General features: G+C 67.2%; 47 protein-coding genes (2 of these 47 running past the window's edge). 12 read left to right on the top strand and 35 right to left on the bottom strand.

From position 1 onward, the window contains the following. From DBY63_RS18890 to ppc, 7 genes are all read right to left on the bottom strand, one after another. Window positions 1–457, bottom strand: partial view of a class I SAM-dependent methyltransferase gene (locus DBY63_RS18890; RefSeq protein ID WP_027598586.1) — the 5' portion only. Its footprint begins 326 nt before the window's first position; the window shows 457 of its 783 coding nt (coding positions 1–457); its start codon is at window positions 455–457; its stop codon lies beyond the left edge, outside the window. Between the two features lie 31 nt (window positions 458–488). After that, a complete protein-coding gene (locus tag DBY63_RS18885; protein WP_007161979.1) occupies window positions 489–1,190 on the bottom strand; it encodes an extensin family protein in 702 nt (233 codons plus the stop codon). A gap of 108 nt (window positions 1,191–1,298) precedes the next feature. Then, window positions 1,299–2,156: a DUF72 domain-containing protein gene (locus DBY63_RS18880; RefSeq protein ID WP_007161978.1), complete on the bottom strand. Its 858-nt coding sequence runs from the start codon at window positions 2,154–2,156 to the stop codon at window positions 1,299–1,301. After that, window positions 2,156–2,515, bottom strand: coding sequence for a hypothetical protein (locus DBY63_RS18875; protein WP_007161977.1), 360 nt, complete (start codon window positions 2,513–2,515; stop codon window positions 2,156–2,158). Before DBY63_RS18875 ends, DBY63_RS18880 begins: the two co-directional genes overlap by 1 nt. A gap of 137 nt (window positions 2,516–2,652) precedes the next feature. Further along, the gene (tsaB, locus tag DBY63_RS18870) at window positions 2,653–3,336 is read right to left on the bottom strand and encodes a tRNA (adenosine(37)-N6)-threonylcarbamoyltransferase complex dimerization subunit type 1 TsaB (RefSeq protein WP_108582560.1); all 684 of its coding nucleotides are present in this window, start codon (window positions 3,334–3,336) and stop codon (window positions 2,653–2,655) included. Between the two features lie 137 nt (window positions 3,337–3,473). Continuing rightward, window positions 3,474–4,121, bottom strand: coding sequence for an adenylate kinase (gene adk, locus DBY63_RS18865; protein WP_007161975.1), 648 nt, complete (start codon window positions 4,119–4,121; stop codon window positions 3,474–3,476). A 190-nt stretch (window positions 4,122–4,311) separates the two neighbouring features. Further along, window positions 4,312–6,948: a phosphoenolpyruvate carboxylase gene (gene ppc, locus DBY63_RS18860; protein WP_077170944.1), complete on the bottom strand. Its 2,637-nt coding sequence runs from the start codon at window positions 6,946–6,948 to the stop codon at window positions 4,312–4,314. 163 nt (window positions 6,949–7,111) lie between these two features. Between ppc and DBY63_RS18855 the strand changes: the two genes are divergently transcribed. From DBY63_RS18855 to DBY63_RS18845, 3 genes are all read left to right on the top strand, one after another. Then, complete coding sequence (locus tag DBY63_RS18855) at window positions 7,112–7,447, top strand: pilin assembly protein (RefSeq protein WP_108582559.1); 336 nt, start codon at window positions 7,112–7,114, stop codon at window positions 7,445–7,447. Window positions 7,448–7,714: 267 nt separating this feature from the next. Then, window positions 7,715–8,146 (top strand): DUF4398 domain-containing protein, encoded by a 432-nt coding sequence (locus DBY63_RS18850; protein WP_007161972.1) that lies wholly within the window; start codon window positions 7,715–7,717, stop codon window positions 8,144–8,146. 45 nt (window positions 8,147–8,191) lie between these two features. Continuing rightward, window positions 8,192–8,965, top strand: coding sequence for an OmpA family protein (locus tag DBY63_RS18845; RefSeq protein ID WP_108582558.1), 774 nt, complete (start codon window positions 8,192–8,194; stop codon window positions 8,963–8,965). 59 nt (window positions 8,966–9,024) lie between these two features. Here the strand turns inward: DBY63_RS18845 and DBY63_RS18840 are convergent, their stop codons facing one another. From DBY63_RS18840 to msbA, 5 genes are all read right to left on the bottom strand, one after another. Further along, window positions 9,025–10,515, bottom strand: a complete 1,491-nt coding sequence (locus DBY63_RS18840) for a helicase HerA-like domain-containing protein (protein WP_108582557.1) — start codon at window positions 10,513–10,515, stop codon at window positions 9,025–9,027. A 49-nt stretch (window positions 10,516–10,564) separates the two neighbouring features. Beyond that, complete coding sequence (gene hldE / locus DBY63_RS18835; RefSeq protein ID WP_027598567.1) at window positions 10,565–11,992, bottom strand: bifunctional D-glycero-beta-D-manno-heptose-7-phosphate kinase/D-glycero-beta-D-manno-heptose 1-phosphate adenylyltransferase HldE; 1,428 nt, start codon at window positions 11,990–11,992, stop codon at window positions 10,565–10,567. Window positions 11,993–12,082: 90 nt separating this feature from the next. Next, window positions 12,083–13,498: a PIG-L family deacetylase gene (locus tag DBY63_RS18830; RefSeq protein ID WP_108582556.1), complete on the bottom strand. Its 1,416-nt coding sequence runs from the start codon at window positions 13,496–13,498 to the stop codon at window positions 12,083–12,085. A 1-nt stretch (window position 13,499) separates the two neighbouring features. Beyond that, a complete protein-coding gene (locus DBY63_RS18825) occupies window positions 13,500–14,396 on the bottom strand; it encodes a GNAT family N-acetyltransferase (protein WP_074585034.1) in 897 nt (298 codons plus the stop codon). After that, window positions 14,390–16,201: a lipid A export permease/ATP-binding protein MsbA gene (gene msbA / locus DBY63_RS18820; protein ID WP_042136879.1), complete on the bottom strand. Its 1,812-nt coding sequence runs from the start codon at window positions 16,199–16,201 to the stop codon at window positions 14,390–14,392. The genes DBY63_RS18825 and msbA overlap by 7 nt, the downstream gene beginning before the upstream one ends. Before the next feature lie 103 nt (window positions 16,202–16,304). Between msbA and DBY63_RS18815 the strand changes: the two genes are divergently transcribed. Further along, on the top strand, window positions 16,305–16,901 hold the full coding sequence (locus DBY63_RS18815) for a serine acetyltransferase (RefSeq protein WP_108582555.1): 597 nt from the start codon (window positions 16,305–16,307) through the stop codon (window positions 16,899–16,901). On the opposite strand, the gene DBY63_RS18810 is transcribed toward DBY63_RS18815, so the two are convergent. Together DBY63_RS18810 and DBY63_RS18805 are read right to left on the bottom strand one after the other, a co-directional pair. Continuing rightward, window positions 16,876–17,715: a glycosyl transferase gene (locus DBY63_RS18810; protein WP_027603045.1), complete on the bottom strand. Its 840-nt coding sequence runs from the start codon at window positions 17,713–17,715 to the stop codon at window positions 16,876–16,878. The two genes, DBY63_RS18815 and DBY63_RS18810, sit on opposite strands and share 26 nt — an antisense overlap. A gap of 22 nt (window positions 17,716–17,737) precedes the next feature. After that, window positions 17,738–18,787, bottom strand: coding sequence for a hypothetical protein (locus tag DBY63_RS18805; RefSeq protein WP_108582554.1), 1,050 nt, complete (start codon window positions 18,785–18,787; stop codon window positions 17,738–17,740). A 117-nt stretch (window positions 18,788–18,904) separates the two neighbouring features. On the opposite strand from DBY63_RS18805, the gene DBY63_RS18800 reads away from it, so the two are divergent. After that, window positions 18,905–19,546, top strand: a complete 642-nt coding sequence (locus DBY63_RS18800; RefSeq protein WP_077170949.1) for a lipopolysaccharide kinase InaA family protein — start codon at window positions 18,905–18,907, stop codon at window positions 19,544–19,546. Window positions 19,547–19,706: 160 nt separating this feature from the next. Here DBY63_RS18800 and DBY63_RS18795 read toward each other — a convergent pair whose 3' ends face one another. The 13 genes from DBY63_RS18795 to glnE form a co-directional block, all read right to left on the bottom strand. Continuing rightward, window positions 19,707–20,873: an O-antigen ligase family protein gene (locus DBY63_RS18795; RefSeq protein WP_108582553.1), complete on the bottom strand. Its 1,167-nt coding sequence runs from the start codon at window positions 20,871–20,873 to the stop codon at window positions 19,707–19,709. A 5-nt stretch (window positions 20,874–20,878) separates the two neighbouring features. Then, the gene (locus DBY63_RS18790; RefSeq protein ID WP_169853368.1) at window positions 20,879–21,610 is read right to left on the bottom strand and encodes a glycosyltransferase family 2 protein; all 732 of its coding nucleotides are present in this window, start codon (window positions 21,608–21,610) and stop codon (window positions 20,879–20,881) included. An 80-nt stretch (window positions 21,611–21,690) separates the two neighbouring features. Further along, window positions 21,691–22,650 (bottom strand): glycosyltransferase, encoded by a 960-nt coding sequence (locus tag DBY63_RS18785; RefSeq protein WP_108582552.1) that lies wholly within the window; start codon window positions 22,648–22,650, stop codon window positions 21,691–21,693. Beyond that, window positions 22,647–23,780: a glycosyltransferase gene (locus DBY63_RS18780; RefSeq protein WP_108582551.1), complete on the bottom strand. Its 1,134-nt coding sequence runs from the start codon at window positions 23,778–23,780 to the stop codon at window positions 22,647–22,649. The genes DBY63_RS18785 and DBY63_RS18780 overlap by 4 nt, the downstream gene beginning before the upstream one ends. Beyond that, window positions 23,777–25,519, bottom strand: coding sequence for a carbamoyltransferase (locus DBY63_RS18775; RefSeq protein WP_027603040.1), 1,743 nt, complete (start codon window positions 25,517–25,519; stop codon window positions 23,777–23,779). The genes DBY63_RS18780 and DBY63_RS18775 overlap by 4 nt, the downstream gene beginning before the upstream one ends. Before the next feature lie 186 nt (window positions 25,520–25,705). Beyond that, the gene (locus DBY63_RS18770) at window positions 25,706–27,127 is read right to left on the bottom strand and encodes a lipopolysaccharide kinase InaA family protein (RefSeq protein ID WP_108582550.1); all 1,422 of its coding nucleotides are present in this window, start codon (window positions 27,125–27,127) and stop codon (window positions 25,706–25,708) included. Next, entirely contained in the window at window positions 27,124–27,879 is a 756-nt protein-coding gene (locus DBY63_RS18765; protein WP_027603038.1) for a lipopolysaccharide kinase InaA family protein, read from the bottom strand. The genes DBY63_RS18770 and DBY63_RS18765 overlap by 4 nt, the downstream gene beginning before the upstream one ends. Further along, entirely contained in the window at window positions 27,876–28,607 is a 732-nt protein-coding gene (locus DBY63_RS18760; protein ID WP_027598552.1) for a lipopolysaccharide kinase InaA family protein, read from the bottom strand. The genes DBY63_RS18765 and DBY63_RS18760 overlap by 4 nt, the downstream gene beginning before the upstream one ends. Beyond that, the gene (rfaP, locus tag DBY63_RS18755) at window positions 28,607–29,413 is read right to left on the bottom strand and encodes a lipopolysaccharide core heptose(I) kinase RfaP (RefSeq protein WP_108582549.1); all 807 of its coding nucleotides are present in this window, start codon (window positions 29,411–29,413) and stop codon (window positions 28,607–28,609) included. Before rfaP ends, DBY63_RS18760 begins: the two co-directional genes overlap by 1 nt. Then, a complete protein-coding gene (locus DBY63_RS18750) occupies window positions 29,410–30,528 on the bottom strand; it encodes a glycosyltransferase family 4 protein (protein WP_027598550.1) in 1,119 nt (372 codons plus the stop codon). The genes rfaP and DBY63_RS18750 overlap by 4 nt, the downstream gene beginning before the upstream one ends. After that, the gene (gene waaC, locus DBY63_RS18745) at window positions 30,525–31,532 is read right to left on the bottom strand and encodes a lipopolysaccharide heptosyltransferase I (protein ID WP_074585025.1); all 1,008 of its coding nucleotides are present in this window, start codon (window positions 31,530–31,532) and stop codon (window positions 30,525–30,527) included. Before waaC ends, DBY63_RS18750 begins: the two co-directional genes overlap by 4 nt. Beyond that, entirely contained in the window at window positions 31,533–32,567 is a 1,035-nt protein-coding gene (waaF, locus tag DBY63_RS18740) for a lipopolysaccharide heptosyltransferase II (RefSeq protein WP_027598549.1), read from the bottom strand. 113 nt (window positions 32,568–32,680) lie between these two features. Further along, on the bottom strand, window positions 32,681–35,641 hold the full coding sequence (glnE, locus tag DBY63_RS18735) for a bifunctional [glutamate--ammonia ligase]-adenylyl-L-tyrosine phosphorylase/[glutamate--ammonia-ligase] adenylyltransferase (RefSeq protein WP_108582548.1): 2,961 nt from the start codon (window positions 35,639–35,641) through the stop codon (window positions 32,681–32,683). A 329-nt stretch (window positions 35,642–35,970) separates the two neighbouring features. On the opposite strand from glnE, the gene aceE reads away from it, so the two are divergent. The 4 genes from aceE (at window position 35,971) to msrA (ending at window position 44,255) form a co-directional block, all read left to right on the top strand. After that, window positions 35,971–38,613, top strand: coding sequence for a pyruvate dehydrogenase (acetyl-transferring), homodimeric type (aceE, locus tag DBY63_RS18730; protein WP_108582547.1), 2,643 nt, complete (start codon window positions 35,971–35,973; stop codon window positions 38,611–38,613). Window positions 38,614–38,641: 28 nt separating this feature from the next. Beyond that, the gene (gene aceF / locus DBY63_RS18725; protein WP_027598546.1) at window positions 38,642–40,627 is read left to right on the top strand and encodes a dihydrolipoyllysine-residue acetyltransferase; all 1,986 of its coding nucleotides are present in this window, start codon (window positions 38,642–38,644) and stop codon (window positions 40,625–40,627) included. 281 nt (window positions 40,628–40,908) lie between these two features. Then, the gene (locus DBY63_RS18720; RefSeq protein ID WP_108582546.1) at window positions 40,909–43,515 is read left to right on the top strand and encodes a GGDEF and EAL domain-containing protein; all 2,607 of its coding nucleotides are present in this window, start codon (window positions 40,909–40,911) and stop codon (window positions 43,513–43,515) included. 80 nt (window positions 43,516–43,595) lie between these two features. Then, the gene (msrA, locus tag DBY63_RS18715; RefSeq protein WP_007161945.1) at window positions 43,596–44,255 is read left to right on the top strand and encodes a peptide-methionine (S)-S-oxide reductase MsrA; all 660 of its coding nucleotides are present in this window, start codon (window positions 43,596–43,598) and stop codon (window positions 44,253–44,255) included. Window positions 44,256–44,377: 122 nt separating this feature from the next. Here msrA and rlmJ read toward each other — a convergent pair whose 3' ends face one another. Next, window positions 44,378–45,214: a 23S rRNA (adenine(2030)-N(6))-methyltransferase RlmJ gene (gene rlmJ / locus DBY63_RS18710; protein WP_027603032.1), complete on the bottom strand. Its 837-nt coding sequence runs from the start codon at window positions 45,212–45,214 to the stop codon at window positions 44,378–44,380. Window positions 45,215–45,343: 129 nt separating this feature from the next. Between rlmJ and DBY63_RS18705 the strand changes: the two genes are divergently transcribed. The 3 genes from DBY63_RS18705 to selO all read left to right on the top strand — a co-directional run bounded on the left by DBY63_RS18705 (window position 45,344) and on the right by selO (window position 52,017). Further along, complete coding sequence (locus DBY63_RS18705) at window positions 45,344–47,083, top strand: potassium/proton antiporter (protein WP_027598543.1); 1,740 nt, start codon at window positions 45,344–45,346, stop codon at window positions 47,081–47,083. 98 nt (window positions 47,084–47,181) lie between these two features. Beyond that, entirely contained in the window at window positions 47,182–50,526 is a 3,345-nt protein-coding gene (mscK, locus tag DBY63_RS18700; RefSeq protein ID WP_108582545.1) for a mechanosensitive channel MscK, read from the top strand. Between the two features lie 30 nt (window positions 50,527–50,556). Then, a complete protein-coding gene (gene selO, locus DBY63_RS18695) occupies window positions 50,557–52,017 on the top strand; it encodes a protein adenylyltransferase SelO (protein WP_108582544.1) in 1,461 nt (486 codons plus the stop codon). Window positions 52,018–52,219: 202 nt separating this feature from the next. On the opposite strand, the gene pncB is transcribed toward selO, so the two are convergent. The 7 genes from pncB to groL form a co-directional block, all read right to left on the bottom strand. Then, a complete protein-coding gene (gene pncB / locus DBY63_RS18690) occupies window positions 52,220–53,422 on the bottom strand; it encodes a nicotinate phosphoribosyltransferase (protein WP_027598540.1) in 1,203 nt (400 codons plus the stop codon). 83 nt (window positions 53,423–53,505) lie between these two features. Beyond that, on the bottom strand, window positions 53,506–53,724 hold the full coding sequence (locus DBY63_RS18685) for a hypothetical protein (protein ID WP_027598539.1): 219 nt from the start codon (window positions 53,722–53,724) through the stop codon (window positions 53,506–53,508). Beyond that, on the bottom strand, window positions 53,721–54,419 hold the full coding sequence (locus DBY63_RS18680) for a lipopolysaccharide kinase InaA family protein (protein WP_007161938.1): 699 nt from the start codon (window positions 54,417–54,419) through the stop codon (window positions 53,721–53,723). Before DBY63_RS18680 ends, DBY63_RS18685 begins: the two co-directional genes overlap by 4 nt. A 28-nt stretch (window positions 54,420–54,447) precedes the next feature. Then, a complete protein-coding gene (locus DBY63_RS18675) occupies window positions 54,448–55,134 on the bottom strand; it encodes a class I SAM-dependent methyltransferase (protein ID WP_027598537.1) in 687 nt (228 codons plus the stop codon). 91 nt (window positions 55,135–55,225) lie between these two features. After that, window positions 55,226–56,515, bottom strand: coding sequence for a HAMP domain-containing sensor histidine kinase (locus DBY63_RS18670; RefSeq protein WP_108582543.1), 1,290 nt, complete (start codon window positions 56,513–56,515; stop codon window positions 55,226–55,228). Between the two features lie 2 nt (window positions 56,516–56,517). After that, window positions 56,518–57,192: a response regulator transcription factor gene (locus tag DBY63_RS18665; protein WP_007161935.1), complete on the bottom strand. Its 675-nt coding sequence runs from the start codon at window positions 57,190–57,192 to the stop codon at window positions 56,518–56,520. A gap of 197 nt (window positions 57,193–57,389) precedes the next feature. Further along, window positions 57,390–57,496, bottom strand: the final stretch of a protein-coding gene (gene groL, locus DBY63_RS18660) for a chaperonin GroEL (RefSeq protein WP_027598535.1). 1,534 nt of this gene lie beyond the right edge of the window; only the last 107 of its 1,641 coding nucleotides appear in the window; its start codon lies off the right edge, out of view — the gene reads right to left on this strand; the stop codon is at window positions 57,390–57,392.

Here is a 57,496-nt window from a genome sequence, read left to right as displayed (position 1 = left end):
TCAGGGCGGCAATGGCGGCCGCCTCGTGATCCCGCGCGGCGCGGGCAAGGCCGTCTTCCAGCAAGGCAGCGATCAGCGGCTGGCGCTCGACCAGCGTCACCGCACAGCCCAGGGTGGCCAGCACGAAGGCGTCGCGCCCCAGACCCGCAGTGGCGTCGAGGATGCGCGGACGCACGCCCGGGCCGATCCCGACCGCCTTGGCGATCATCTGGCCGGCGCCGCCGCCGAACTTGCGCCGGTGCGCCGCCGCGCCCTCGACGAAATCCACCCGCACCGGACCCGGCGCCTCCGGGCCGCGCTGCACCAGTTGCAGGCCCTGGGCGCCCACCTGCACGGCGAATTCCTCGGTGGTGGCGCTGCCCAGGGGCAGGCCCAGGCGCGCGGCCCAGGCCGCGGCGGCCTCGGTGAAGGCGGGTTCCAGGGCTTCGACGATAAGCGCGGGGTGGGCGGTGGACATGGGCGACTCGCAGGCGAAAAGACCCGTCATTCTACCGGCAGACGCGAAAGCCACCCATGTCGACATGGAAATGATCGCGGTGCGCCGCGTTGTAGTCCGGTCCCAGGGTGGTATTGAAGGACCGGCAGGCCCCGTCGCGCACCAGCCGCAGGAAGCGCTGGGCCTGGGGATCGCCGGTCCAGTCCCGCGCCACGCTGATGCGCCGCCCATCGGCCAGGCGCAACCCGGCGATGTCCAGGGCATTGGCGGTGGCGTGCTGACTGCGCCGGCCACTGGCGCGGCCATAGATATTGCGGCAGGCGAAGCTGCCATAGTGCTCCACCTCGGCCACCCGCTGGCCATAGACGGCTTCGGCCGCCGGCTGCAGCGCCTGTCGCTCGAACAGCGCGAAGCTCACCGCCAGGGGACAGCTGGCGACAAAGCTGCCGCTGAGTCTCACCCCTTCACCGCGCTGGATGCGCACGGCCCGCTCCAGCGGACAGTCGGCCGACCCCGCATTGCCGCGCAATTCCCGATAGTTGAGCGCCGAGGTGGCCAGGGACGCCGCGCAATAGTCGGCATCGGCCTGCAGACGCCAGAGCTTGAGGCGAGTGACGGCATTGGTGGGGGCCTGGATATCCAGCGGCGCCCAGGGATTGTAGGCCGGCGGGATACGCAGCCAGCCTTGGTCGAAGGCGGTATGCAGACCGCCATAGAGCAGGATGACGAGACCGAGCAGGTGTCTGGCTTTCATGCGGCGCGCCGAAGGAGATTCGCGAGGCGGTAGACCTCATCTGACCGGAGCGAGCCGCGGGAATGCCGGCGAAAACGTCGCCAAACGTATCGCGACAACCGGCGTGGGCTAGAGCAGACCGAGTTGTTCGGTGTCGGCGGTGCTCAGCTCGGGCAATGCCGGCAGACCGGGCAGGCGTTCGCGCAGCTGGGCATGGAATCTCAGGGCCAGCTCGGGCGCCTGGCGGTTGTCCGGGGTGTGCAGGAAGACATAGGGCACCTTGCCCGCTTCGATCCAGTCGGCCACCCGCGTGACCCACTTGGCCAGGTAGTAGTCGTTGGCGGCCAACTCCAGGCGGCCGATGAAGCGCACCTGGGGATGCTCGCTGAACGCCAGGGCGCGAGCCGGAACCCGCGGTTTCTTGGCTTGGGCCAGGCGCACGGCCGGCTCACTCGGATCGGCGCTGAACAGCGCGGCCGAATCCAGGCCGACGCGCTCCACGCCCAGGTCCATGAGCAGCCGGTTCAGGGCCCGCTCGGACTCGCCCTTGTCGAAAAAGGCCAGGTGCCGGACCTCCACCGCCAGGGCGCAACGCGGCGCCATGGCCGAGAGAAAGACCTGCAGTTCCTTGAGCCGATCGGGCCCGAAGCCCGCTGGCAGTTGCAGCCACAGGGGGCTGGCCCGTTCACCCAGGGGCGCCAGCAATTCGAGAAAGGTACGGGCGCTGGCGAGTTGCACCCGCAGATCCTCGGCATGGCTGATGTCGCGGGGAAACTTGGCGCAGAAGCGAAAGCCGGTCGGCATCAATTCGGCCCAGCGGCGGATGGTGTCCGCCGCGGGCCAGGCGTAGAAGGTGGTGTTGCCTTCCACAGCGTTGAACACCTGGGCGTAACGCGGCAGGAAATCACCCGGACGCAAGCCGTGGTAGAGGCTCTCGCGCCAGGCGTTGTCGTTCCAGGAGGGGCAGCCGAGAAAGTACGGCAGCATCAGGCGTAGAGGTCGAGGCCCACGACGCTGGAGGAGCCGTCCGGCTCGGCGCCGAAGGCGGCGGTGCTGCCGTAGCTGGCCAGGGCCTGCTGGGCACGGGCAGTGAGCTGACTGGCGAAGCGCCCTTCGCGCTCGCTGAGCACCAGGCCGTTACCGTTACCATTGTCGGCATCGGTCGCCGCAGCCGCTTCCACACGGCGGAGGGGTGCGACGTCGGGCCGGGGATTGCCTGCGGCCTCCCGGGCGATGGCATTCTGGCGGGCGTCCTCATCCTTCGCCACCTCGCGTACGGGCGTGACCGCGCGCGAGGAACGATTCAGGGGATAAGCAGAGGAGGCATAGCCGCTGTCAATGCGCATGGCAGGTCCCGAACGGATGGCACTACTCTAAGTAGGGTCGAAAGCTATGACAATCAAGGGCCGGACGCCCGTCGCGACCGGCGGACGAGCGGCATCTACAGCTTGGACGTCAGACTATTACGCGTGGTTTCCTGCCGTCAGACCGACTGCTTGGGAGTGGCGACCCGATCACGCAGATAAACGGGTTGCGCCGCTTCGGACTCGGCCGACACGGCTTCGCCGCGCTGCCAGGCGGTGGCCGCCAGAACCGCCAGGTCCCGGGCATGGGGCAACAGAGTGGCATCCTGCTCGATCAGCGGCACGGCCATGCGGCCGACATAGCCCCAGCCGGTGCCGGCACCGAACCAGTCGCCGATGGCGGCGGCCGGCAGGGCAATGGCCTCGGGCGCCAGCACGGCTTCCGCCCCCGCGAGCACCATGGCCGCGCCGTCGAGGCGATAGCAGCCCCAGTAGACCTCGTCCATGCGCGCGTCGATGGCCGCAGCCACCTGGGTCACGCCGCGCTCGCGCCAGGCGCGCTGGGCGATGATCGCCAGATTCGACACCGGCAGTACCGGTCGGTCCAGGCCGAAGGCCAGGCCCTGCACCACGCCGATAGCGATGCGCACGCCGGTGAAGGCGCCCGGACCACGCCCGAAGGCAATGGCGTCCACCTGCGCCAGACTCAGACCGGTCTCGGCCAGCAGCTCCTGCACCATGGGCAGGACCCGCTGGGCATGCAGGCGCGGCGCGATCTCGTAGCGATGGATGATCTCGTCGCCCAGGTGCAAGGCGACCGAGCAGGCTTCGGTGGCGGTGTCGAGGGCGAGCAGGATGGACATGGGGCAGATCCGCAACTGGGAAAAGGGCTGCGCATTCTAGAGGAAGACGGGTCGCGAGGGGACCCGCCCATCGGTCGTGACGCCAGGACGGCGCCTTGACCGGACCGCCTGCAGGCACAGGCGGCCGTGACCGGCGCTTAGTTCAGCGCCTGCAGCACCTTGGCGGTGATGGCATCCACCGAACCCACGCCCTCGATGCGGCTGCACTTCGGCGTGCCCTGGGCGGCGCCCAGCTTCTGGTAGAAGTCCACCAGCGGCTTGGTCTGGGAATGATAGAGGTCCAGACGCTTGCGAATGGTAGCTTCGCGGTCGTCTTCGCGCTGTACCAGCGGCTCGCCGGTCAGGTCGTCGGTGTCGGCGACCTTCGGCGGATTGTGTTCGATGTGATAGACGCGACCCGAACCCGGGTGCACGCGGCGACCGGACAGGCGCTGGACGATTTCTTCGTCATCCACGGCGATTTCCAGCACGTGGTCGATCTTAACGCCGGCGGCTTCGAGGGCCTCGGCCTGGGGAATGGTGCGCGGGAAGCCGTCGAACAGGAAACCCTTGGCGCAATCGGCGTCGAGGATACGCTCGCTGATCAGGGCGATGATGATCTCGTCGGAGACCAGGCCACCGTTGTCCATGATGTCCTTGACCTGCAGGCCCAGGGGCGTGCCGGCCTTGACCGCGGCCCGCAGCATGTCGCCGGTGGAAACCTGCGGAATGCCGAATTTCTCAGTGATGAACCGGGCCTGAGTACCTTTGCCGGCACCGGGCGCTCCCAGCAGGATTACGCGCATCTGTAGCTCCTTAGAATGGTCTCGGACTGGCAGCCCGCGCAGGGCGCTGTCGCGATGATTGTTGTCGACGACACGAGACGGCCAAAGGGACCAACCATACACAGCGCCCCCTGGCCGCACAAGTTACCAAGCGTCGCAGGTGCCGGGCCCGTCCAGACGACCCCGGGCGCCGGCAAAAGCGACAGTCTGTTCAACCGGTATTGCGCAGTCCTGCGGCGATCCCGGCCACGCTTACCAGCAGGGCCTGATCGAGCGCCGCCGGCTGGCTTTCGCCGGCCGCCCGCGCCCGGGCCAGCAGCTCGATCTGCAGGAGGTGCAGCGGATCGAGATAGGTGTTGCGCACGGCGATGAACACCAGGGTTTCCGGATGGTGTTCGAGCAACTCGCCCTGCCCGGTCAGGCGCAACACCGCCACGCCCGCCTGGCGCAGCCGCTCGCGCAGCTGGCTGCCGAGCACCTGCAGGTCGGCTTCCACCAGGCGCTGGTCGTAGAGCCGCGCCAGTTCGGCCTCCGCCTTGGCCAGCACCATCTCCAGCATGTCGATGCGGGTCTGGAAGAACGGCCAGCGCTCGCGCATCTCGCGCAGCAGCGGCGACTCGCCCCGGCGCTCGGCTTCTTCCAGAGCCCTTTCCCAGCCGAGCCAGGCCGGCAGCATCAGCCGCGTCTGGGTCCAGGCGAAGATCCAGGGGATGGCCCTGAGGCTTTCCACGCCGCCTTCGCGGCGCTTGGCCGGGCGACTGCCCAGGGGCAGCCGGCCCAGCTCCTGCTCGGGGGTGGCCTGGCGGAAATAGCTGACGAAGTGCGGGTCTTCGCGCACCACGCCGCGATAGGCCTGCAAGCTGTCCCGGGCCAGGCGATCCATCTGCTCGCGCCAGGCCGGCTCCGGCGCGGGCGGCGGCAACAGGGTGGCTTCCAGCACGGCGCCCAGGTAGAGCGCCAGATTCTGCTCGGCGATGGCCGGCTGGCCGAACTTGAAGCGGATCATCTCGCCCTGTTCGGTGGTGCGGAAGCGCCCGGCCACCGAGCCCGGGGGTTGCGAGAGGATGGCCGCGTGGGCCGGGCCACCGCCCCGCCCCACGGTGCCACCGCGGCCATGGAACAGCAGCAGCTCCACGCCCCGACTGGCGCAGATGTCCACCAGGGCTTCCTGGGCACGGTACTGGGCCCAGGCCGCCGCCAGGGTGCCGGCGTCCTTGGCCGAATCGGAATAGCCGATCATGACCTCCTGGGGACCGGCCAGGCGCGCGCGGTAGTCGGGCAGATCGAGCAGGCTGGCGATGGCGCTGCCGGCATGATCCAGGTCGTCGAGGGTCTCGAACAGCGGCACCACCCGCATCGGCTGGCGTACCCCGCACTCGCGCAGCAGCAGCTGCACGGCGAGGACATCTGACGCCGCGCCGGCCATGGAGATGACATAGGAGCCCAGGGCATCGGGCGGCGAGGCGGCAATCACGCGGCAGGTGGCGAGCACCTCCTGGGTATCGGCCTCCAGCTGGGCGTCCAGCGGCAGCAGGGGACGCCGGCTGCCGAGCTCGCCACGCAGGAATTCCAGGCGCTGCGCCTCGCTCCAGGCGGCGTAGTCGCCCAGGTCGAGATAGCGGCAGATATCGGCCAGGGCCGCGGCATGGCGCGCGGCGTCCTGGCGGATGTCCAGGCGCACCAGATAGAGACCGAAGGTACGGGCCCGGCGCAGGGTATCGAGCAGGGAGCCATCGGCGATGACCCCCAGGCCGCAGTGCTGCAGGGAGTCGTAGCACAGCTGCAGCGGGGCGATCAGCTCGGCGTTGTCGCTGAGGATATGACGGGCGCCGGCATGGGGATCGGTGATGGCATGGGCCGCCCAGCTGCGGGTGATCTGCAACCGCTCGCGCAGCACCTTGAGCACCTTGCGATAGGGTTCCGGGTGATCGCCGGCCTGTTCGCGCAGGGCCGGACTCGCCGCCTGCATGGACAGCTCCGCGGCCAGCCGGTCGACATCGCGCAGGTAGAGATCGGCGGCCATCCAGCGCGCCAGCAAGAGCACCTCGCGGGTGATGGCGGCGGTGACGTTGGGATTGCCATCGCGATCGCCGCCCATCCAGGAGGAAAAGCGTACCGGCGCCGCGGTCAGCGGCAGGCGCTGGCCGGTGCGTTCCTGCAGGCAGTCGTCCAACTTGCGCAGCAGGCTGGGGATCGCCTGCCACAGCGAATTCTCGATCACCGCGAAGCCCCACTTGGCTTCGTCCACCGGCGTCGGCCGCTGGCGGCGGATCTCCTCGGTGTGCCAGGCCTCGGCGATCAGCCGACGCAGCCGTGCCTCGATGGCGGCCACCTCGGCGGAGGTCAGGTCGCGATGATCGAGGGCCGCCAGCTGCGCGCTGATCTCGTCGTATTTCTGGATCAGGGTCCGCCGCGAGACCTCGGTGGGGTGGGCGGTCAGCACCAGATCGATGTCCAGCGCCGCCACCCGTTCGGCCAGCTCGCTACCCGCGTGACCGGCCGCGCCCAGGCGCTCCAGCAATTCCGGCAGTACCTGCTGCTCGAAGGGCGGCGGCTCGTCTTCGGTGCGGCGTCTGACCCGGTGATATTCCTCGGCGATGTTGGCGAGGTTGAGAAAGTGACTGAAGGCCCGCGCCACCGGCAGCAGTTCGTCTTCGGCCAGGGTATCCAGGGTGTCGCCCAGTTGGCGGGCACCCTCCGCGGAGCCGCCACGGGCGGCCTTGGCGCCCTTGCGGATCCGCTCGATCTTGTCGAGAAAGGCCGCGCCATGCTGGTCGGCAATGGTCTGCCCCAGGAGCTCACCCAGCAAACGCACCTGCTCGCGCAGGCGAACATCGATTTCCACCATCTCGTGCTCCTCGAAAGTACCGGTTCGGACCTCACGGCAACCGCTGCGGTCTAGCGCAGAGGACAGCACCCCGCTGTCACGGTTGCAAGCCCCGGCTGTTGCAGGGTGCCCAGCCGCGCTCGACCTGAATATCCGACCTTTGCCTAAGCCACGGGAGATGCCCATGAAGATTCGCGAACTCGCTCACCAATGGGAGCAGCAGGCCACCACCTCCAGCACCACCCGCCTCTACCACCTCGACCTGGAGCTGGAGACCGCGGCCCGTCTCGAGGCCCTCTGCGAACTCTATCCCCAGCGCACGCCCGAGGCCCTGCTCGGTGAATTGCTGGCGGCCGCCTTCGAAGAGCTGGAGGCCAGCTTTCCCTATGTGCAGGGCGAGGACGTGGTGGCCACCGACGAGCTTGGCGATCCCCTCTACGCCGATGCCGGTACGACCCCGCGCTTTCTCGAATTGGCGCGCAAGCACCTGCATCGCCTGCAGTCCGAAACGCCCGACTAGCCGCCGACCTGCACCTTTACCTACAGCGCTACCGCTCTGCCAAGGGCCTCCGCGCCCTGGCGAAATTCGATAGCCAGTGAACATTTTTGTCGGATGAGCGGTCACAGAGTCAGACCGCAGCGCTGGACGAGGGCTGGTTGTCAGCACCCGCCTCGGGCCTCTCAGGGCCGCGCCGGGCTTGTTTCCACATGCGGCTTTACATGACCAGGCGCCCGCCCTGCCCGTGCCGGCGGCGCGCTTTTCGGATCAACAACGGAGCTTGAATCCATGAAGAGTGCCACTGCCCAAAAGTCCCTTTCCAAAGCCTGCACCCTGAAACTGGCGGCCCTTGCCCTGGGCAGCTCGCTGTTGCTGGCCGGTTGCGCCGGCAATCCGCCGACCGCGCAGATGGCCGTGACCCAGTCCGCCGTCAACGAGGCCGTGAGCTCCGGTGGCAACCAGTTCGCGCCCATCGAGACCAAGTCGGCCCAGGACAAGTGGACCCAGGCCCAGACCGCTCTCTCCAACGAGAAGTACGACGAAGCCAAGCAGCTGGCCGAGCAGGCCGAGTGGGATGCCCGCCTGGCCACCCGCAAGACCCAGGCCGCCAAGGCCGATGCCGCGCTCAAGGATGCCCAGAACAGCATCCAGCAGATCCGTGAGGAAGGTCAGATCAACCTGCAGCTCCAGCAGAACCTGCAGAAGAAGGTCCAGCAGTAAGCGACCGCCCCTTTCCTCCCTTCACGAATTAAAAGGACGACCATCATGCGTAAACACATTCTGATCCCTGCCGTGTCGCTGCTCAGCCTGGCCCTGGCCGCGTGCTCCACGCCGCCCAACCCCAACCTGGAAAAGGCCAAGTCCGACTACTCCGCCCTGGAATCCCAGCCGCAGGCCGCCCAGCTGGCCGCCCTGGAGACCAAGGACGCCGGTGCCTGGCTGCAGAAGACCGAGAAGGCCTACAAGGACGGTGAAAACGAGAAGACCGTCGACCAGCTGGCCTACCTGACCAACCAGCGCATCCAGACGGCCATGCAGACCATCAAGCTGCGCATGACCGAAGCCCAGATGCAGGGCGTCGATGCCGAGCGCACCCAGGCCCGCCTGGACGCCCGTACCGCCCAGCTCAAGCAGCTGCAGGATGCCCTGCAGGCCAAGCAGACCGAGCGCGGCACCGTGGTGACCTTCGGCAACGTGCTGTTCGACTTCAACAAGGCCGAACTCAAGCCCCAGGGCTATGCCAACGCCCAGAAGCTGGCCGATTACCTGAAGCAGAATCCCGAGCGCAAGGTGATCGTCGAGGGCTACACCGACAGCGTCGGCAGCGACTCCTACAACCAGCAGCTGTCCGAGCGTCGCGCCCAGGCCATCCAGACCGCCCTGGTCAGCGCTGGCGTCGAGCCGAGCCGCATCCAGGCCCGTGGCTATGGCAAGAACTTCCCGGTGGCCAGCAACAGCAACGCCTCCGACCGCGCCCTGAACCGTCGCGTGGAAGTGACCATCTCCAACGACGCCAACCCCGTCGCCCCGCGCATGTAACGACTGCGTGAAGCTAGAAGACCCCGCCCAGGCGGGGTCTTTTTTTACCTGCGGATCGGCTAGCGGCGCCTGCCACCCAGCAGGGAGCCGAGCAGTCCCCGTACCAGCTGCCGCCCGAGCTGATTGGCCGCCTGGCGCGCCGCGCTCCTGAGCGCATTGCCCGCGAGTTCGCCCACCAGATCGCCGAGGGCACCACCCTGCCCGCTCTGGGTCTTTTCCGCTACCGGCGCCTGCGCCGGGACCCGCTCGGCCTGACGATCCCGCAGGATCTCGTAGGCCGATTCGCGATCCACGGCCCGGTCATAGCGACCCGCCTGGGGCGACTGACGGATCAGCGTCTGGCGCTCGGCTTCGCTCAGCGGGCCGACCCGGGATTGCGGCGGGGCGATGGCCACGCGCTGGACCATCGCCGGCGTGCCCTTGTCTTCCAGGCTGCCCACCAGGGCCTCGCCAATGCCCAGCTCGGTCAGCACCTCCAGGCTGTCGAAGGCCGGATTGGGGCGGAAGCCGTCGGCCACCGCGCGCAGCGCCTTCTGCTCCCGGGCGGTAAAGGCGCGCAGGCCGTGCTGGATGCGCAAGCCGAGCTGGGCCAGGATGGTATCCGGCAGATCGGCGGGGGACTGGGTGACGAAATAGACGCCGACGCCCTTGGAACGGATCAGCCGCACCACCTGCTCCAGGCGCTCGCGCAGGGCCTTGGGGGTGTCGCCAAACAGCAGGTGGGCCTCGTCGAAGAACAGCGCCAGCACCGGCTTATCGGCATCGCCACGCTCGGGCAACTGCTCGAACAGCTCGGCCAGCAGCCAGATCAGAAAGGTGGCGTAGACCTTGGGCGCCTCGTGCACCAGGCGGCTGGCGTCGAGCAGGTGGATGCGTCCACGGCCGTCAGGCTCGGGGCGCAGCACGTCTTCCAGTTGCAGGGCCGGCTCGCCGAAGAAGGCCTCGGCGCCCTGCTGCTCCAGGGTCGCCAGCCTGCGCAGCAGCGCCTGGGCCGAGGCGCCAGTGAACAGGGCACGGTCCTCGCCCAGGGCGTCGGGCTGTTCGCGCAGATGATTGAGGACCGCCTTGAGGTCCTTGAGGTCGAGCAGCAGCAGGCCTTCGCGATCGGCTACCTTGAAGGCGGCGTGCAAGGCGGCCTGCTGGCTGTCGGTCAGCTCCAACAGATTGCCCAGCAGCAGCGGGCCCATCTCGCTCAGGGTGGTGCGCAGCGGATGACCGCTCCGGCCATCGACGTCCCAGAGGGTGACCGGATAGGCCTGGGACTGGTGCGGCAGGCCTTGGGCGGCGATGCGCTCGGCCAGCTTGCCCTGGGGGGCGCCGGCCGCGCCGAGGCCGCAGAGATCGCCCTTGATGTCGGCGGCGAAGACCGCGACGCCGGCATCGCTGAAGGCTTCGGCGAGGCGCTGCAGGGTCACGGTCTTGCCGGTGCCCGTGGCGCCGGCGATCAGGCCGTGGCGGTTGGCCAGCTTGAGTGGATGGCCGAGCGGTTGACCAGCGCTCTGGTCATTGGAAACGGCAGTACCCAGGATCAGCAGGGGCGTCGAGGACATGGCGCAGCTCCGTAGCGGTTCTGCGCCAGCTTAACCCGAGCGTCCGGGCTCAGGTACGGTTGCGAATGCGCTCGACGATGGCGGTGGTGGAGCTGTTCTCCACCAGACCGAGGATGCGCACCTCGCCGCCGTAGCCCTGCACGATCTGGGCGCCGACCACCTCGTCCACGCTCTTGTAGTCGCCGCCCTTGACCAGCACGTCCGGGCGCACCTGTTCCAGCAGGCGCTCCGGGGTGTTCTCGCTGAAGGGGATGACCCAGTCCACCGCGCCGAGGCCGGCCAGCACCGCCATGCGCCGGTCGACGCTGTTGATCGGTCGACCGGGGCCTTTCAGCCGGGTCACCGAGGCATCGTCGTTGACCGCCACGATCAGCCGATCGCCCTGGGCGCGTGCCTGTTCCAGATAGGTCACGTGACCGGCGTGGAGGATGTCGAAGCAGCCGTTGGTGAAGACGATCTTCTCGCCATGGGCGCGAGCGTCCTCGATGGCCAGCTGCAATTGTTCGAGGGACAGGACGCCGCGCTCGGAGCCTTCCGAACGCTGCACCGCGCGACGCAGCTCGGGGGCGCTGATGGCGGCGGTGCCCAGCTTGCCGACCACGATACCGGCAGCCAGATTGGCCAGCCCCACGGCCTGCGGCAGGTCTTCACCGGCGGCCAGGGCGGCGGCCAGGGTGGAGATCACGGTGTCGCCGGCGCCGGTGACGTCGAACACCTCGCGGGCCCGGGCCGGCAGGTGCAGGGCCGGCTGGGCGGGACGCAGCAGGGTCATGCCGTGCTCGCCACGGGTCACCAGCAGGGCGCCCAGCTCCAGGCGCGCCATCAGCTCGTTGCCCTTGGCGACCAGCTCGGCATCGTCGGCGCAGACACCGACGATGGCTTCGAATTCGGACAGATTCGGCGTGATCAGGCTGGCGCCACGATAGATGGAGAAATCCTTGCCCTTCGGATCGGCCAGCACCGGGATGTTGCGGGCCTTGGCCAGCTGGATCAGCGCCTGGTGGTTCTTCAGCGCGCCCTTGCCGTAGTCGGACAGCACCAGCACCTTGACCCCGGCCAGCATGGCGGCGGTGTCCGAGGCCAGCGCCTGGGGATCGGTGTCGAAGGGCTCTTCGAAGTCGACGCGGATCAGCTGCTGGTGGCGACTCATGATGCGCAGCTTGACGATGGTCGGCTGCTGGGCGATGCGCTGGAAGCGCACCTGCACATGGGCGGCTCTCAGGCTGTCGGTGAGGGCATCGGCGGCTTCGTCCTGACCGGTGACGCCGACCAGGTAGGCCGGCGCGCCCAGGGCGGCGATGTTGAGGGCGACGTTGGCCGCGCCACCGGGACGATCCTCGTGCTGGTCGACGCGGACCACGGGCACCGGCGCCTCGGGGGAGATCCGCGAGGTGGTGCCGTGCCAGTAGCGGTCGAGCATCACGTCGCCAACCACCAGGACCGGCGCGAGATCGAAGCGAGGCATGGTCAGCTTCATAGGGACAGGCTCCAAAGCGCGAAAATGGCGGCGATCATAGCATAGGGGCCAAGGCGCCCCGGAAGCGCCTGCCGGCGGGAGAGGCCGGGGTCAGAGCTCGTCGCGGCGGCTTATCCAGAACAGCTCGTGACGCCGCACGGCCTTGCGGAAGAATTCGTCTTCCCCGGTGCGCGGCCAGCGGCGACCGGCCAGCAGCCACTGGATGGCCCGGCGCAGGCGCTTCTTGGCCGGCAGCGGCACCAGCAGGTCGTGCTGCATCCCCAGGGCCATGGCCTTGTCCAGCCGCCGTTCGGGGGTCAGCAGCGGACTCCAGGGCACCAGGGGGGCCGGCGTCTCGATGGCGGGTGGCAGGGCGATGCCGCCCTCGGCCGGGCCCATGGGCCAGCGGTCGTTGTCGTGCAGGTGATTGGCGTAGAGCAATTCGAGCTCGGGCTGCCACTGGCTGAGGGTCAGGGCTTCACGCAGGGCCCGGGTGCTGGCCACGTGATCGGCATGGGGATCGATCTGCGGATGCGGCAGCACCACCACCTCGGGGCGGAAGTGCTCCAGCAGGGCTACCAGATCGGCCACCAGGTTGCGCCAGGTGGGGGCGCCGTCGACATCGCCGGGTAGTTGCAGGGGGTTGTGGCGACGGGCACTGCGCACATCGCCTTCGCCGGATTCGCGGGAGCCGAAGGCGTCTTCCGGCGCCTGGCGCATGGCCGGCAGCTGCAGGCAGTAGTAGCCCAGCTGCACGCAACGCTCTGTTGGTACCCCACCCCACAGCGGGGTGACCAGGCTGTCCCAGGTGCGCAGGCGCCCCTTGAGCCGGGCCGCCGCCTGGCGATCGAGACCCAGCCGCTGGTAGTGTCCGGCCTCGATCTCGCCCTGGGTCAGGGTGACGATGCTGGCTTCCCGCGCCTGGCTGTAGAGACCGAAGGCGGCCAGCTCGGCGTCGTCGGCGTGGGGCGCGATGACCATCACTCTCTTGCTACGGAGGTCCGGCTGGGCGAAGACGTGCAGGCGCAACTCGCCCTGCAGCCGGCAGAAGCGCGTCCAGAGGTGCAATTCGCCACGTCGCAGGGCCTCGGCATAGCCGCTGAGATTGACATAGCGCCGCCCGGCCACGCCGCGCTCGAAGTCCTGGCGATCCGCGTCGTCACCTGCGCGCAGACGTACTTGGGGATCCAGTAATCGGCCCAGCCAACCGGCCTTGAGGCGGCATTCCAGGAACAGCGTCAGCTCGCCCGGCGGCAATTCCACCGCGGCCAGGCGACCGTGCTGCAGATGCAGGCCCAGCACCAGGGTGTCGGCAGGAAACTGGTAGCTGTAGTTGTCGCGCGGCGAATAGAAGAGGTGATCGGCGAACCAGGCCTCGTGGCCGAGCCACACCAGCAGCGCCAGCAGCGGCGCGCTCCACCAGGGCCCCAGCGCCAGGCAGCCGAGCAGCACGACGGCGATGACCGCCAGGACCAGCCGCTTGTGGCGGCGGTGACGTTTGAGCAGGGCTTGTTTGCGGGCGGTCATCTCAGCTCTCGAAGACGGTGACGCGGTGGCACCAGCGGTCCTTGTAGTCGCGATCGGCGCGGCCGAAGGAATAACGCAACGTCTTGCCCAGGGCGCGGGCGTCCTGCCAGGCGGCCTGGGTGTTCAGATAGGTGAGGACGCTGCCCGGACTCAGGTCGCTGGCCGCGGGATCGACGCCGCCGTTGACGTACTCGACGCTGATCCAGTCGGGCGCTTCCACCCGATAGAGCACCTGGATCGCCACCGGGCGCTCGCCGAGCATGAGCAGCGAACCGGTCATGAATTCCCGCAGCAGGGCGAACACCTCGGCCAGCCGGGTCTTGCCCGGTACCTCGAAGCCCCAGCGCGCCTCGAACAGCTCGGCATAGATCCGTGCCTGCTCGGCGCTGTCCAGCTCGGCCATGGGGACCGCGCGGCCACCGGCGTCTTCGAACAGCCGCTGCTCGCGTCTCTGGTTGTAGCGGAATTTCTTCGACCAGGCTTCCGGCTCGCGGAGCATGGCCAGCTCTTCGCTCTGCCGGCGCAGACCGGCGAAACGCTCGTCGCACAGCGGCGACAGATAGCGGGCGCGCTGGCGCAGGGGCGCCAGCGCGCCAGGGGCGGCCGGCAGGATGATCTCGGCGTTGCCCAGGTCGAACAGGGCACGCTGGCGGCGCTTCTTCAGCACCGCGCGCGACAGCGCCAGCTCGCGCCCCCAGCAGGGTACCGCCGCCTGCAGGCCATCCGCGCCGGGCCAGCCCAGGTAGCGCACCGGGATGCCGGCCAGTTCGGCCAGGCGGGCGATGACCTCGGGGTGGGTGGCGACGCTGCCGCCATAACGCTGCCAGGCAGCGGCGTAGTCGGCGGCGGAAATCGTGGTCCAGCCGCGCTCGCGCCAGAAGCGGAATCTGTTCAGCATTCGATCGTCGGCGCCGGCGGCGCGACCTCCTCGAACTGCTTGGCATGCAGCCGCGCATAGTAGCCGTTCAGCGCCAGGAGCTCGCCATGGCTGCCACGCTCGACGATGCGGCCATTGTCCATCACCAAGATCAGGTCGGCCTTCTCGATGGTGGAGAGGCGGTGGGCGATCACCAGGGTGGTACGGCCCTGCATGACGCGATCCAGTGCGGCCTGGATGTGACGCTCGGACTCGGTGTCCAGCGCCGAGGTGGCTTCGTCGAGGATCAGCAGCGGCGCGTTCTTCAGCAGGGCCCGGGCGATGGCCAGGCGCTGGCGCTGGCCGCCGGAGAGCAGCACGCCGTTCTCGCCGACCTGGGTGTCGTATTTCTGCGGCAGACGCTCGATGAATTCGTCGGCATAGGCCGCCTCGGCCGCCGCCCTGACCTGCTCCATGGGCGCCCCGGCCAGATCGCCATAGGCGATGTTGTTGGTGACGCTGTCGTTGAACAGGGTGACGTGCTGGGTGACCAGGGCGATGTGCCGGCGCAGGTTGGTCAGGCGATAGTCCTGGATCTCCAGGCCATCGAGGAGGATCTCGCCCTCTTCGTGCTGGTAGAAGCGCGGGATGAGATTGGCCAGGGTCGACTTGCCGCTGCCCGAGCGACCCACCAGGGCCACCATCTGGCCGGGCTCGGCGACGAAGTCGATGCCTTCCAGCACCGCCTTCTCGGTACCCGGATAGCGGAAGGTCAGGTTGCGCACCTCCAGACGACCCTGGACGCGCTCGCGCTCTTCGCGGCCTTCGTCGCGCTCGGCGGGTTCGTCGAGTTGCTCGAAGATGCTTTCCGCGCCGGCCACGCCGCGCTGGATGGTGGAGCTGACCTCGGAGAGCTGGCGGATCGGCTTGGGCAAGAGGCCGGCCATGGTGATGTAGGCTACCAGGTCACCGGCGGAGGCTTCGCCGCGCAGCCAGAGCACCAGGAACATCAGCACCGCCATGGCCGAGTAGATGACCAGCTGCAGCATGGGCGTATAGACCGCGCCGGTCTTGGTCATGGTCAGCTGCTTGTCGGTGTTGGCCGTGCTGGAATCGAGGAAGCGCTGCTGCTCGTAGCGCTCGCCACCGAAGCTGCGCACCACCCGATAGCCCTGGATGGCTTCGGAGGTGATGTGGGTGACGTCGCCCATGGCCGACTGGATCTTGCTGCTCTGCTTGCGGAACTTGCGACTGGCGCTGGTCACCATCAGGGCGATCAGCGGCAGGATGGCCACCATCACCAGGGTCAGTTTCCAGTTCATCCACAGCAGGGAAGCGAACAGGAAGACCACGGTCATGCCTTCGCGGATCACCACCTTGATCGCCTCGGTAGCGGCGCCGGTCACCATGGTGACGTTGAAGGTGATGCGCGAGATCAGATGACCCGAGTTGTTGGCGTCGAAGTAGCGATTGGGCAGCCGCAGCATGTGGTTGAACAGCGCCACCCGCAGGTCGTGCACCAGGCCGAGGGAGACCCGCGCCAGGAAGTAGTTGCCGAGAAAGGAACCGACGCCCTGCCAGGCGGCGATCAGGATGATCATCAGCGGCACTGCCTGCACTAGGTGCAGGCCACCGACGATGGGCCAGCCCGGAAACATGGAGGCATTGGGGTTGTTCAGGCCATCGACGAAGTACTTGAGGATGCCCGCCAGCATCGGCTGGGTGGAGGCGAAAATCAGGAAGCCGACGATACTCAGGGCGAACATGCCGATGTAGGGCCGCACGTAGCCGAGCAGGCGGAAATAGATCTTCAGACTGGAGGTCTGTGCAGGGGAGTCTTGGCTCATGGTCTCGTCGTGACGCAAAAGCGCCATGTTAACACGCACCCGCCGCCGACCCAGCGGCGGGATTTTCCGCTAGGCTTGCCCTCCCCTGCTGCGGAACCCTGACATGCAACCGCTGATCGCCACCTATGCCGAACTCAAGGACTACTGGCGCCTGGAGGTGCTGGATGCGCCGGGCAAGCCCTTGCGCCTCAAGCGCCTGTTCCGGCGCGTAGCGGCCGGAGAGAGTCCGAGCTTTCTGTTCTGGTATCGCCTGGCGCAATTTCTCTACTGCCGCCCGCGCGGCCTGCTCAACTATCGCAAGCTGGCCGAGCGCATCAATCGCCGGCTGATCCGTCGGCACAATATCGAGATCCTGCTGGGCGCGCGCATCGGCCCCGGGTTGCGCCTGCCCCATCGCATGGGCATCTGCGTGTCGAATCTGGCGGTGATCGGGCGCAACGTGATGATCCGCCAGCACACCACCATCGGCATCAAGAGCGACGATCCGGCGCAACTGGTCGGCATCTTCATCGGCGACAACGTCAGCCTCGGTGCCCACGTCTGCATCGTCGGCGACCACCTGACCATCGGCGACAACGTGGTGGTCGGCGCCGGCGCCCTGGTAATGCGCGACATCCCCGCCGACAGCCTCTACTACAGCCGCCACGAGGCGGTGATCCGCCCGCTGCCGGGCGCTACGCCCGGGGATGCCGCCCGCTGAGGACGGTCCGCAGCATCTGCGGCAGGACGCCATACAGATACAGCCGGTTGCCCAGCAGCTGTCGCCCCAGATAGCGCAGCACCTTGCCGCGCGAGGCGCCCTTGTAGTGCAGGCGCAGCAGCAGGGCGACATAGAATTTCTCGATGTCGCGAAAGCGCCGCTGGGCCGGGGTCTCGGCTTCCAGCTCGGACAGCGAATGGTCGAGGATGCCCGCGCAAAGCAGTTCGACCGGCTCTTCCCGCGCCAGCGCCTGCACCCGCAGGAAAAAGGAGACATCGACGCCATAGAGGGCGAAGCGCTCGTCGAAGACATCGCCGTGGCGGGCCGCGATGCGCGCGGCCAGGCCCTGCGTCAGGCACAGCCCCGAACTTATGGTCACGGTGGCCTGGGGATCCAGGGGGCCCTCCACGGTCACCACCGCCTTGTACTGATGGGGATAGCGGATGGCGCCCGCCCCCAGCACCAGGGGCACCAGCAACTCGGCCTGCTGCCCGAGCGCCTGCAGAAAGCGTGCGTCCACCACGGTGTCCTGGTCGAAGATCACCAGGCGCTCGGCGCCCAGTCGCAAGGCCTGGTTGTAGACCCGGCTCAGCGGCGGATTGCCGAGGTCCTCGCTGATGAGCACCTCCGTCCAGCCCGGCGCGGCGAGCAACGCCTGGCGATCCGCCTGAGCCAGGGGCTGGGGCCCGTTGTTCCAGACCAGCAGGACGCTGTCGGCCGGCAGGCTGGCGGAGGGCTGGGCCAGCAGGCTGTCGAGGGTGGCCGACTCCCCAGGGCGCAAGCCATAGAGGACGACGAGAAAGAGCGTTCGCATGGGCTTTCCTGAGGATGGCGGCCTAGCCGCGCACCCGCTTGCGCAGGTAGTCGAGGGCCGCGCTGGCTTCGTCGGCCAGGTGCGGACGCGGCAGGTCGTTGGGCCAGATGCCTTCGGCGAAGGCCTGGCGATCGCCGCCGCCGAGGCGCTCGCTCAGCGCCCGCTCCCACCAGACGTGGCGGCAGGCGCGGGCATAGCTGTCCTGGGGCGCCAGGCAGCCGTAGAGCAGCTTGCGCCCCAGACTCGCGCGCTGCTTGTCCAGTCCGGCCAGTTGCCACTTCACCCGCAGGCGGGTCCAGACATCGGGCAGCGGCTTGGTCAGGGGCACCTCCTGCCAGTGCCGCTGCAGCTCCGGGGAATAGTCTTCGCCATAGCGCTCGAAGAAGTGCGCCAGCATGAAGTGCAGAAAGCGCTTTTCCGCGTAGTAGTGGCGCACGGGACCGCGCGCCGCGCTGATGGCCAGATCCGCCAGGCTGAACGACAGGGCGATCTGCTCCAGGGTATGGACCTCCTCGTCGTGGCCATGCCAGTCGTCGATCAGGGCGATGGCCCGCTCGACCCGCGGCAGATGGCTGCGTGCCAGACCGCAGACGCCGCTGTTATAGAGCCGGGTCTCTTCCGCCGGCTCCTGGCCACGCGCGGCCAGGGCGGCGGCGAACCGGGCGAATTCCGGGCGGGTACGGGCCTTGCGCCACGGCCACTCCTCGATGTCCATCAGCCCGCGCTGCTCATCGATGCCGTCGAACAGCGCGGCCAGCGGCGTCTGGACCACGGTGTCGCTGTCGAGGAACAGGGTCTTGTCGGCGGCGGGCAGCGCCCAGGCGATGGCGCAGGCCTTGCTGCGGTGCAGATAGCCGTGCTGCCCCTGCCAGGCCTTGAGCGTCGCCCCCTCGATGGCCAGCACTTCCACCGGCCAGCCGCGATAGTCCTGCGGCCGATCGGTCAGGATACGGAGGACGATGTCCTGGCCCTGGCGCCAGTGCAGGGCGCTGAGCAGGCTGAATTTCAGCTCCTGCCGATAGGCCTGAGCACCGCCGTAGACGAAATACAGGAGTTGGCGTGTTGGACGCATGTAAAGCTGCCGGCAAAAATCTGATTCTAGCAACAAGCGGCCGGATAGGTCGTAAGGGTCACTTCACAGCCTGCCACCTTCGGGTAACATGCACGCCCTGACGTTGACGGGTCCTGCATGAAGCCTCTCGAACATTCGCGCTATATCGAACTGCGCGACGCCGCCCAGGTAGTGGAAGCCGACCACCATGGCGACAAGGTCCTGCGCCTCACCGATGGCAGCTATCTCAAACTGTTTCGCCGCAAGCGGCTGTTGACCTCGGCGGCACTGTTTCCCTACGCCCAGCGTTTTGCCGACAACGCCCGCCAACTGGCCGAGCGCGGCATCCCCTGCCCGCAGGTTCTGGAGGTCTATCGCGCCGCCTCGCTGCAGCGCGACCTGGTGCACTACAGTCCGCTGCCGGGCGCCACCCTGCGTCAACTGCGCGCCTCGAGCGAGGCCGCGACCCTGCGGCCGGCGCTGGGTCGCTTCATCGCCGAATTGCATGACAGTGGTGTCTATTTCCGTTCGCTGCACCTGGGCAACGTGGTGCTGACGCCGAAAGGCGAACTGGGGCTGATCGATATCGCCGACCTGCGCTGCCATGCGCGGCGTCTGCCGCTGCGCCTGCGGGTGCGCAACTTCCACCACCTGCTGCGCTATACCGAGGATCGCGACTGGGTGTTCGAACCCGGTCGCGAACCCTTCCTCCGGGCCTATGCCGAAGCCTGCCGCCAGCCCCTGGACTGGCGCGAGCTCGACCGGCAACTCCAGGACTAGTGCGGTGTTTCAGAAATTATCTGCACAATTTCGGCGGCGCTTTTTTGGCCTTGGCGGCGTTGCCGCTCTTCGCCATAGCCCTGCTATGACTCGTCGCGGCGCCTAGCCCATACCAAAAAAATCACTCGCCGATTCTTGCGCGAACTTCTGAAACACCACACTAGACCGGCACCGCCTGTCCCAGCGCCAGCTTGCGCCGGCGCTGCACCTCGGCCCCGGCGATCATCGCCGCGGGCAACAGCACCAGCGGCCACAACTCGTCCGGATTGCCGATCAGCTTGGCGCCATCGAAATTGAGCATCAGCAGGGCCACGGCCAGATAGAGTCCCCAGGGATCGCGCTGGCGCAGGGCCGCGCCCAGGCTGGCCAGCATCAGCACGCCAAAGATCAGCAGCGATACCAGGCCGGTGTAGATGCCAAAGGACACGAAGATGTTGTGCGGGTGCTGGATGGCCTCGGTGCCATGCAGCAGATCGTGACTCTGATAGCCCAGACCGCAGCCCAGCCACCAGCCGCAGGACTCCCAATCCTTGATCATGAAGTGGAACAGCTCGATGCGTCCGGAATCCGCCCGTCCCCAGAAGGCGACGAACCAGGCTTCGGTGTGCACCACCTGGACCACCCCGGCGATCAGGGCACCGACCAGGACCACCAGCGCCAGGGTACGCAGCGGAAAGCGCGGAAAGGCGAAGAGCACGCCGAGGGCGGCCAGGAAGCCGATGCCGACCAGGCCGGTGCGGGTCTGCAGGGCGAAGGAGATGCCGACGATGGTGACCACCACCGCCGCCAGCAACTCGATCCAGCGCCGCTCGCGGATCCAGGTGGGCGCCGCCAGGCCGCCCAGGCAGACCATCCAGATGCTCACATAGATGGGATTGGAGATGCGTCCCGGCAGGTGGATGATCCGCTGGCCGACCGCATAGTGACCGGTGAGCCAGAACACCAGGCTGGAGCCCACGGCATAGGCGCAGACCACCCAGAAGGCCAGGCGCACGAAGCCGGGCCGGCGAAAGAAGTCGCCATCCACCAGGCAGGCCACGCTCAGCACGAACAGCAGCACATAGAGGATGTGCTTGAAGAACTGCCCCTCCTCGGCCCGCACCCCTGGCACGATGAACCAGGCGAGAAACACCAGCCAGAGCAGCAGCAGCGGCGAGCGCCAGTCGATCAGCCGCGGGCGCAGGACGAAGAGGATCAGTGCCGGCAGGGCGATGGCCGCATAGTAGTAGCTGTTGATCCACTTCGCCGTGGGGATGCACAGGTAGGCGGCCATGAACACCAGCACCGCCAGGGTGAAGTAACGGCTTTGCTGCAGACGATCAAGCAAGGGTGTCACCACAACAGGGCTCCCAGGAGTGCACCGACCAGGAAGGCCAGTGCCAGTTTGATGCGTTCCATCCGCCGGCGCTTCCGCTTGTCGTTGCGGTCCTTGTCGCTGACCACGTGCTGGCCGAAGCCGGTGTGCAGCACGGCATCGTTTTCCAGGATCAGCGCGTGGCGCTGGGCGTCGGCATAGCGCCGGGACAGTTCCTTCTCGCCGCTCAGGTCGCCATAGGGCGCGTGCAGCAGGTAGTCGGCGCGCCGGCGCAGACCGGGATTGAAGGAAAAGCCCTGCCATTCGGGCTTGTGCGAGCCGACCTCATGAAAGGCGATGCCGGCATGCACCTGGCGCGGCTTGAGATAGACGTAGGGGCTGTGGATCGCCAGGTCATGGGCATGGCTGCGCAGCCAGACCTGCAGCGCCTGCGGATCGGCCTCCAGCAGCGCCTGGGAATCCTCGATGAAGCCCGGGCGATAGAAGGCCCAGTCGTCTTCGCAGTGAAAGATCCAGCTTGTCTCGACCCGGGCATAGGCGGCGTCGACGCTGCGCATCTGGCCGAGCTTGGGGTTGTTGACGATGAACTCGGTGTGCTCGCGCCAGTGCGCCGGGATGCAGTCGCGTACCGCTTCGTCGCCGGAGTCCTCGGTGATGAAGACCCGGCGGATGGGCGCGGTGTTGAATTCGTCGAAGGTCGCCAGCGTCTGCCTGAGCAGGTCGAAGCGCCCGCAGCTGGTGACGACCATAGAGATGTCGCTGTCGGCGGAAAACTGCACGTTCTACCCTTTCTGCCAGTTGAGTCGAAAGCCGGACCTTGCGCGGCGCATCAGCGTCCCAGCCAGCTCAGCAGGCGGCGGAGGAACCCCGGTGCGACGGCCGGTCGCAGCGCTGGGGTTATAGCCGAAACGATGCGCTCACCCAAGTGGCCGAAGGCGAAAGAGTGACGCGCCAGGGCCTCTCCCGCCCTGGCGATGGCCGCGGCGTGCGCCGGATCGCTTCGCAGCCGGGCGAGTTTCTCGCGCAATTCCTCCAGCGAGCGATAGAGCACCACGTTGACGCCATCCTCGAAGCCCAGCGCCCGGTTCTCTTCTTCGCCCTGGTCATAGGTGAAGAGCACGCAGCCGCAGGCCATGGCCTCGAAGTTCTTGATCATGTATTCGCCCATGCCGACATCGGCGCCGACAAAGAAGCGGATGCGGTTGAGCGTCTGCAGGTATTCGTCGCCCGAGCGGGTCTTGGTGATCAGCAGCGGCTCGACCCTGGCCAGATCTTCCAGCAGCTGCTTGCGGCCGCTGTAGGCCACGCTGCCCAGGCTGCCGACGAAGCCCAGTTCGATGTCGCGCTCGACACCCAGGTCGCGCAGGCGACTGTCGTCGTAGCCCTTGGGTACGAAGTGGGCGTCGATCCCCTCCTCCTGCAGCCGCCGCGCCACCCCGGCGCCGGAGACCAGCACCCGGACGTGGGGCATGGCCCGGTAGTAGCGGCTGAATTTGCCGGTGTACTTGCAGGGGATGAAATTCTGGTAGGCGTCGTGTTCCAGCTCCACCAGATTGGGCAGGCTGCGGATGAAGGGGATCTGCTTGAGCTGCTTCTTGAATCGCAGAAACAGCAGGATGCGGTCGTATTGCTCGGGCTGGGGCACGGCGCGGCGGAAATAGCCGCGCAGATCGGCCTGTTCCTCGTCGCTCAGCCAGCGCAGGTCGCAGTCGCAATGGGCGGCGATGCTGGCATAGAAGTGGTCCAGCAGGATGCGTTGCTCCTTCTGGACCAGGAACAGGACTTTCACGGCGCCGGGGCCTTGAAGGCGGCAACCATCGGCAGACGCCAGAAGTCGCGGCGCACGGCCTCGTCGGAGAAGCGTTCGGCCAGGCGCTCGCGCATGTGCTGTACGCAGGCACGTCTCTGGCTCGGCGCCAGGCGACCCAGATGCTGCAGCCCCTGGCCCAGGGCCTCGGCGTCGCCCAGGGGAAAGAGAAAGCCCACGCCTTCGACGATCTCCCGGGCGCCGCCGCAGGAGGTGGCGATCAGGGGCACGCCGGCGGCCATGGCTTCCAGCAGGACCATGCCGAAGGGCTCGTGATCGGAACTCAGGGCGAAGACGTCGAAGGCCTTGAAATAGCGCCGGGCGCCTTCCACCTGGCCAAGGAACAGCACCCGGTCGGCGATGGCCAGTTCACGGGCCAGGTCCTTGAGGTCTTCTTCCAGGCGACCCTTGCCGAGAATCGCCAGCAGGGCGTTGGCCGGCAGATTCGGCAGGGCGGCGGCGAAGCCGCGCAGCAGCGTGGCCTGATCCTTGTCCGGATGCAGGCGACCGACGTTGCCGACGATCCAGGCGTCATGGGGCAGCTTGAGCTCGGCGCGGGCCTGGTCGGCCGGCAGGAGTTCGCGCTCCACCGCCTCGACGTCCAGGCGGTTGTAGAGGGTCTCGATGCGCTCGGCCGGCCAGTCCTTGAGGCGCAGGCGCAGCTCGTCGCGCACCGCGTCGGAGACGCCCAGCAGGGTCAGGCGCTTGCTCATCAGCTTGGCGAACAGCCGCCGGCCGAACCGGTCGTAGTCGCCAAAGGCATGGTGCACGCCGATCACCGGCAGATTGGTGGCGAGGCAGGCGATCCAGATCGGCTTGAAGCGGTGGGCGATGACGAAGCGGATGCCTCGCGAGCGGACGATCTCGCGCAGCGCCTGGATGGCGCCGAGCTTGAGTCCGCGCACGTCCCGGGAGGAATATTCCAGGAACAGCACCTCGTCGCTGCCGCAGCCGGCCGCCACCTCGGCGTCGGCGGTGCCGGTGAGAAAGACCGTGGTGACGCGATAGCCGCTGCCCGCGAAGAGGCTGGCGGTCTGGCGGGCGCAGTCGAGGAAGGGACCGTCGTAGCCGTGACAGAACTGCAGCACCCGCGGTTCGGCGGAACGCGTCATACGCCAGCCCCCTCCTTGACCACCAGGATGTCTTCCATGATCAGATACTGCAGATCCGAGCCGAAGAACATGTTCAGGGCGTCGGTGGGCGAGCAGACCATGGGTTCACCGCGGCGGTTGAGCGAGGTGTTGAGGGAGACGCCGTTGCCGGTGAGCTTTTCCAGCTCGACCATGAGGTCGTACCAGCGCGGATTGTGCCGGCGCTCCAGCACCTGGGCGCGGGAGGTGCCGTCTTCGTGGACCACCTCGGGTACCCGGCTCTTCCACTCTTCGTTGACCTCGAAGGTAAAGGTCATGAAGGGCGAGGGATGGTCGACCTTGAGCATCTGCGGTGCCACGGTGTCGAGCATGGACGGGCAGAATGGCCGCCAGCGCTCGCGGAACTTGATCTGGGCGTTGATGCGATCGGCCACGCCCGGCACGCTGGGGCAGCCGATGATGGAGCGACCGCCCAGGGCGCGCGGACCGAATTCCAGGCGACCCTGGAACCAGGCCACCGGATTGCCGGCCACCATGATCTCGGCGATGCGCTGGGGCATGTCGTCGATCCGCTCCCACTTGGGTGCGTTGGGATGGCGGGCGCAGGCGGCGATGACGTCTTCGTTGCTGTAGCCGGGGCCGAGATAGACGTGCTCCATCTTCTCCACCGGCACGCCGCGGGCATGGGAGACGTAGGCGGCGGCGCCGACGGCGGTGCCGGCATCGCCCGAAGCCGGCTGGACGAACAGCTCCTTGACCTCGGGACGGGCGATGATCTTCTGGTTGAGCTTGACGTTGAGCGCGCAGCCGCCGGCAAAGGCAATCTTGCCGGTCTGGCGGATGATGTCGCCCAGGTAGTAGTCCATCATCTCCAGCGCCAGCTTCTCGAACAGCGCCTGCATGCTGGCGGCATAGTGGATGTAGGGATCGTCGGCGATATCGCCTTCGCGCTTGGGCCCCAGCCACTCGATCAGCTTGGGCGAGAAGTAGTAGCCCTTGCCCTTTTCCTTGTAGCGGCGGAAACCGATGACGTTGGCGTAGTCGGTGTTGATGATCAGCTCGCCGTTCTCGAATTTCGCCAGGCGCGAGAAATCGTACTTGCTGGCATCGCCATAGGGCGCCATGCCCATGACCTTGAATTCGCCGTCGAGCATCTCGAAGCCGAGGAATTCGGTGAGGGCGCCATAGAGGCCACCCAGGGAGTCCGGATCGTAGAACTCCTTGATCTTGTGGATCTTGCCGTTCTCGCCGTAGCCGAAGAAGGTGGTGGCGTATTCGCCCTTGCCATCGATGCCGAGGATCGCGGTCTTTTCGCTGAAGCCCGAGCAGTGATAGGCACTGGAGGCGTGGGCCAGGTGGTGCTCGACGGCTTCCAGCTTGACCTTCTTGAGGTCGAAGCCGAGCTGCACCAGGCACCACTCGATGCGCTTCTGGTAGCGGTGATAGCGGCGATTGCCGAACAGGATGGCGTCCAGGGCGCGATCCGGCGCGTAGGCATAGCGCTTGGCGTAGTGCCAGCGGGCTTCGCCGAAGAGACTGATGGGCGCATAGGGAATGGCCACCACGTCGACGTCGGCGGGGGTGATCCCGGCCTGCTCCAGGCAGAACTTGGCCGACTCGTAGGGCATGCGATTCTTGGCATGCTTGTCGCGTACGAAGCGTTCTTCTTCCACCGCGGCGATCAGCTTGCCGTCGATATAGAGCGCGGCGGAGGGATCGTGGCTGAGGGCGCCGGACAGGCCAAGGACGGTCAGGGACACAGGTAAAGCCTCTGTACAGGGCGAAGCCAGGGGAGTTCGCCGGGGTTTCGCGAGGCCGCTGCAGGCCCGCCTCGCCTCAAAAACGGCGAATTATAGCCGTTCAGGCAGGCCACGGGTAATGGCCGCACGCCGGAGCGGGGCTTAGCGCACGGCGATTCAGCCCCGGTACAGATGGCGGCGCTTCGCTCAAGCCGGCGGCAGGCGCTCGTCGAGCAACCGGTGCAGGGCGCTGTCGGCCGGCCAGTTGCGCAGCAAGCGGGCACGGTCGCGGGCATAGGCACTGGCATAGGCGCTGTCGCTGCCGTGGGCCTGCAGGGCGTCGAGGTCGATCACCAGCCAACGATCTTCATGCCAGATCAGGTTGGTGCCCTTGAAGTCGCCATGGCCGAGGCGCTCGCGGCGCAGGGCCTCGACCAGCGCCAGCAGGGCGTCCAGCTCGGCCGCGGGCGGGGCGGAATCCACATAGGGGGCGAAACGCTCCAGCAGATTGGGCCCGTCGACGAAGGGCGTGACCAGATAGGCGCGACCGCGCAGACCGAGGAAGCGCCGCTCGCGCACAGCCAGGGGCTCGGGGGTGGGAATGCCGAGGAACCGCAGGCGATGTCCTTCGCGCCAGCTGTGCCAGGCCCGGCTCGGTCGCCAGAAGCGCGTCAGCCAGTGGCCGAAGCCCTTGATGTTGTATCTCTTGAGCACCAGGTCCTGGCCCTGCCATTGCAGCCGGGCCACGGTGGCGGCGCCGCCGTCCTTGAAGGTCGGCAGGCCGGCCAGGGCGGCATCAGGATCGGCCAGCAGGCCTTCCAGACGACTCAGCCAGGTACGGCGCACGGCGATCAGGCCGAAGGCGCTGCGGGTGACGGCGAACAGGGTGCACTCCCGACCGCTCTTCTTCAGGTAGTCGGCCAGGCGCCAGCGGCGGATCTCGGCGGTGCGCGCCAGCAGGGCGTCGAGGCGCAGGGCGTGCTCGGCATTGACCAGCAGGTAGTGGATCAGCAGTTCTTCCAGCTGGGCATCCAGGGCGGCCGGCAACTGGGCGAAGAACACCGCCAGATTCTCCTGCACCCGCGCCTGGGACAGCGGTTGGCCGACACTCTCGGCCTGGATGTCCGCCGCATCTATGACCAGAGCGGCGCCGTCCTTGACCAGCAGGTTGTCCAGGTGCAGATCGGCCTGCCAGAGGCCCTGGGCATGTAGCTGCGCCAGGGTGGCGAGGGCGGCGCCTAGCAAAGCATCCTGAGCCGGCGACAAGGGCGGTTCGGTGGCGAGCGGCTGCCAGAGCTGCTCGACGCTGGGCGCCGCCTCGATGAAGTCGAACAGCAGCCAGGCGCCCTGCCCGCCTGCCTCGCCGCTGTCCAGCAGCGCGGGAGTCGGCGCCGCGGCGGCCGCCAGCAGGCGACAGCCCTCGCGCTCGCGGGCGAATTGCCGGCTCGCGCGCTCGCCGACCAGCAGCTTGGCCAGCACCCGCCGGCCCTGCCAGCGGGCTTCGCCGACATAGCGCTGACCGGGCAGCACCCTGAGCAGCGACAGCACTTCCAGTTCGCCACCGGGCAGTTCGATGCGCAGCGGCAGGGCTGGCGCGCGGCCGGCCCTGGCCAATTGCTCCAGGGTCATGCCTTGCGCTCCTTGTGGCGGCGACGCCCGGCCAGACGCTGGCTCCAGTCCCGCACGGCGGCGCTGTCCAGCGGCTGGTCCAGATAGCTCGCCAGCAGGCGGGCGATGTCCGGTTCACTCCATTGCGGCGCGCGGCGCAGCAGGGGTTCGAGATCGCGCAGGCGATCGCGCCGGCCGAACAGCAGCGGCCGGGTCTTTTCCAGATCGATCAGCCGCGCGACCAGGCCTTCGCCCTGGCGCTGCAGGAACAGATGCTTGGGATAGAAGCAGCCGTGCACCTGGCCGGCGCCGTGCAGCTGCCGGGCCAGTTCACCGACGGCGACCAGCACCGCCTGGCGCTCGTCCGGCGCCAGGTGCGGCCAGACCCGCAACCAGCTGTCCAGATCACGCCAGTCATCCAGCGCCCGGGTCAGCAGGATGGCGCGCCAGCCCTGGTCGTCGCGGCGCTCGCCGTAATAGGCCAGCTCCAGTGCCGGGATGCCGAGCTCGGCGTAGCGGCGGATGTTGCGACTCTCGCGGGCGAAGGTCGGCTCGCCCAGCGGGCGGGCCAGGGTCCGGGTCAGGTAGTCGCGCTGGCGCTTGAGGTAGTAGCCATGACCGGCGACGTCCAGGCGAAATACCTGGCTGAAGCCGCCGCGCCCCTGGTTGGGTTCATCCACCGCGGGCAGCTCCAGCGCCCACAGCGCCGCGAAGCTGTCCAGGCCCTGGCCGGCCAGCACGGCCCGATCCTCGGCCGCCCATACCTCGTTCATTCCCGCCCCTTGAAATAGTCCAGCACCTCGCGGATGCGCCCCTTGTCGTTGTCGCTGAGGCGCGCGCGACCGCGGTATTGCAGATAGAACCTGAGGCGCTGGGTGCGCGACAGCTGGTACTTGGCCACCTTGTCCAGGCAGGCCAGGTCCTTGACGATGCGCCAGCGCAGCCAGTGGCCGACCCAGAAGGCGCCGGCCGGGCAATCGATGAAATAGAGCACGCCCTGGCCATCCACCAGCAGGTTGCGCCACTTGAGATCGTTGTGGACGAAATGATGGTCGTGCAGGGTGCGGGTGGCCGCGGCCAGCTGGCGGCTGACGTTGTCCACCCAGACCCGGTCGCGCAGGCGTGGATCCTCGCGCCGGGCCAGTTCGGCGAGATCCAGGGTGTCGGGAATCTCCCGGGTGATCATGGCGCCGCGGGTGAACCCCCGGGGCGAGCGCTCCATCCCCCAGGCCACCACCGGCGCGGTGGCGATGCCCCACTTGGCGAAGCGCTTGAGATTCTGCCACTCGGCCTTGACCCGCGGCCGCCCGACATAGCGCCGCAGCCCCTTGCCAGCGCCGTGGTAGCGCTTGACGTAGTAGCGGATGCCGTCGCGCTCGATGCGCACCACTTCCGACAGCGGATCGCTGGTCAGGCGTTCGCCGGTCAGCGCGAACACCGCGTCCAGGGTCGCGAATTCGGGCAGGTGGGCGACGCTGGAATCGATGCGCCAGTCAGCCATCAGAGCCGGTCCCCGTAGCGTTCCTTGCGCTCCAGCAAGGCGGCGGCCTTGCGTTCCAGCCGCGCCAGCAAAGGCGCCTCGTCGCGCAGGATCTCGCGCAGCGGGCGCTGGAAGTAGCCGCGCAGGAAGCGCAGGAAGTCGCGCCGCGTCAGGCCGATGCCCAGGGCGGAGAAATACAGTCCGGCCAGGTCCTTGTCGCGCCAGCGCCGGGGCACCTGGGCGCGGCACTGGGCGCGGTGCAGGTCGATCAGCCAGAGTCGCAGAGTGGCCACGGTGACCGGCTGGGCGGTATCGAGCAGGAAATGGCAGATGTAGCAGTCGCGATGATTGACGCCGGCCCGGTGCATGGCGCCGGTCATGCGCGCCACCTCGGCGATCAGCGCCCGCTTGAGCGCCGGCTCGGGCGGCTGGCGGACCCAGTCGAGACTGAAGTCTTCGAGACTGACGGTGGGCGCCAGCTCCTCGGTGATGATGAAGGAGTGCTGGGTCGCCGGATTGACGCCGCGCTCGCCGAAGGCCACGGCGGTCATGGTCGGCACGCCGACCTGGTGCAGCCGCTCGATGGCCTGCCATTCCTGGCGCGCACCCAGCACCGGCTGCTTGGCCTGCAGCAGATTCTTGGCGATCTCGCCCCAGCCGATGCCGCGGTGGATCTTGACGAAGTAGCCGCGCCCGGCCACCTCGGTGCGCAGGGTGCGGCGGCCGTCCAGTTCGCGATAGACCTGGCCCTGCAGGGCCTCCACGGCGACGAAGGGATCCTGGCCGGCCCAGAGGCTGGCGAAGGGCTCACGCAATTCCAGGGTCATGCCACCCCCAGGATGACATCGGCGGCGCGCTCGGGCAGCGAATAGAGATCGGCGCTGTCGGCGAAGGCCAGGCCGTTGCGACCCTGCACCGCGCGGCGCTCGGGATCGGCCAGCAATTCGGCCAGCATCCGGTCCAGGATCTCCTGGGCGAAGGGCGACGGCACCACCTCGCCGGCGCGGGCCTCGTCGATGTAGTGGGCATAGCCGCAGACGTCGGTGACCAGCACCGGCAGCCCGGCGACCAGCGCCTCCAGGAGCACGGTACCGGTGTTCTCGTTATAGGCCGGATGGATCAGCAGATCGGCGCCGAGCAGGAAGCGTGGGATGTCGCTACGCCCCTTGAGGATCTGGACGCGATCGCTCACGCCCAGGGCCTTGGCCTGCAGCAGGAAGGGCTTGGGATCGTCCTGGCCGATGGCGAACAGCCGGGTGCGCTTGCGCAATTCCCTGGGCAGCGATGCCAGGGCGCGCAGACTGCGATCAAGGCCCTTGGTCTTGAAGCCGGAACCGATCTGCACCAGCAGCAGCTCGCCCTCCTCCAGCTCGAATTCGCGGCGGAAGTCGGCGCGGATCTCGGCGGCATTGGCCGGCGCGCGACGGTCGGCGGCGATGCCCGGCGGCAAGAGGTGGAAGCGCGGCGCCGGCGTGCCGTAGTGCTTGACGAACAGCGGCTGCTGCACCTCGGAGATCATCAGGATCTCGGTGGAGGACTCGGGCGCGAACACCGCCCGCTCGTATTCGGCGAAGTGGCGATAGCGACCCCACTGTCGATAGAGCGGGTTGCGCAGGGTCTGGGCCTTGTCCTCGAAACAGGGATCGGCGGCGTAATAGACGTCCAGCCCCGGCATCTTGTTGAAGCCGATCACCCGGTCCACCGGATCGCGGGCGAGGTCGGCCTGCAGCCAGGCGTGGAATTTCTCGTTGCGTCGGTGATTGAACAGGGCGCTGACCCGGGCCACCCGCACATCGAAGCCCTCCGGTACCGGGCCTTCCCAGATCAGGGTGTAGACGCGAATGGCATGGCCGCGGCGCTGGCACTCCTGGGCGATGCGCAGGAAGTCCCGCTGCAGGCCGCCAAAGGGAAAGTACTTGTAGAGCACGAAAGCCAGGGTCATGCGGGGAGGTCTTCCAACAGCAGGGTTTCCAGTTCCAGTTCGACCCGCTCCGGGGTCAGGGCGGCCAGACTCGCGGCGGGCTGATCGCGCGGCTCGTCGGTGCCATCCAGGCCCACGGCGCTCAGGTGCACCTGGGAGCGGCCATAGGCGCCGACCTTCTTCGGACTGGTCGGGCCATAGAGCGAAACGGTGGGCACGTCCAGGGCGGCCGCCAGGTGGCCAAGACCGGTATCCACCGCCACGCAGGCCCGGGCGCCGGCCAGCACCTTGGCCACCCCGGCGAGATTCAGGCGCGGCAGCACCTGGACGCCATCCAGGCCGTCGGCGATGCGTTCGGCCCGGGCGTGCTCCGCCTCGTTGCCCCACAGCAGCCGCACCGGCCAGTCCAGCCGGCTCATGCGTTCGGCCAGTTCGCGCCAGTGGGCCTCGGGCCAGTGCTTGCTGACCCAGGTGGTGCCATGCAGGAAGACCACATAGGGCGTCTCGTTGGGCCCGGCCAGGCGTTGCCGATCCAGGCCGTAGTCACCCACGCCGGCCGGCAGCGGATAGTCCAGCGCCTGGGCGAACAGCTGGCGGATCCGCTCCAGGGCATGCTGCCCCTTGGCCACGTGATAGCGTTCGTCATAGAAGCGGCTGGCCAGGGGCTCGCGCGCGGAAGTGCGGTCGAGACCGGCCACCGGCGCCTCGGCATAGCGGGTCAGCCAGGCGCTCTTGAGCAGGCCCTGGGCATCGATCACCCGGTCATAGCGCTGCTCGCGCACCCGACTCTTGAATTCGCCCCATTCGCCACTGGCCCAGGCGGAAAAGGGCTGCTTGCGCCAGCGCCGCAGGGCCACCGGGATCACCTGGCTCACCGCCGGGTGCCAGGCGGGAATCTCGGCGAAGCCTTCTTCCACCACCCAGTCGAAGCAGATGCCGGGGATGGCCCGGGCCGCATCGGTCAGCGCCGGCAGGGTATGGATGACATCGCCGAGCGACGAGGTCTTGACCAGCAGCACGCGCATCTAGCCCACCTCGACCGGATCGGCGACCAGACGGCCGAGAGCGTCCTGCACCAGGCTCGGCTGCAAGAGGCGCAGGCAGTCGTAGTGACCGAAGCGACAGGTGCGGTCGAAGCAGGGACTGCACTCCAGCCCCAGGCGCACCACCTCGACCTGACTGGCCAGTGGCGGCGTGAAGCCCGGCGAGGTGGAGCCATAGACCGCCACCAGCGGGCGATCCAGGGCGGCGGCCACGTGCATCAGCCCGGAATCGTTGCTGACCACGGCGCTCGCACAGGAGAGCAGGTCGATGGCCTCGGCCAGGGAGGTGCGCCCGGCGAGGTTGCAGACATCTTCTTCGAAGCCGGGGGTGACCCATTCGCGGATCTCTTCACCGCCCGGGGCATCCTTCTGCGAGCCGAACAGCCAGACCTGCCAGCCCTGGCGCAGCCGGGCATCGGCCACGGCGGCATAGTGCTCGGCCGGCCAGCGCTTGGCCTCGCCGAACTCGGCACCCGGACAGAGCGCCAGCACCGGCCGGTCCAGACTCAGGCCGAAGCGTTCCAGGGCGGCGTCGCGGCTGGCCGGATCGATGGCCAGGCGCGGCTCGGGATAGGGTTTGGGCAACTCGGCACCGGGCGCATGGGCCAGCGCCATGAAGCGCTCGATCATCAGCGGATAGCGGGCCTTGTCCAGGGTGCGGATATCGTTGAGCAGGCCGAATCTCATCTCGCCGCGCCAACCGGTGCGCTTGGGGATGCCGGCGAAATAGGGCACCAGCGCCGATTTCAGCGAGTTGGGCAGGAGGATCGCCTGGTCATAGCGACCGCGCAGCTGCTGGCCGATGCGCCGGCGGGTGGCCAACTCGAAGGCGCCATGGCCGAGGGGAAAGCTCAGGGCTTCGCGCACCTCGGGCATGCGCTCGAGCAGCGGGCGACTCCACTCGGGGGCGAGTACGTCGATCTGGCAGTCGGGGTGCTGGCGCTTGAGGCAGACGAAGAGGGTCTGCGCCATCACCATGTCGCCGACCCAACTGGGTCCGATGATCAGAATATTCATGCTGGAAGGCGATCGGCACCTAGCGGGTGGCCGACTCCCACTCCCTCAGGCCCGGCCTGATCGAAAGCTCGCGCACGGACATCGACATCTTGCCTCTCCTTACTGATGACGGCCTAAAAGGTGGCCGGATTGCCGGACGGCGTGTCCAGCCCCAGGCCGTGCCAGATACGGCGTACTTCGTCGCGCTCGGCGAGAAAGCCGTCGGCCGGCACCTTGCCCGGCTGCTTCTGCAAGACCAGGCGGTGCAGCGCGGCGCGGTAGGCCTTGTAGGCTTCGCGCAGGGCAATGGCGTCCGTGGCCGGTACCAGACCAGCCGCTTCGAGGGATTCCAGGATGCGGATGTTGTCGGGAAAACGCAGCAATTCGGGATGCTGCCACGACCAGGCCAGAACGGCATATTGGACCATAAATTCGATATCGACGATACCGCCGGCATCCTGCTTGAGGTCGAACAGCTGCTCCGGCCGGCGCGCGTTCGGCCCCAGTCCGCCGGCGGTCAGCGCGGTGCCGAGGTTGTCGAGCATCTTGTCGCGCATGCCGGCCACGTCGGCCTGCAGGGTCGCCAGCTCCCGTTGCCGACCGAGGATGCGCGCCCGCACCGCATCGAAGCGCTCGCCCAGCCGCGGGCCACCCGCCACCACCCGCGCCCGCACCAGGGCCTGGTGTTCCCAGGTCCAGGCCTCGCTCTGCTGGTAGCGCTCGAAGGCCTCCAGCGAACTCACCAGCAGCCCCGCCGCGCCGGACGGCCGCAGGCGCATGTCGACCTCGTAGAGGGTGCCCACCGGGGTGGTGGTGGTGAGCAGATGGATGATGCGCTGACCGAGGCGATTGAAGAACTGGGCGCCATCCATGGGCTTGGCGCCATCGGTCTCGGCCAGGGGATCGGCGTCGTGGATGAACACCAAGTCGAGATCCGAACCGTGGCCGAGTTCGATGCCCCCGACCTTGCCATAGCCGACGATGACGAAATCCGGCTGGCAGGGCGAGCCGTCGCGCCGCTGCGGCGTGCCATGGCGCTGCACCAGCTGGCGCCAGGCCAGGCCGAACACCTCTTCGAGGATCACCTCGGCCAGCCAGGTGAGATAGTCGCTGACCATCATCAGCGGCAGGCTGCCGGCGATCTCCGCCGCCGCCACCCGCAGGCTGTGGGCGCGCTTGAAGTGGCGCAGCACGTCCATCTGCTGCTCCAGGTCCTCTTCGGGCAGGCGCATCAGGCGCTCGCGCAACTCGGCGGCCAGTTCCGGCTTCTGCGGCGGATGATAGAGCCGCCCCTCGTTGAGCAATTCGTCGAGCAGCGCCGGATAGCGGGCGATCTGCTCGGCCACCCAGGCACTGGCGCCGCAGAGTTCCAGCAGCCGCGCCAGGGCCGGCGGATTCTCGCTGAGCAGGACCAGGTAGGCCGAGCGGCGCGCCACCGCCTCCACCAGCGGCAGCACCCGCTCCAACGCCCGATCGGGTTGCTCGTCGGCGCTGACCGCATCCAGCAGCCGCGGCATGAAGGCATCCAGGCGTTCGCGACCGGCGCGCTGCATGGCGCGCACCTGACCACTGGCGCGCAGGCTGGCCAGCAATTCCAGCGCCTGCTCCGGCGCCTGGAAGCCCGCCTCGCGCAGTCGCGCCAGGGACTCCTCGGGGTCGAGCAGGTCGTCCCACAGCGGCAGCCAGCTGTCTTCCAGTTCGGCGCTCTGGGTCTCCTCCTCGGGATCGGCGATGGTCTGCTGGAAGTGCCAGTCGATGCGGCTGCGCCAGGCGTCGAGCGCGGCGCTGAATTCATCCCAGTCGGCATGGCCCATGAGAAAGGCCACCCGCGCCCGGCCCTGGGGATCCACCGGCAGGGTCTGGGTCTGCTGGTCGGCGATGGCCTGCAGCCCGTGCTCCACATAGCGCAGGAAGCAATAGCCCTCGCGCAACTCGGCTTCGGCCGCGGCCGGCAGATAGTCGCGCTCGCGCAGACTGGTCAGCACCCTGAGCAGCGGTCGCTGCTGCAGCGCCGGATCGCGTCCGCCGTGGATCAGCTGATAGGCCTGGGCGATGAATTCCACTTCGCGGATGCCACCCGCGCCCAGCTTGACGTTGTCGGTCATGCCGCGCCGGCGCACCTCCTGGCGGATCAGCTGCTTCATGCTGCGCAGGGCTTCGATGGCGGAGAAATCCAGATAGCGCCGATAGACGAAGGGCCGCAGCAGGGTCAGCAGTTCGGCGCCGCTGGCCTGGTCGCCACCGACCACCCGCGCCTTGATCATGGCGTAGCGTTCCCAGTCGCGCCCCTGGTCCTGGTAATAGAGCTCCATGGCGGCAAAGCTCAGCACCAGGGCACCGGCGCTGCCATAGGGCCGCAGGCGCATGTCGACGCGAAAGACGAAGCCGTCCACGGTGACGGCGTCCAGCGCCTTGATCAGGCGCTGCCCGAGGCGGGTGAAGAATTCCTGGTTGTCCTGCTCGCGCCGCGCGCCGCGGGTCTCCCCGGCCTCGCCATAGGCGAAGATCAGGTCGATGTCGGAGGACAGATTGAGCTCTCCCGCGCCCAGCTTGCCCATGCCCAGCACCACCAGCTGCTGCGGCTGGCCGCTGTGGCGTCCGGTCGGCACGCCGAACTGGCTGCACTGCTGGGCGTACAGCCAGGCGCAGGCCTGGTCGATGCAGGCATCGGCTAGGTCGCTGAGGTCGCGACAGGTCTCCACCAGATCGGCGCGGCGGGTCAGGTCGCGCCAGACGATGCGCACCTGCTGCAGCATGCGGAAGCGCCGCAGCCGCCGTCCCAGTTCGGCTTCGTCCGGGCAGTCGGCCAGGGCGTCGCGCAGGCGCTGCGCCATGGCCCCCGGCGCCAGCGACAGCGCAAGGTCGCCGCTGTCGACCAGCGCCAGGCAAGGCTCGGGCAACCGGCAGAACTGCTCGACGACGAAGTCGCTGAGGGCAGCCACCCGTCGCCAGTCGGCGCATTGCGCCGCGGACCAGTTCGCCTGGCGGGCCGCCGCCGCGGGCAGCGTGGCCAGGGCATCGGCCAGACGCCGGTCGGCGAGCTCGGCACATGCGACGAGAGTCGGAGGCAGATCGGGACGAAGGAGGGGTATCATGGGCAGTCCTGCGCAGGGACGGTCGAATCCCGCCACCCTGCCGCGAACCCCCTGCCAGGGACATTCCGACGGACCACCTGGTCCGAGCGGGAACCGTTTTCACGTCCGCGGTTCGGAGTTCGCGAGCCCTCGAGCAGCGCGTTCGACAAACGTCGAATTGTTTTTTATCGCATTACAGCTCGGAGCTGAAACGGATTTGAATTTGTAGTAAAACTACACGCCGATCGGAACCGTCCGGTCATAAATCCAAGAATTTTCGCTGCCCCCAAGAGGCCGGCGGCGACCCTGAGGCGACCGATTTTGGAAGCCTTTCCGCCCTGGAGCAAGCCATGCAAGATCTCGATCCCGTCGAAACCCAGGAATGGCTGGACGCCCTGGAGTCCGTCCTCGACCACGAAGGCGAGGAGCGCGTTCATTATCTGATGACCCGCATGGGCGAACTGGCTACCCGCAGTGGTACCCAGCTGCCCTACTCCATCAATACCCCCTATCGCAACACCATTCCAGTGACCAAGGAAGCCCATATGCCGGGCGACCTGTTCATGGAGCGACGCATCCGCTCGCTGGTTCGCTGGAACGCCCTGGCGATGGTCATGCGCGCCAACCTCAAGGATCCGGATCTGGGTGGCCACATCTCCACCTTCGCCTCCAGCGCCACCCTCTATGACATCGGCTTCAACTATTTCTGGAAGGCGCCCAACGAAGAGCACGGCGGCGACCTGATCTACTATCAGGGCCATGCCTCCCCCGGCGTCTACGCCCGTGCCTTCCTGGAAGGCCGCCTCTCCGAAGACCAGATGAACAACTTCCGCCAGGAAGTGGACGGCAAGGGGCTGTCGAGCTACCCGCACCCGCACCTGATGCCCGACTTCTGGCAGTTCCCGACCGTGTCCATGGGTCTGGGTCCGATCACCGCCATCTACCAGGCCCGCTTCATGAAGTACCTGGAGAACCGCGGCTACATCCCCGCCGGCAAGCAGAAGGTCTGGTGCTTCATCGGCGACGGCGAGTGCGACGAGCCGGAAACCCTGGGCGCCATCTCCCTGGCCGGCCGCGAGAACCTCGACAACCTGATCTTCGTCATCAACTGCAACCTGCAGCGCCTCGACGGCCCGGTCCGCGGCAACGGCAAGATCGTCCAGGAACTGGAAGGCATCTTCCGCGGCGCCGACTGGAACGTCACCAAGGTCCTCTGGGGCCGCATGTGGGATCCGCTGTTCGCCCGCGACACCGAAGGCCGCATGCAGCAGCGCATGGACGCCGTGGTCGATGGTGAATACCAGAACTACAAGGCGAAAGACGGTGCCTATGTGCGCAAGCACTTCTTCGGCGCCAACCCCGAGCTGCTGAAGATGGTCGAGGACCTGTCCGACGACGAGATCTGGAAGCTCAACCGTGGCGGTCACGACCCCTACAAGGTCTATGCGGCCTACCACCAGGCGGTCAACCACAAGGGCCAGCCCACCGTCATCCTGGCCAAGACCATCAAGGGCTACGGCACCGGTGCGGGCGAAGCCAAGAACACCGCGCACAACACCAAGAAGGTCGATGTGGAGTCGCTGAAGAAATTCCGCGATCGCTTCGACATCCCGCTGAACGACTCCCAGCTCAGCGAGCTGCCCTTCTATCGTCCGGCCGACGACAGCGCCGAGATGAAGTACCTGATGAGTCGTCGCGAATCCCTGGGCGGTCACCTGCCCCAGCGTCGCGCCCGCAGCATCAGCATCCCCACGCCGCCCCTGGACAGCCTGAAGGCGGTACTGGACGGCTCCGGCGATCGCGAGATCTCCACCACCATGGCCTTCGGCCGCATCCTGTCGCAACTGGTCAAGGACAAGGACCTGGGCAAGCGCATCGTGCCCATCCTCGCCGACGAGGCCCGTACCTTCGGCATGGAAGGCATGTTCCGCCAGCTGGGCATCTACTCGCCCCACGGCCAGCTCTATGAGCCGGTCGACCGCGACCAGGTGATGTACTACCGCGAGGAGAAGGACGGCCAGATCCTCCAGGAAGGCCTCAACGAGGCCGGCGCCATGTCCTCCTTCATCGCCGCCGGTACCGCCTACAGCAACTACAACCAGCCCATGCTGCCGGTCTACATCTTCTATTCGATGTTCGGCTTCCAGCGCATCGGCGACCTGGCCTGGGCGGCGGGCGATGCCCAGACCCGCGGCTTCCTGCTGGGCGGCACCTCCGGCCGCACCACCCTGAACGGTGAAGGCCTGCAGCACGAGGACGGTCACAGCCATATCCTGGCCGGCACCATCCCCAACTGCCGCAGCTACGATCCCACCTATGCCTACGAGCTGGCGGTGATCATGCGCGAAGGCATCCATCAGATGATGGAACTGCAGCAGAGCGTCTTCTACTACATCACCGTGATGAACGAGAACTACCAGCAGCCGGCCATGCCCGCAGGTGTCGAGGACGGCATCATCAAGGGCATGTACCTGCTGGAAGAAGAAAAGGGCGACTTCAAGCACCGCGTCCAGCTCTTGGGCTCGGGCACCATCCTCAACGAGGTCCGCGCTGCTGCGAGCCTGCTGCGCGAGATGGGCGTCGGCGCCGACATCTGGAGCGTCACCAGCTTCAACGAACTGCGCCGTGAAGGCCTGGCCGTGGATCGCTGGAACCGCCTGCACCCGCTGGAAGAGCGCCGCCTGACCTATGTCGAGCAGTGCCTGGGCGAGCGCCAGGGTCCGGTCATCGCCTCCACCGACTACATGAAGCTGTTCGCCGACCAGATCCGCCAGTGGGTCCCCACCGAATTCCAGGTGCTGGGTACCGACGGCTTCGGTCGCAGCGACAGCCGCAAGAAGCTGCGTGATCACTTCGAGGTCGACCGCCGCTGGGTCGCCGTCGCCGCTCTGCAGGCGCTGGCCAACCAAGGCAAGCTGGAACGCAAGGTCGTGGCCGATGCCATCACCAAGTTCGGCATCGACACCGAGAAGCGCAATCCCCTGGATTGCTGATGCGGCACACGGATAAGAGGAAACAACTGTGAGCGAGACCATCCGCGTACCCGACATCGGCAGTGGCGACGGCGAAGTCATCGAGCTGCTGGTAAAGGTCGGCGATACCGTCGAGGCCGAACAGAGCCTGGTGGTGCTGGAGTCCGACAAGGCCAGCATGGAGATCCCGGCCCCCAAGGCCGGCAAGATCGCCGCCCTGCACATCAAGGTCGGCGACACCCTCAAGACCGGTGATCTGCTGATCGACCTGGAAGGCGAGGACGCCGCCACCGGCAGCGAACCCGCCGCCGAACCCAAGGCCGAGTCCAAGCAGACCCAGGTCGAGGAAAGCGAAACCCCGACGCCGGCCGGCGACGAGGACGCTTCGGCGTCCGCCGGCGAAGGCGAAGCCCAGGAGATCCATGTCCCGGACATCGGCTCCAGCGGCAAGGCCAGCATCATCGAGGTGGCGGTCAAGCCCGGCGACACCATCGCCGCCGAGCAGACGCTGATCACCCTGGAGTCCGACAAGGCCAGCATGGAAATCCCCTCCCCCGCCGCCGGCGTGGTGGAGAGCGTTTCCGTCAAGGTCGGCGACGAAGTGGGCACCGGCGATCTGATCCTGGTGCTCAAGGGCGCCGCCAATGCCAAGCCGAGCAAGAGCGTCGAGTCCAAGGCCGGCGACAAGCCGGCCAAGGAAGCCGCCGAGCCCGAGCTGCACGAGGAAGCCGCCGCCGAGCCGGCCGGTGAATCGGTCGAGGAGATCAAGGTCCCCGACATCGGCTCCACCGGCAGCGCCAACGTCATCGAGGTGCTGGTCAAGGCCGGTGACCAGGTCAAGGCCGAGCAGTCGCTGATCGTGCTGGAGTCCGACAAGGCCAGCATGGAAATCCCGGCGCCCAAGGCGGGCGTGGTGGAAAGCGTTGCCATCAAGGTCAACGACCAGGCCAAGACCGGCGATCTGATCCTGACCCTGAAGGTGGCCGGTGCCGCGCCCAAGCAGGCGGCCAAGCCGGCTGCCGGCAACACCGCCAGCGCGCCGGCTGCCGAGAAGAAGGCCGAGGCGCCGGCCAAGGCCGCCGCTCCCGCCAGCGCCCCTGCCGCCGGCAAGGGCAAGAAGGTCCATGCCGGCCCGGCCGTGCGTATGGTCGCCCGCGAGTTCGGTGTCGATCTGGGCGAGGTCACCCCGACCGGTCCCAAGGGTCGCATCCTCAAGGAAGACGTCCAGGCCTACGTCAAGGATCAGCTGCAGAAGAGCAAGGCGGCTCCGGCTGCGGCTGCCGGCGCCACCGGTGGTGCCGGCATCCCGCCGATCCCCACCGTGGACTTCAGCAAGTTCGGCGAGATCGAAGAGGTGCCGATGACGCGCCTCATGCAGGTCGGTGCCAACAACCTGCATCGCAGCTGGCTGAACGTGCCCCACGTGACCCAGTTCGACCAGTCCGACGTGACCGATCTGGAGGCCTTCCGGGTCGGCCAGAAAGCCGTGGCGGAAAAGGCCGGCGTCAAGCTGACCATCCTGCCGTTCCTGCTCAAGGCCTGCGCCCATGTGCTCAAGGAACTGCCGGACTTCAATGCCTCCCTGGCCCCCAGCGGCAAGGCGGTGATCCGCAAGAAGTACGTGCACATCGGCTTCGCCGTGGACACCCCGGATGGCCTGCTGGTCCCGGTCATCCGCAACGTCGACCAGAAGAGCCTGCTGCAACTCGCCGCCGAAGCCGCCCAACTGGCGGAAAAGGCGCGGACCAAGAAGCTCAGCGGCGACGACATGCAGGGCGCCTGCTTCACCATCTCTAGCCTGGGTCACATCGGCGGTACCGGCTTCACGCCGATCGTCAATGCCCCGGAAGTGGCGATCCTCGGCGTGTCCAAGGCCAGCATGCAGCCGGTCTGGGACGGCAAGGCCTTCCAGCCGCGCCTGATGCTGCCGCTGTCGCTGTCCTACGATCACCGCGTGATCAACGGGGCGGCCGCCGCGCGCTTCACCAAGCGCCTGGGCGATCTGCTGGCGGAAATCCGCGGTCTGCTGTTGTAAACCGCCACAGGACGGTAACGGAAGGCCGTTACCGTCCCCTGGTGTAGTTCAGAAACCCCGCTCACGCGGGGTTTTTGCTGTCAGATCAACCGAAAGATCCAGGAAAAAGGTAGGATGAGCGCCCCGAGCGCCGCCCCTTGCATGCGCCGGGCCCTATCGGGCAACCTGACAGCCATCCCAGCGTGCTGGCGAGGCGGAAAGGAAAAAGGATTAATGATTTGTCTGTCCTTTCCGATAAACCTAGGACATCTTTCCGTCTTCACAAGGACGCGGACCCTCGCATGAGTATTCACTCCGATGCTGCCGATGCCGCGGTAGCCGATCAGGCGGGCGCGCTCAGCGCTCCTGCCCGATTGGGCTTGCTGCGTTTCGAGCGTCTGAATGAAGCCTCCTGGGCGATGCTCTATCTCGATTCCCGCTGCGAAGCCAGCCTCGGCCTGCCCGCCCAGGCGCTGTGCTCGCTCATCGATGCCCCCTATGCCAGCCTGATGGAGCCCAGCGTCCGTCATCGGCTGCACGAAGACATCCAGCTGCAACTGGCCGAACACGGCAGCTATCAGGTGCGCTACCTGTTCCACTCCCCCACGGCGCCCTGCCAGGTCGTCGAGGTCGGCGAGAGTCTGCAGCGCCATGGTCGCCCGCTGCTGCGCGGCTATCTGCTGCGGGTGATGAACGACGACGCCCTGGCCGGCGAATGGGAAGCCCATAATGTGGCCCTGCGCTCGACCCTGGCCCTCCTGCAGGACAGCCAGGATCACAGCCAGCAACGCCTGGCGATGGCCCAGGCGCGGCAGACCCTGTTGCTCGAATTGTCCCGCCTGGCCCTGCGCCAGGCGCCGGTGGACGATGACCTGGTGCAGTTGCTGCGCGCCCAGGGCCCGGCCGCCTTTGCCGTGGACGAACTCAGCCTGTGGCGCTACGAGGGCAATGGCCTCGTCACCCTGTGTAAGGAAGAACGCCTGCCGACCCTGTGCAGCGACCACCGGCGCCGGTTGCGCGAGCAGGGCGTGATCGAAGACGCCAGCCAGGTGCTGCACCCGTCCCACAGCGGAGGCGGAACGGCGCTGGACGTGGCACTGCTGCACGACGGTCAACTGACCGGTCTGCTCTGCCTGCGACGGGACCGAGCGGCCACCTGGGAAGCCGAGGACGTCGCCTTCGCTCGCAGCCTGGCGGAATGCCTGGCCGCCCTGCTCCAGCAACCGCAGCGCCCGTCCAAGCTCGCCCACCCCCTGACCCGGGTGATGGAAGCCAGCAACGATGCCTTCCTGCTGCTGGATGCCAGCGGTTGCCTGGAGCACGCCACCGACAGCTTCGCGCGGATCACCGGCTATCCCATCGGCAAGCTTCAGGGGCTGCACGTCGAATCCCTGCCCGCCCTGGAAAACTGGGGCGAGCTGCTCTACGAAGCCTGGCAACGCCTGGCGCACCAAGACAGCTGGCAGGGCGAACTGCGCTGCTATCGCCGGGACGGCGAGAGCTACTGGGGCCAGCTGTCGCTGTCCAAGATCAAGCAGCCCAATGGCGATCTGCAGGGCTATCTGGGCATCTTCCAGGACACCAGCAAGACCCGCTTCGCCCAGCAGCACAACGACGAATTGGTGTTTCGCGACAGCCTCACCGGGCTGGCCAATCGCAGCCACTTCATCGCCCGCCTGGAAGCCCGCCTGGAGCAGTCCAATCCCAACCGCGAACACTCGCTGCTGCTGGTGGACGTCGACAACTTCAAGAGGGTCAACGACAGCCTGGGGCATCGTATCGGCGACCAGCTGCTGGTGGGTCTGGCCCGGCGCCTGCGCAGCGCCCTGGGCACGGGCGCGCTGATCGCCCGCATCGCCAGCAACGAATTCGCCGTGCTGCTCGAAGGCATGGACGCGGTCGCCGCCGACAGCCTGGCCCGCGACACCCTGGTGGCCCTGGATCCGCCGCTCTATGTGGAAGGCCACCCGACCCTGATCAGTTGCTCGATCGGCCTGACCACCGCGCGACCGCACGAGACCGATCCGCAGACCCTGATCAAGCACGCCGGCCTCGCCCTGCACCGAGCCAAGGCCACTGGCGGCCATCAGGTCCAGGTGTTCACCGAGGCGCTGATCGCCGAGGCCAGCAACAAGCTGTTCGTGCAGAACAACCTGCGCCGGGCTTTGGAGCAGAACGAACTGCTGGTGCACTACCAGCCCAAGGTCTGCCTGAAACGCGCCAAGTTGCTGGGACTGGAGGCCCTGATCCGCTGGCAGCACCCGGAAAAGGGCATGATCCGCCCGGATCAGTTCATCAGCATCGCCGAGGAAACCGGGCTCATCGTGCCCATCGGCAAATGGATCATCCGCGAGGTCTGCCGCCAGCTGCACCGCCTCGACGCCGCCGGCTTCGACGATCTGCAGATCGCCATCAACCTGTCGCCCAAGCAGTTCACCGATCCCGACCTGGTGCAGTCCTTCGTCACCATCCTTGACGAGGAGGGCATCGCGCCCAAGCGTCTGGAGCTGGAACTGACCGAAAGCCTCCTGCTGGATGCCACCGACGCCACCCGCAACACCCTCGAAGCCCTCAAGCACCTGGGCATGAGCCTGGCGATGGACGACTTCGGCACCGGTTATTCGTCGCTCAGCTACTTGAAAAAATTCCCCATCGACGTCATCAAGATCGACAGGAGTTTCATCAAGGACATCCCGGACAACCAGGACGACATGGAAATCACCTCCGCGGTGATCGCCATGGCCCACAACCTGCGGCTGCAGGTGGTTGCCGAGGGCATCGAGACGACCGAACAGCTGGCTTTCCTGCGCCACCATCGCTGCGATATCGGCCAGGGCTATCTGTTCGACAAGCCCATCCCGGCCGACCAGCTCGACGCCTCCCTGGCGCGTTACCTGCCGACGCGCTGACCCGCCGCGCGGACTGACCCCGCTGCCGCGATTTTGCGTACACTGAGCCTTTCGCCTGGCCCTTTCCCACGAGGTATCCCATGGTCCTGCGTTCCGAAATCCTGACCAAGAAGACCCATCTGCCCGCCGCCGAGCAGGCACTGCCCGGCCGCGAGACGGCCATGGCCGTACCCGCGGCCCACTATGTCAACGGCAATCCGTTGCAAGGCCCCTTCCCCGCCGGCCTGCAGAGTCTGGTGGTGGGCATGGGCTGCTTCTGGGGCGTCGAGCGGCGCTTTTGGCAACAACCCGGCGTCTGGACCACCGCGGCCGGCTATGCCGGCGGCCATACCCCCAACCCCACCTACGAAGAGGTCTGCTCCGGCCTGACCGGTCATACCGAGGTGGTGCTGGTGGTGTTCGATCCGGCCCAGACCTCGCTGGAGGCGCTGCTGAAGATCTTCTGGGAAGCCCACGATCCGACCCAGGGCATGCGCCAGGGCAACGACGTCGGCACCCAGTATCGCTCGGCCCTGTATTACGCCGACGACAGCCAGCGGGAAGCCTTCGAAGCCAGCCAGGCCGCCTTCCAGGCGCAGTTGGCCGAGGCCGGCTATGGCGAGATCACCACCGAGATCGCCCCGCTGCCGCCCTTCTACTACGCCGAGGCCTATCACCAGCAATACCTGGCGAAGAATCCCAACGGCTACTGCGGCCTGGCCGGTACCGGTGTCTGCCTGCCGCCCAGCCTCGCGGTCTGATCCCGAGCCGCTGCGGCGGCTTTCTTTGTTGGGCTGCGGCGGTAGCGCCGCCTCAACCCAACCTGCCAGGCTCTTCCCGTAGGTTGGGTTGAGCCCAGCGAAGCCCAACGGTCCCGGCCTCGCTATTCCGCGATCAGCCAGTCCAGTCGCCAGCTGCCTTCACCCTGGGCCAGGTGCTCGGCCAGCCAGGGCAGCAACTCGCGCAATTCTTCTTCCAGCCCCCACGGCGGATTGACGATGGCCAGTCCCGAGCCATTGAGCCGGGTGGGATCGTCCGCCGCGCGGATCAGCAACTCGACGTTGAGCAACTTGGGCGCGCCGCTGGCCTGCAGCCCAGCATGGAAGCGCCTCAACTGGCGGCGATCCTTGATCGGATACCAGAGCGCGATCACCGTCTGGCGCATGCGGCCGACGGCCTCAGCGACCGCCTTGGCGCAGCGCTCCAGCTCGTCGGCCTTCTCGAAGGGCGGATCGATCAGCAGCAGGGCCCGGCGTTCCGGCACCGGCAGCAGCGCCCGCGGCAGCAGCCAGCCATCCTTCTGGTGCACCGCCACCCGGCGATCTCCGGCCATGTTTTCCTTGAGCAGGCGACCGTCCTCGGGGTGCAGCTCATTGAGCAGCAGCCGATCCTGGGGGCGCAACGCCTGGCGCATCAATTCGGGCGAGCCGGGGTAGTAGCGCAGCGCGCCGTCGGGATTGAGTGCCGCCACCGCTTCGCGATAGCCGACAAAGGCCGCCGGCGCGGATTCCAGGGCCCACAGGCGTCCGATGCCTTCGCGCCATTCGTCGGTACGGCTGGCCTGGTCGCCGGCCAGGTCATAGCGACCCACGCCGGAATGGCTGTCCAGATAGACGAAGGGCGTCTCCTTGCGCGCCAGCAGCGCGGCCAGGCGCAACAGGGTGGCGTGCTTGAAGACATCGGCGTGATTGCCGGCGTGGAAGGCGTGTCGGTAATTCATGGGATACTCCAGCGTCAGCCCTACAGTGTACCGCCTTCCTCGGGCACCCGCGGCGTCGCGCTTTGACACCCCGGCCACCCAGCGGGTTAAATCCCCTGGTTCTTCAATTCTTTACCCCAGGAGTCACGCTTGGACGCTGTCACCATCAACAGCTTGTTCTTGATCGGTGCGGTGCTGATCGGCCTGTCGATTCTGGTCAGCTCGATTTCCTCGCGGGTCGGCATCCCGATCCTGGTGATCTTCCTGGTGGTCGGCATGTTCGCCGGCGTCGACGGCCCCGGTCACATCGCCTTCGACAACTATCCGATGGCCTACCTGGTGGGCAACCTGGCGCTGGCGGTGATCCTGCTCGACGGCGGCATGCGCACCCGGGTGTCGAGTTTCCGCGTGGCGCTCTGGCCGGCGCTGTCGCTGGCCACCGTGGGGGTGATGATCACCACCGGCCTGACCGGGGTCGCCGCCGCCTGGCTGTTCGACCTCAGCCTGCTGCAGGGCCTGCTGATCGGCGCCATCGTCGGCTCCACCGATGCTGCGGCGGTGTTTTCCCTGCTCGGTGGCCGCGGTCTCAACGAACGGGTCACCGCGACCCTGGAAATCGAATCCGGCAGCAACGACCCCATGGCGGTGTTTCTCACCGTCACCCTCATCGAGATGCTCGCCAGCGGCCAGAGCGGCTTCAGCTGGAGTCTGCTGGGCCATTTCGTCAGCGAATTCGCCATCGGCGGGGTGATCGGCCTCGGCGGGGGCTGGCTGCTGCTGCAACTGATCAACCGCATCCACCTCGCCGACGGCCTCTATCCGCTGCTGGCCATCAGCGGTGGCCTGCTGATCTTCGCCCTGACCAACGCCGCCCATGGCAGCGGCATTCTCGCCGTCTACCTGGCCGGTCTGCTGATGGGCAATCTGCCGATCCGCAGCCGCCACGGCATGCTGCACATGCTCGATGGCATGGCCTGGCTGGCGCAGATCGGCATGTTCCTGGTGCTGGGCCTGCTGGTGGAGCCGCACAACCTGCTGCCCATCGCCCTGCCCGCCCTGGGCCTGGCCCTGTGGATGATCCTGGTCGCCCGCCCGCTGTCGGTGGCCATCGGCCTGCTGCCCTTCCGCGCCTTCCATGACCGGGAAAAGGCCTTTATCGCCTGGGTCGGGCTGCGCGGCGCAGTCCCTATCATCCTGGCGGTGTTCCCGATGATGGCCGGGCTGCCCCAGGCCCAGCTGTTCTTCAACGTGGCCTTCTTCATCGTGCTGGTGTCGCTGCTGGTGCAGGGCTCCAGTCTGCCGCTGGCGGCCAAGCTGCTCAAGGTGACGGTGCCGCCGGAACCGGCGCCCTTCTCCCGCGCCGGGTTGCAGGTTCACCCGACCAGCGAATGGGAGCTGTTCATCTATCGTCTGGGCGCCGAGAAGTGGTGCATCGGCGCCGCCCTGCGCGAGCTGAAGATGCCCGAGGGCACCCGTATCGCCGCGCTGTTCCGCGGCGAGACCCTGCTTCACCCCTCCGGCAGTACCACCCTGGAAGCCGGCGACATCCTCTGCGTGGTCGGCCACGAACACGACCTGCCGGCCCTGGGGCGGCTGTTCAGCCAGGCGCCGCAGCAGACCCAGAGATTCTTTGGCGACTTCGTCCTCGAAGCCGACGCCGAACTCAGCGCCGTGGCTGCGCTCTACGGCCTGCAACTGGGCGAGGTGGACGGCAACCAGCGCCTCGGCAGCTTCATCACCCACGAGATCGGCGGCGAACCCATCGTTGGCGACCTGGTGGAATGGAACGGCCTGGTGTGGATCGTCGCGGCCATCGAGAACAAGCGCGTGCGCAAGGTCGGTGTGAAGTTTCCCGAAGGGCGCAACAGCGGGCCCGCGCTCTTTCTTTAACGATGGATGAACAGGGTTCGCGGCTTGAGGGGTGCTGCCTTGCACCCCAGGCAGCCTGGCTTTAACCTCGCGCCTTTCCACTGCCCGACGCCTGCCGCATGCACCGCCTGTCCGCTCTGCTTCGCGCCGCCGCCCTCTGCGGCTGCCTGTTCACCCTTCCCGCCGTCGCTCAGGATTCCGGGCCGCCGGATGCCCAGCAGGTGCAGCAGAATCTGAACGGCCTGGCCGATCGCAAGCTGCCCGCCCCCGAGCAGAGCGCCGCCCAGGACAGCCTGCAGCAGACCCTCAAGCTGCTCGACCAGCGCGACCAGTACGTCAAGCAGCTGGCCGATCTGCGCCAGCAACTGGCCCAGGCGCCGCAGCAGACCAAGGACGCCCAGCGGCAACTGGCACGGCTGCGCGCCGAGCCGATCAAGCCGGCCGAACAGCGCTATGCCGGCGCCACGCCCCAGGCCCTGGAACAGCGCCTGAGCGAGACCAGCCTGGCGCTCAACAGCGTGCAGGACGACCTCAATGCGGCCAACAGTCTGGTGATCAACGCCCAGACCCGTCCCGAGCGCGCCCAGGTGGACATCGCCAATCTGCAGACGCGTCTGCAGCAGATCGCCGATCTGCTCAAGGCCGGACGCGAGAACGCCAAGCCCCTCACCGCCGAGCGGCGCGGGCAGTTGCTGGCGGAACAGGCGGCCGCCAATGCGCAGATCCAGCTGCTGCGCCAGGAACTGGCCGGCAACAGTGTGCTGCAGGATCTGGGCGCCATCCGCCGCGAACTCTTCACCGAGCAGGTCAAGCGCTACGAGCAGGAGACCCTGGACCTGCAGACGCTGATCAGCGGCAAGCGCCGCCAGCAATCGGAAAAGACCCTGGCCGAAGCCTCGCGCGAATCGGAAAAGACCGCCGGGGACGATGTGCTGTCCCAGGAGACCGGGCTCAATCTGCAACTGTCCGACTACCTGCTGCGCGCCACCGATCGCCTCAACGACCTCAATCGCCGCAATCTCGAGTCGCGCCAGCAGCTGGATCAGCTCAAGCAGACCACCGAGAACATGGAACAGCAGATCGGCGTGCTCAAGGGCAGCGTGCTGCTGTCCAAGCTGCTCTATCAGCAGCGGGCGGCGCTGCCCTCGGTCAAGGTCAACAAGGACCTCACCGACGACATCGCCGATCTGCGCCTCTATCAGTTCGAACTCAATCAGCAGCGCGCCCAGATCGCCAATCCGGAAGGCTATGTCGACAATCTGCTGGCCCAGCAGCCGCCGGAAAAGGCCACCCCGCAGCTGCGTCAGCAACTGCTCGACCTGCTCAAGACCCGCAGCGAATTGCAGGAGCGTCTCAACACCGAGCTCAATGCCCTGCTCAGCGAATCCATCGATCTGCAGCTCAACCAGAACCAGCTGCGCAGCACCATCACCAGCCTGCGCGGCACCCTCGACGAGCAGATGTTCTGGATTCCCAGCAACAAGCCGCTGGACTGGAACTGGGTCAAGACCGCGCCTCGCAAGCTGCTGCAGCAGCTGCGCGACGTGCCCTGGGGCTCAAGCCTGCACGAACTCTATGTCGGTCTGGCCGAGCGGCCGCTGCTGCTGCTGCCGCTGGTACTGGCTTTCGCCACCCTGATCTGGCAACGCCCGCGCATCCATGGGCGGGTCAACAAGCTCAACCAGGACATCGGCCACTATCAGCGGGACAGCCAGCTGCACACTCCCCAGGCCATCCTGCTCACCATCCTGTTGGGCCTGCCGGCGAGTCTGGTGCTCTGGCTGGGCGGCGTGGCCCTGGAGGGTGACGAACGCGGGGTCAATGCCGCCATCGGCGCGGCGCTGCTGGAGATCGCCGCCGGCTGGCTGGTGTTCTACACGGTGTATCGCCTGCTGGCCTCCGGCGGCGTGGCCGAGACCCACTTCCGCTGGGCGCGGCCCCAGGCGCAGTCGCTGCGCCGGCTGGTCAGACGGGTGGGTCTGCTGGCTCTGGCGCTGATGGCGGTGGTGGCCATCGCCGAGCGCCAGCTCGCCGGCCTCGCCGACGACGTCCTCGGCATCCTCATCGTGCTGGTCGCCTATGCCAGCCTGGCCTGGATGCTCGGTCGCTCCCTGCTCAATGCCACCGCCCGCGAGCGCCTGCCGTTCTTCCGCCTGCTGCTCGGCCTGATGATCACCGCCATTCCGGCCGTGCTGTTCTTCGCCGTGCTCTTTGGCTACTACTACACCGCGCTCAAGCTCACCGATCGGCTGGTGGACACCCTCTATGTGCTGATGGCCTGGATCATCCTCGAAGCCACCCTGGCCCGCGGCCTGAGCGTGGCCGCGCGGCGCCTGGCCTACCAGCGCGCCATCCAGAAGCGCCAGGCGCAGCAGGAAGACGCCGAGGGCGTCGAGGTGGTGCAGGAGCCGACCCTGGACATGGAACAGGTCAACCAGCAGTCCTCGCGCCTGCTGCGCCTGACCCTGCTGCTGGCCTTCCTCGGCGTGCTTTACCTGGTCTGGGCCGATGTGGTGGCGGTGTTCTCCTACCTGGACAACGTCACCCTCTACCAGTACACCAGCGGTACCGGCGCCGCCGCCACCCAGGTACCCCTGACGCTGCGGGTGTTCATCATCGCCCTGGTGATCGCCGGTCTCACCGTCGCCCTGGCGCGCAACCTGCCGGGCCTGCTGGAGGTGCTGGTGCTGTCGCGGCTGAATCTGGCCCAGGGCAGCGCCTACGCCACCACCACCCTGCTCTCCTACGTCATCGTCGGCTTCGGCACCGTGACCACCCTGGCGACCCTGGGGGTGAGCTGGGACAAGCTGCAGTGGCTGGCCACCGCCCTCTCGGTCGGTCTGGGTTTCGGCTTGCAGGAGATCTTCGGTAACTTCATCTCCGGCCTGATCATCCTCTTCGAGCGCCCGGTGCGCGTCGGTGATCTCATCACCATCGGCAACGTGACCGGTACGGTGAACAAGATCCGCATCCGCGCCACCCATATCACCGACGCCGACCGCAAGTCGGTGGTGGTGCCGAACAAGACCTTCGTCACCAGCCAGCTGATCAACTGGACGCTGACCGACACCGTCACCCGTATCGTGCTGACCTTCGGCGTCAATCGCGGCAGTGACCTGGCCCAGGCGCAACAGCTGATCATGCAGGCGGTCAAGGAGAATGCGCGGGTGCTCCACGACCCCGAACCCTCGCTGTTTGTCACCCACTACGGCGCCACCACCCTGGATCACGAACTGCGCATCTATGTCCGGGAACTGGGCGATCGCAGCGCTGCCACCGATGAGCTGATCCGCCGGGTCGACCAGCTGCTGCGCGACGCCGGCATCAACCTGCTGTCCACGCCGCAGATGGAGATCACCCTGAAGAATCGACACGGAGCGGAGAAACAACTGGGCAAAAAGCCTCTCCTACCTGAAGGGGATGCCCAGCAGGAGGCCGAGGATCCCAAGCCACCCAAGGCCTGACGGCCCCTGCGCGGATAGTTCGGGAGACCCATGAAACAGCTGCTCGACCTGACCTTCGACAACAGATTCGCCCGCCTGGGCGATGACTTCTCCACCCGTATCGACCCCCGGCCGCTGGACGATCCGCGGCTGGTGGTCGCTTCGCCCGCCGCCCTGGCCCTGCTGGACCTGGATCCGGCGGTGGCCGAGACGCCCGAGTTCACCCAGGTGTTCGCCGGGGCCCAGCTCTGGGACAGCGCCGAGCCCCGGGCCATGGTCTATTCCGGCCATCAGTTCGGTTCCTACAACCCCCGCCTCGGCGATGGCCGCGGCCTGCTGCTGGGCGAGGTGGTCAACGACCGCGGCGAGCACTGGGATCTGCACCTCAAGGGCGCCGGCCTCACGCCCTTCTCGCGCATGGGCGACGGCCGCGCCGTGCTGCGCTCCTCGATCCGCGAATTCCTCGCTTCCGAGGCCCTGCACGCCCTGGGCATCCCGACCACCCGCGCCCTGTGCGTGATCGGCTCCAGCACCCAGGTGGTGCGCGAGCGACTGGAAACCGGCGCCACCCTGTTGCGCATGGCCCCCAGCCATGTGCGCTTCGGCCACTTCGAATACTTCTACTACACCCGCCAGCACTCGCTGCTGGAGCAACTGGGCGAACACGTCCTGGCCGCGCACTTCCCCGACCTGCTGGGCACCGCGGAACCCTGGGCGGCGCTGTTTCGCGAGGTGGTCGAACGCAACGCCCGGCTGATCGCCTACTGGCAGGCCTATGGCTTCTGCCACGGGGTGATGAACACCGACAACTTCTCGATCCTGGGTCTCACCTTCGACTTCGGCCCCTTCGCCTTTCTCGACGACTTCGACGCCCAGTTCATCTGCAACCACTCCGATCACACGGGGCGCTACTCCTACAGCAACCAGGTGCCCATCGCCCACTGGAACCTGGCGGCCCTGGCCCAGGCCCTGACGCCCAAGGTGGCGGTCGAGACGCTGCAGGAGAGCATCGCGCTCTTCCTGCCGCTGTATCAGGCGCACTACCTCGACCTGATGCGCCGGCGTCTGGGTCTGCAGGAAGCGCACGACGAAGACCAGGAACTGGTCGAACGCCTGCTGGCCCTGATGCAGCAGGGCGGTGTGGACTATCACCTGTTCTTCCGCCAGCTGGGCGAAGACGAACCCGCCGCGGCGCTGGCCCGGGTGCGCGAGGACTTCATCGACCTGCGCGGCTTCGACGACTGGAGCCAGGCCTATCGCGCCCGCCTGGACGCCGAAGGCGGCGCGGCGGCCGAGCGCACCACCCGCATGAACGCGGTCAATCCGCTGTATGTGCTGCGCAACTACCTGGCCCAGCAGGCGATCGAGCAGGCCGAAGCGGGCGACTACAGCGAGGTGCGCCTGCTACACGAGGTGCTGTCACGCCCCTTCGAAGCCCAGCCGGGACGCGAACGCTTCGCCCAGCGGCCGCCGGACTGGGGCAAGCACCTGGAGATCAGCTGCTCGTCCTGAGAGCCTGTTTATAACCTGCTGCGCGTCGGCCAAACTGCGTTGAAAAGGCTCTGGAAGGCCAGCCCCGTCGGAATGCTCATTTACCACTCGTAAACTCGCGCGCGAGCCCGGTCCGCTTCCTCAAGCCTTTTTGCGGGGCCGCCCAGGCCTTGTTTGTCTCTAGCTCGCGAGATTATAAAAAGGCTTTGAGAGCTAACCGTATCTAGGCGCCGTTGACCTGGAAGACGTGCCGCAGATAGTGCAGGAAGTCCGGCTCGCCGCCCTGGGCCTTGCCCGGGGCGTCGGAGATCTTCGCCACCGGCTGGCCGTTGCAGCGACTCATCTTGAGCACCATGTTCATCGGCTGTACTCCCGGGATGTCGCAGGTGAAATGGGTGCCGATGCCAAAGCTCACGTTGATCCGCTCGCGCAGGGCCCGGAACAGGGCGAGGGCCTTTTCCAGATTGAGCGAATCGGAAAACACCAGGGTCTTGGTCAGGGGGTCGATGCCCAGCTGCTGATAGTGGGCGATGGCCTTTTCCGCCCACTGCAGGGGATCGCCGCTGTCATGGCGCAGGCCGTCGAACAGCTTGGCGAAGTAGAGATCGAAATCGCGCAGGAAGGCTTCCATGGTGATGGTGTCGGTCAGGGCGATGCCGAGTTGTCCGCGATACTCCCGTACCCAGCAGTCGAGGGCGGCGATCTGGCTGTCGATCAGCCGCGGACCCAGTTGCTGGTGCGCCATCAGCCACTCGTGGGCCATGGTACCCAGGGGCGCGACGCCCAGCTTCCAGGCCAGGTGGACGTTACTGGTGCCGACGAAGCGACCGGGGAAGTCGTCCCTGAGGCTGCGCACCACCATCTCCTGCACGCCATAGGAGAAGCGCCGCCGGGTGCCGAAGTCGGCCATCTTGAATTCGGCCAGCTCGTCGGCGCCCGCCTCCCGGGCCAGCCAGTCGAACTTGCGATAGAGCTGATCCCGGGCCACCTGCAGCGGCAGGTCGGCATGGCGCTGGCGATTGCGCACCTCGCTGATCAGCGCCAGGATCGGCACCTCGAACAGGATCAGGTGCAGCCAGGGGCCTTTCAGGGTCAGGGTGAAGCGCCCCTCCTCCTCACCGAGGAACACATAGGAGGGATTGAAACGGAACAGTCGCAGGAAGCGGATAAAGTCGGGGGTGATGAAGGGGATGCGCTCGAGAAAGGCCAGCTGGCTGTCGCTGATGGCGACATCGGCCAGGGCATCGATCTCGGCCTGAATGGCCGCGTGGTAGGGACGCAGGTCTTCGTCGTTGCGACAGCGAAAGGCCCACTCGACTTCCGCATTGGGATAGTTGTGCAGGACGGCCTGCATCATGGTGAGCTTGTAGAAGTCGGTGTCCAGCAGGCTCTGCACGGCCTGCTCGGAAAAACTATCGGCCATCATTGGCGGGGGCTCGGCAGCTAGAAGTCAGACGACAGGATGCCCAACTTGCCGAGGAAGCGAAAGGCGCTTGACCGCCCGGGGGCCTAGCGGTTGTGGGTCTGGGTCATGCCGAAGAGAAACAGCAGCAGGTCCTGGCTACCGGTGCTGGAGGTGGTCAGGCTGCGGGCGACCGGTGTCTGGCAGTAGTCCAGACCCTCGCTGCCCACCACTGCAGCTGCCGGCCGTAGCCAGCTCGCATAGGCCAGGGTAGTGACCCCGCAGAAAGCCGCGATCAGCAAACCTCGAGTAATTTGTGAAGTCATGGCTCCAACCCTCTGATCTTCCGTCCCAACGCCTGTTGGTAAACGTAGAGGAGAGTTCGCCATTGCGCAGCATTCCACGACGAATGGCGGCGCAATTGCAGCATATCCCGACGAGCGGCCGTGTCTATGCCGAGGCGCTGGCGACATTTCTCTAGATCGAGCAGGGCCACCGAGAATTCCTTGCCCTGGGGACCGGCTCGTTCGGCGACGAAGATATGCTTAGGATAGAGGCAACCGTGCTGCCAGCGATGCCGGTGCATGCGCGCCAGCACCTCACCAAGGGTGGCCAGAAACCGCTCGTGCTCAGCCTCGCTGAGCGCCTTGCCACCGCCTTCGGCATACCAGTGATCGAGGTCCTGGTAGCCTTCCAGGGCCGCGCTCACCAGCAGGGCGCGCCAGCCGCCCTGGGCATGCTGGGCATCGCAGAACAGCAATTCGGGAACCTGGATGCCCAGATCGCGAAAGGCGATCAGCGCATCGCGCTCGCGCAGGGCGGTGGGACGCCCCAGGGGGTGACGCAGGCTGCGATAGAGGTGGCCGACCTGGCGCTTGACGTAGGCCAGGGTACCGTCAGGGAGTTGCAGGCGCTGGACACCGCTTTCGCCACCACGGCGGACGTTGGGCGCTTCCACCCAGTCGCCCGCGGTATTCCACCAGCGATCGAAACGCTCTTCGCCTTGCGTCACGGCTCCCATCGGCTGCCTCTCTTATTCTGAAATAGCTTCAATTGGCCTTGCGCAGGACGTAGACCCGCCACATGGCATAGCCCGGCAGGAAGTCCAGGGCCCGGTCGACGACGAAGCCGGCCTGGGCGACTTCCGCCTCGAACTGGCTGCGCTCGACGATGAATCTGTTCTGATAACCGCCGCGGTCGCGGCCCTGAGCCTTGCGACGACGTTCCAGTGCCTGACGCCGCCAGGCCTTGAAGTTGCCGTCCACCCACAGCGACAGGATGACGCTGTCGCGGGTCACCCGGTGGAACTCCTGCAGCAGGGCCAGACGGTCCGCCGATTCGCCCACATGGTGAAACAAACGCATACAGAAGATGCAATCTACAGAATTGTCGGACAGGTCGATAGCGAAAGCCGACGTCTGTAGCGTCTTCACCCGGGCCACGACGTCCGCGGGCTGCTGTTCACGGGCGGTGGCCAGCATGTTTTCCGAGTAGTCGGCACCGATGATCAGGCGATTGCGCTTCTCCGCCAGCAGCGGCCAGAAGCGGCCGGCGCCACTGGGCAGATCCAGCACCAGATTGGGCTGGCCGGCGATGCTCAGGGCCTGCCGGGCGAGCTGCTGGTCGCGCCAGTTGGACAGGCGCCGGGCCAGGCCGTCCTGATGCTTCAGGTAATACTGGCGGGCGTGGTCGGCGTCGTACTTTTGCGAAAAGGGCAGGTCGATGGGCGCTTTCACGGAGGCGGCTCCTGAGGGAGTGGAGAAGTGCCGCCACCCTACCCAGGCCGCTGTCAAACCGCGGTCAAGGCGTTGTGAAAATTCTGTAACCTCAGTCCGCTAGGCTGTCGCTGCCCAGCGCTATCTCGAAGCGACAGCCACCCGCCGCGCTGTCACCCAGGGTCACGGTCCAGCCTTGCAGCTGGCAGATCCTGCGGACCAGCGACAGCCCCAGCCCGAGGCCTTCGCCACGCCCCTCGGCGCCCCGCACGAAGGGCTGGAACATCGCCTCGCGCTGCTCCTCGGGAATGCCGACGCCGCTGTCTTCCACCACGAAGCCGTCCGCTCCGACCTGCAGGCCGATATAGCCCCGCTCGGTGTAGTGCAGCGCATTGCGCAGCAGATTGCTCATCACCGAGCGCAGGAAGGGCTCGTGCCAGAGCGCCTGGTCGGCCTCCGGCGCCACGCTCAGCCGCCACTGCAGGCCCTTGGCTTCCACCGCCGCCTGCCACTCCTGCGTCTGGCGCCGCGCCACCTGGGCCAGGGTGGCACGCGGCGCCTGGGTGTCGTTGTCGCCCTGGTTGCGCGCCAGGGCGAGAAAGGTCTGGACCAGCTCCTGCATCTCCCGCGCCGCGCGGGTCATGCGTTCCAGCGGCCCCTTCGCCCGGGCTGGCAGGTCCGGCGTGGCCTCGAGCAGCTCGCAGGAGGAATTGATCACCATCAGCGGGGTGCGCAACTCGTGGCTGACGTCGCTGGTGAACAGGCGCTCCCGGGCCAGGGCGGCGCGCAGGCGATTCAGGGCGTCGTCGAAGGCGCCGGCCAACTCGCCGACCTCGTCCTTGGCATAGTCCGGCGCCAGGGGCGGCGTCACATCGAGCAGTTGATCACGCCGGCGCACCTGACGCGCCAGCCGCACCACCGGGGCGATCACCCGCCGCGACAGCGCCCAGCCCAGCAGCCAGGCCAGAGCCACGCTGATCAGGAAGCCGACCAGCACCACCTTGTAGAGCAGCCGTTCGCGCGCCTCGAAGTCGCTCTGATTCTGCAGCAGGACGAAGTGATTGCCCTCCAGCTCGGCCACATAGGCATAGAAGTACTGCTGGTCCTCCTCCACCTCGCTGAAGCCGGCCGGCAACTCGCGCAGGTGGGCAGGCAACTGCGCCACCTCGGCGTGGGGCACGAAATACAGGCGCATGTCCGGGTCCAGCACCGGCTGGCCGCCGCGTTTCATGTCGCGCTGCACCATGCGCTCCAGTTCGTTGCGCAGGTCGGTGGAGATCAGCCGCTCTTCCACGGTGTGCACCACCGCGACGATGCCCAGGGAAAACACCCCGCCGACCAGGAAGGTCATCAGCACGAAGGCGATGACGATCCGCCGTGACAGGCTCAGGTGGTATTCCATGGCTACTCCTGCTCGACCAGTTTGTAGCCCACCCCGTGAATGGTGCGCAGCAGCGGCTGCTCGAAGGGCTTGTCGATCACCTGGCGCAACTGGTGGACGTGGCTGCGCAGGCTGTCGCTGTCGGGGTAGTCCTCGCCCCATACCGCCTCTTCCAGCACCTCGCGCCGCACCACGTGGGGCGACTTCTGCATCAGCAGGGCGAGGATCTTGAGGCCGATGGGATTGAGCTTGAGCGGCTTGCCGGCGCGACTGACCTCCAGGGTGTCCAGGTCATAGCTGAGATCGGCGACCTGCAGCTGGCGGCGTCCGCCGCCCTTGGCCCGGCGCATCACCGCCTCGACGCGAGCGGCCAGTTCGGACAGGGCGAAGGGCTTGACCAGATAGTCGTCGGCGCCGGAGCGAAAGCCTTCCAGGCGATCATCGAGCTGATCGCGGGCGGTGAGCATGATCACCGGGGTGTCGCGGCGGGCATCCTGGCGCAACCGCTGGCAGAGGGTGTAGCCATCGATGCCGGGCAGCATGATGTCGAGGATCAGCAGATCATAGTGCTCGGTCGCGGCCAGGTGCAGGCCGGACAAGCCATCCTGGGCGCAATCCACGCTGTAGCCCTTGAGGCTGAGGTAATCCAGCAGGTTGCTGAGGATGTCCTTGTTGTCTTCTACCACCAGGATACGCATGTCGCTGACCTCATTGCCCGAGTCCGCTGCGGGCCTCGTTGTCGTCTGTTCGGCACAGAGCCTAACCGGCCCCGGCGACCGCGACCAGCGCAGCGGCGGCGCGCTGGGTGGGAGCATCGAGGATCACCGGCCATAAAAAACCCCGGTGTCCGCGAGGAGCACCGGGGTTCGGCTCGGCCCTAGGGCCGGAGCGGTTCTTACATCATGCCGCCCATGCCACCCATGCCGCCCATGTCGGGCATGGCCGGGGCTGCGTCGTCTTTCGGCAGCTCAGCCACGATGGCTTCGGTGGTGATCAGCAGAC

Source organism: Pseudomonas sp. RIT411, from assembly GCF_003057735.2.
In the GTDB taxonomy this organism is placed as follows: Bacteria; Pseudomonadota; Gammaproteobacteria; order Pseudomonadales; family Pseudomonadaceae; genus Chryseomonas; species Chryseomonas oryzihabitans.
This window is presented reverse-complemented; position numbering and strand designations above follow the sequence as displayed.

What these genes read in the sequence shown, in the direction of transcription:
- DBY63_RS18790 (WP_169853368.1), bottom strand. Translation starts at nt 21,610, where the DNA reads ATGGTCGTCACCAGCTGCGGGCGCTTCGACCTGCTCAGGCAGACGCTG.
- DBY63_RS18760 (WP_027598552.1), bottom strand. Translation starts at nt 28,607, where the DNA reads ATGGCTGACTGGCGCATCGATTCCAGCGTCGCCCACCTGCCCGAATTC.
- waaC (WP_074585025.1), bottom strand. Translation starts at nt 31,532, where the DNA reads ATGCGCGTGCTGCTGGTCAAGACCTCGTCGCTCGGCGATGTCATCCAT.
- DBY63_RS18670 (WP_108582543.1), bottom strand. Translation starts at nt 56,515, where the DNA reads ATGGAATACCACCTGAGCCTGTCACGGCGGATCGTCATCGCCTTCGTG.
- DBY63_RS18720 (WP_108582546.1), top strand. Translation starts at nt 40,909, where the DNA reads ATGAGTATTCACTCCGATGCTGCCGATGCCGCGGTAGCCGATCAGGCG.
- msbA (WP_042136879.1), bottom strand. Translation starts at nt 16,201, where the DNA reads ATGAGCCAAGACTCCCCTGCACAGACCTCCAGTCTGAAGATCTATTTC.
- tsaB (WP_108582560.1), bottom strand. Translation starts at nt 3,336, where the DNA reads ATGTCCATCCTGCTCGCCCTCGACACCGCCACCGAAGCCTGCTCGGTC.
- DBY63_RS18845 (WP_108582558.1), top strand. Translation starts at nt 8,192, where the DNA reads ATGCGTAAACACATTCTGATCCCTGCCGTGTCGCTGCTCAGCCTGGCC.
- selO (WP_108582544.1), top strand. Translation starts at nt 50,557, where the DNA reads ATGAAACAGCTGCTCGACCTGACCTTCGACAACAGATTCGCCCGCCTG.
- adk (WP_007161975.1), bottom strand. Translation starts at nt 4,121, where the DNA reads ATGCGCGTAATCCTGCTGGGAGCGCCCGGTGCCGGCAAAGGTACTCAG.
- DBY63_RS18810 (WP_027603045.1), bottom strand. Translation starts at nt 17,715, where the DNA reads ATGCGAACGCTCTTTCTCGTCGTCCTCTATGGCTTGCGCCCTGGGGAG.
- waaF (WP_027598549.1), bottom strand. Translation starts at nt 32,567, where the DNA reads ATGAATATTCTGATCATCGGACCCAGTTGGGTCGGCGACATGGTGATG.
- rfaP (WP_108582549.1), bottom strand. Translation starts at nt 29,413, where the DNA reads ATGACCCTGGAATTGCGTGAGCCCTTCGCCAGCCTCTGGGCCGGCCAG.
- DBY63_RS18840 (WP_108582557.1), bottom strand. Translation starts at nt 10,515, where the DNA reads ATGTCCTCGACGCCCCTGCTGATCCTGGGTACTGCCGTTTCCAATGAC.
- DBY63_RS18685 (WP_027598539.1), bottom strand. Translation starts at nt 53,724, where the DNA reads ATGACTTCACAAATTACTCGAGGTTTGCTGATCGCGGCTTTCTGCGGG.
- DBY63_RS18805 (WP_108582554.1), bottom strand. Translation starts at nt 18,787, where the DNA reads ATGCGTCCAACACGCCAACTCCTGTATTTCGTCTACGGCGGTGCTCAG.
- DBY63_RS18830 (WP_108582556.1), bottom strand. Translation starts at nt 13,498, where the DNA reads ATGACCGCCCGCAAACAAGCCCTGCTCAAACGTCACCGCCGCCACAAG.
- hldE (WP_027598567.1), bottom strand. Translation starts at nt 11,992, where the DNA reads ATGAAGCTGACCATGCCTCGCTTCGATCTCGCGCCGGTCCTGGTGGTT.
- DBY63_RS18800 (WP_077170949.1), top strand. Translation starts at nt 18,905, where the DNA reads ATGAAGCCTCTCGAACATTCGCGCTATATCGAACTGCGCGACGCCGCC.
- DBY63_RS18680 (WP_007161938.1), bottom strand. Translation starts at nt 54,419, where the DNA reads ATGGGAGCCGTGACGCAAGGCGAAGAGCGTTTCGATCGCTGGTGGAAT.
- DBY63_RS18855 (WP_108582559.1), top strand. Translation starts at nt 7,112, where the DNA reads ATGAAGATTCGCGAACTCGCTCACCAATGGGAGCAGCAGGCCACCACC.
- DBY63_RS18765 (WP_027603038.1), bottom strand. Translation starts at nt 27,879, where the DNA reads ATGAACGAGGTATGGGCGGCCGAGGATCGGGCCGTGCTGGCCGGCCAG.
- mscK (WP_108582545.1), top strand. Translation starts at nt 47,182, where the DNA reads ATGCACCGCCTGTCCGCTCTGCTTCGCGCCGCCGCCCTCTGCGGCTGC.
- DBY63_RS18770 (WP_108582550.1), bottom strand. Translation starts at nt 27,127, where the DNA reads ATGACCCTGGAGCAATTGGCCAGGGCCGGCCGCGCGCCAGCCCTGCCG.
- DBY63_RS18880 (WP_007161978.1), bottom strand. Translation starts at nt 2,156, where the DNA reads ATGCTGCCGTACTTTCTCGGCTGCCCCTCCTGGAACGACAACGCCTGG.
- rlmJ (WP_027603032.1), bottom strand. Translation starts at nt 45,214, where the DNA reads ATGAATTACCGACACGCCTTCCACGCCGGCAATCACGCCGATGTCTTC.
- DBY63_RS18780 (WP_108582551.1), bottom strand. Translation starts at nt 23,780, where the DNA reads ATGACGCGTTCCGCCGAACCGCGGGTGCTGCAGTTCTGTCACGGCTAC.
- aceE (WP_108582547.1), top strand. Translation starts at nt 35,971, where the DNA reads ATGCAAGATCTCGATCCCGTCGAAACCCAGGAATGGCTGGACGCCCTG.
- glnE (WP_108582548.1), bottom strand. Translation starts at nt 35,641, where the DNA reads ATGATACCCCTCCTTCGTCCCGATCTGCCTCCGACTCTCGTCGCATGT.
- DBY63_RS18825 (WP_074585034.1), bottom strand. Translation starts at nt 14,396, where the DNA reads ATGCTGAACAGATTCCGCTTCTGGCGCGAGCGCGGCTGGACCACGATT.
- DBY63_RS18850 (WP_007161972.1), top strand. Translation starts at nt 7,715, where the DNA reads ATGAAGAGTGCCACTGCCCAAAAGTCCCTTTCCAAAGCCTGCACCCTG.
- DBY63_RS18875 (WP_007161977.1), bottom strand. Translation starts at nt 2,515, where the DNA reads ATGCGCATTGACAGCGGCTATGCCTCCTCTGCTTATCCCCTGAATCGT.
- msrA (WP_007161945.1), top strand. Translation starts at nt 43,596, where the DNA reads ATGGTCCTGCGTTCCGAAATCCTGACCAAGAAGACCCATCTGCCCGCC.
- DBY63_RS18665 (WP_007161935.1), bottom strand. Translation starts at nt 57,192, where the DNA reads ATGCGTATCCTGGTGGTAGAAGACAACAAGGACATCCTCAGCAACCTG.
- DBY63_RS18750 (WP_027598550.1), bottom strand. Translation starts at nt 30,528, where the DNA reads ATGACCCTGGCTTTCGTGCTCTACAAGTACTTTCCCTTTGGCGGCCTG.
- pncB (WP_027598540.1), bottom strand. Translation starts at nt 53,422, where the DNA reads ATGATGGCCGATAGTTTTTCCGAGCAGGCCGTGCAGAGCCTGCTGGAC.
- ppc (WP_077170944.1), bottom strand. Translation starts at nt 6,948, where the DNA reads ATGGTGGAAATCGATGTTCGCCTGCGCGAGCAGGTGCGTTTGCTGGGT.
- DBY63_RS18885 (WP_007161979.1), bottom strand. Translation starts at nt 1,190, where the DNA reads ATGAAAGCCAGACACCTGCTCGGTCTCGTCATCCTGCTCTATGGCGGT.
- DBY63_RS18815 (WP_108582555.1), top strand. Translation starts at nt 16,305, where the DNA reads ATGCAACCGCTGATCGCCACCTATGCCGAACTCAAGGACTACTGGCGC.